Source organism: Bradyrhizobium sp. UFLA01-814 (assembly GCF_046718885.1).
GTDB lineage: Bacteria > Pseudomonadota > Alphaproteobacteria > Rhizobiales > Xanthobacteraceae > Bradyrhizobium > Bradyrhizobium elkanii.
Window position 1 is genome coordinate 1 of the sequence record NZ_JAQOSR010000047.1, and the last position, 50,502, is coordinate 50,502.

Consider the following 50,502-nt stretch of genomic DNA (forward strand, 5'->3'; position numbering starts at 1 on the left):
GCCTAGTGCGCAATTGCGCACGGGAGCAGGGACCCATGACCACCGCAATCGGCGATGAACGGGATCGCGGCTGCAGCGCGTGCAACAATTGAGATTCGGGGTAATGGGTCCTGGCTTTCGCCAGGACGACGATGGGGATGGTTCGCAATCCAAGATGTTCAAACAATGCGGTGTCATCACCCGCGCATGCCACATCCACCGCCGTCGTCCCTGCGAAAGCAGGGACCCATACTCCGCGGCGGGTGTTGTGAAAAGGGCTCGTCGTTCCAGCGTCGTTCAACAATGACCATTTGTGGTTATGGGTCCCGGCCTTCGCCGGGACGACACTGAGTTTATTGCATGACCCGAACGGGCTGATACATTTGGACCGACAACAATTGCGGTGACCGGCTTGAGTGAAGCAAGCGCAGAAATGCCGCCCGGCGCGCAACTTCTTGGACGCGAGTGGCTGGGCTTCGACGGTGAAATCGCCACAATCCGCTTCGAGGCGCAACCCTTGTTCACCAACCGTCATGGAACGATCCAGGGCGGTTTCCTTGCCGCGATGCTGGATTCAGCGACGGGCCTCGGCGCGCTCGCAGCGCTGCCCGCAACGCGGACCGTCGTGACGAAGACCCTCACCACGCGGTTTCTCAAACCGGCGCGCATCGGCCCGATCACGGCCAAGGCGAAGGTCATCTCGCAGACCGACCGCGACATGATCGTGGAAGCCGATCTGATCGACGCCAACGATGTGACGGTCGCCAGCGCCACGGCCGAGTTGCGGATTCTGGACAAGCGATAGTCCGCAGCCCTATCAGCAATCCCTGCATCGCGCCAGCAGGGTGACTTCGTTCATTCCGTAGCCGTCGACGGTCTCGACCGTGCAGCCAAGCTCGCGTTCGCAATACTGGATCCACGGCTCGGGCCTCGTGCAGTAGAGTTGCTGCACCGGCACCGCATTGGCGGCTGCCGTGGGGTCCGCCTCCCCGGTGACGAAGTTGACGCTGAAGCCGCGCAGGCTGGCGCGGCGCAGGTCGGCCAGCATCTCGGCGACGAACGCCTCCCAGGATCGGCGGCAGCCGCCGACATCGACATTCATGATGCCGCTCGCGACCGAATAGGTCGCGCGGCGCGGGCTGCCCCTGCCGACCTTGAAGCGGCGGCCCGGCGCCGAGAAACGGCGGCGCGCGCGGCTGATCATGGCGAGCGACAGATCGATCCCGAGATAATCGATCTCCGCTTGCGGATGGCGCCTTGCGAGATAGGCGCACAGCGCGCCGTATCCGCAGCCGATATCGTTCAGGCTGAACGGTGCGGAGAAGTCGCAGAGCTTCAGCAACTGGACGAAGCGGAGGTCCTGGGTGGCCTGGCACGACCAGTCCGCCCCGCGCGGGGTGGCGCCGTATTTGGCGACCCGCGCGCTGTAGTAGGATTCGACATCGGCATAGAGGTCGGAGAACCGCGTCCGGTCGCCTTCGGCGCCGAAACCTGCGGCCTCCGCCGCGATGCTCACGTCTTGCTCACTTCTTGGCTTTGGCCCGCCGCTGCTTTGCCATCGCAGCAAGCTCCTTGCGGGCGACCTGGCTTGGCTTGGTCGGGATCGACAGAACCCGATACGACTGGGTCGAGTAGATCAGCGGCGTGTGGCCATCGGCCGCAAACGTCACCTTCGGATTTTCCTTCATGGCGTGAACGCTAACCAGCACCGGCAGATACGGATTCTGCGTGAGCGCCTGGCGGAACGCCTGGACCACCCGCTTGTATCCGCTCACATTGGGCTGATCGGAAGGATAGTCCTTCAGTGTGCCGAGGAAGGTGTACCAGCGCTTCCGTTCGATCCGGTCGGCCGGCTCGATCCCGATCAGCCGGAACGACTGCTCGAGGGGATGATTGGGAGAGAAGATGTCGAACTCCTTTTGCAGCTCGACCATCTCCATGATCCCGCCGGGACCAAACCGCTTGTTCAGCAGATCCAGAACACCGCGCGTCGTATCGTCTTGAATCATCCGTCCCATTAGAACCCCCTCAATACCTTGTTTCCAGAAATGAAAAATCGCCGCGTCTAGCGGCGTCGCTCAAGATGCAATCGAAGCTGATCGAGTTGTGGTGTGAAGTAGACTGCCCCCGAGACGTCGAGCAAATTCTGAGCGCCGCCGACAATCTCGTCAAGCTCATCATGTGACGTGCTGCCCAAGGCGCAAATGATCAGGCCGCGCAGCACGGTCGCGTGCAGCTCGGCGACGCGATCGGTCCTTCGCCGCGCGACCATCAGCGCCTCGTCCACCGCTTGCAGGGCCGCATGGTGGTCGGCGGCGCGATAGAGCGCTTCGGCCAGATCCGCCAGCATGCGGGCCTCGAATTCGAGGCCGGCTCGCGCAGAGCGCGCAAAGTCGATCGCTTCCTGAAGCTGGGCGGCGGCAACCTTGAAGTCGCCTGCGGCGCCGCTGGCGAGGCCGGCGCTGGCGAGCGCCGCGACCCGCAGATAGGGCGTGCCGGACTGCTCGGCCAATTCGGCGATCCTCGCCGCATGCGGCTTGGCGAGTTCCGGCCGGCCGCGGCTCCAGCCCATCTCCACCATCGCAAAATGCGGAATGAACTGCACGACGGCGGCGAAGCGCTCCGGCTCGGCCCGCAGGACCTCGGCGATCCGCCGCTCGGCCTCGTCAAACCGGCCGAGCCGCACCAGAATTCTGGTGCCGAGACACCTGATCCAGTGCTCGACGTCGAAGCCGAGAATCTGGTTCGGGTTGAGACCGAGTGTGACGTTGTTGTGAAAACCGCCCTGCTCGGCAATCGCGGCAACCGCCACCTGCCCGGCGTCGAGCGCCTCGGCAAGACGACCCGACAGGAAGAACGCCTGGCTCAGCATGGCATTGACCGTCGCAAACCGTCCGACGTCCCCGGTGCCGGAAGTGAGCTTCAAGGCGTCCTGCACGAGATTGACATAGTCGTCGGCCGCCGCGGTCGCGGCCAGGATCCTGCCGTAGGCGCCGAGCAGGATCGGCTCGTGCACCGGGTCCGCCGCGCGTGCGTATTTGATCGCCTCTTCGGCGTAGGGCTTGACCTCTTCGGCGGACATGCCCTCACGCCAGCCGAAGTTGAGGATCTGGCCGCTCGACATCGCCCGCAGCCGGTCGACATATTCGGACGGAGGCTGGTCCTGCAGTAGGGCGCGAACCTTTTTCCAGCTTTTCATTGCCTCGGCGGAGTTGGTCTTGCCGATCCAGCGCGCCGCACGCTGCAAATGGGTGACGGCCTCCAGCGGCTGGCCCGCGGCCTCGTAGTGATAGGCGAGCAGCCCGGCAAACTCGTCGAGCTTGCCCCAGTCGAAGCCCTCGATGGCCTTGGCGACGGTCGCATGCAGCGTGGTCAGCCGCGACCGCAACTGCGTTGCATAGGCGACCTCCTGGATCAATGGATGGCGAAACGCCAGCAGTCCCTTGTCGTAGGGCGGCAGGTCGTACAGCAGCTCGGCCTGGCGGAGCTGCGCGATGGCGTTCTGCAAATCGTCGTTCGGCAGCGCCGCGACCGGACGCAGCACCGACATCGCGACCAGCCGGCCGATCACCGCCGCCGTCTCGAGCACCTGCTTGGCGATATCCTCCAGGTGATCGATGCGGGCGGCCACGACGGCCTGCACCGTTGCGGGCAACGGCACCGCATCGACGCCATGCTTGAGCCGGTAGTTGCCGCGTTCGCCCTCGACATTGCCGCGCTCCACGACGGTGTTGGCAAGCTCCTCGATGAAGAACGGATTGCCCTGCGCGCGTTCAATGACATTGCTGCTCAGCGAGGCCAGCGAGGGATGCCTGCCGAAATGCTCGCGCAACAGCTCGTTCGAATCGGACCACGGCAGCGGCGGGATGGCGATCTGACGGTAGTGAGACCGCTGCATGAAAGGTGCCGTGAAGCCCGGCCTGAAATTGACCACCAGGAACGTCGCGGTGCCGACGATGGCATCGACCAGCGTCTCGACGAACTCTTCGCTCGCGGCATCGATCCAGTGCAGGTCCTCGATCATGACGACCGCCGGCGTGTCCCCGGGGCGCGCATGCACCAGCGTTCGAACGAGATCGAGCAGCTGCAGCCGCAGCGCGCGCGGATCGAGCTTCGGGGCCGGATGCTCCGGATCGGCAAGCCCGAGAAATTCGAGCAGCACCAGCAGCTCCTGCTCCGACGCGGCCATCTCGGCAAAGCGGTCGATGACGCGACGCCGGGATGTCTCGATCGGCTCCTTGACACGGATGCCGAAGATGTCGCGCAGCAGCTCGAGCACGGGCTGGAACGGTGTTGCGCGGCCATGCGCCAGCACGCGCGCCTCGTAGACGCGAATGCCCTTGCGGCGGCAATTTTCGGCGAACTCGAAGCAAAGCCGGCTCTTGCCGATGCCGGCATCGCCGACCATGCCGACGACCCGGCCGTCGCCGGCAACCGCACGCGACAGCTCATGCTCCAGCGCCGCCATCTGCTCGGTCCGGTTGACCATCGAGGTCAGGCGGCGGCCGCTGCGGAAAACGTCGCTGGCGGGCGCGCTGAGCAGCCCGGTCAGCTTGAAGACCTCCACCGGCATCGAGATGCCGCGAATGGTCTGCATGCCGAGCGGCACGACCTCGACGAATTGCCTGGCGCCGAGATAGGTGTCCCGCGTGATGAGGATCGTCCCCTCATCGGCCATCTGCTCCATCCGGTTGGCGATATGGACGTTGGCGCCGGCGGCGTCGTAGGTCTGGTAGATTGTGTTTTCCACCGTCTGAACGACGACTTCGCCGGTGTGCAGCCCGACCCGGATCTGCATGCCGGGATCGGCCAGCCTGGCCACCGAATCCTGCATGGCGAGCGCGGCGAGACAGCCGCGGACCGCATGGTCTTCATGCGGGCGCGGCGGCGCGCCGAACAGCGCCATGACGCCGTCGCCCTGGATCTTGTTGACGATGCCGTCGTAGCGGTGGACGGCCTCCTTCATCAGGTCGAGCACCGGCTCCAGCCGCCGCATGCCGAGCTCGGGATCGCCGAGGCTGTCGATCAGATTGGTCGAGTTGCGGATATCGGCAAACAGCAGAGTGAGGTTCTTGCGTTCGCCGCCCTTGGTGCTGAGCGAACGAAGCAGCCGCTGCGAGGGCGCATCGGGACGGACGCTGCCCGCGGCGAGCGCGGTGCCGCAGCGGCCGCAGAAGCGGCTGGAGGGCCCGTTCACATGCTGACAGGAGTCACATTTGAGGCCTAACGGCGCACCGCAATCTTCACAATAATCGTTGCCAGCCCGGTTTGCGCGGCCGCATCGCTCGCACTGCATGAACAGCCTTTCAGTAAAGACTGCGAATATATCCGACGCGCGAGATTAGCCCAGCACATTCTGTAATTGTGTTAAATGCCTCACACACCGAGCCGGTCCCGCACCCGGCCGGTCAGCACCGCCGTGGTGACGCCGACCCGCCAGAAGGCGTGCATCGGGATCGGTTTGATACCGGTCACGGGCATGTCGATCTCGGCCTTGGGGCCGCCGATCAGGCGGCGGGCCAGCTCTGCGCCCATCGCGGTCGAGAGCGCGACGCCGCGGCCGTTGCAGCCGAGCGAGATCAGCAAATTCTCCGCGGGCTCATGGACATGCGGGTAGTGATCGGCGGTGATGGCAAGGCGGCTGTTCCAGCCGTGGGTCCAGCGCACGCCTTTGAGCTGCGGCCACAGCCGCTCGGCGTAGCGGATCAGATAGGCGACGTCGGTCGGCTTGCTGATCCAGCGCATCGGGCCGCGGCCGCCCATCAAGAGCCGATTGTGCTGGTCGATGCGGTAATAGACCGTGATGTTGCCGCTTTCATAGAGCACCGGCCGGGTCGGCATGATCGCGCGCGCGATCGCCTCGGACAGCGGCGCGGTCGCCGCGATCGACGAGAACACCGGCACGATGCTGCGGCGGAGCGCCGGCCAGAGATCGTCGGTAAAGCCGTTGGTCGCGAGCAGCACCTTGTCGGCATGCACGACCGCGCGCGGGGTCGCGATCCGCCACCGGCCGCCGTCGCGGCGGAGCGACAGCGCCGGGGTCTCGCCATGGACGGCAACGCCGGCCCCGATCGCGGCGCGCGCAAGACCCCGCGCATAGCTCAGCGGATGCAGGTCGCCGCCGCGCGCATCCAGCATGGCGCAGAGGTAACGGTCGCTGCCGGTCACCGCCCGCATCTCGGCGGCGTCGAGCAGCTTCACCGGCATGCCGCGCCGGATGCATTGCTTTGCCGTGGTCTCGATCGCCGCCGCGCTGGCTTCGTTGTAGGCGGCGCGCAGCGTGCCGTTCTGCCGGGCCTCGCAGGGGATCTGGTAGCGGCGGATCAAATCATGCGTGAAGTTGGTGCTGCCGTAGGAAAGTTCGATCATGCGGCGGCCGAGATCGGCGCCGAAATCCGCTTCGATCTGGTCGGGGTCGTGCTTCAGCCCGGGATTGGTCTGCCCGCCATTATTGCCGGAGGCGCCCCAGCCCGGCTCCTGCGCTTCCAGCACGGTCGCCGGCACGCCCTGCTCGGCGAGGTGCAGCGCGGTCGACAGGCCGGTAAAGCCGCCGCCGATGATCGCGACCGGCACGCTCTTGTCCGATGTCAGCTGAGGCGTCGGCGTCGCCTCCACCGCGGTGTCGGCATAGAGGCTCGGTGGCAGCGGCAGGCGGGTGAGTGTGGTCATGGGAGGAACTCGTATTTCACCTCTCCCCGTCGGGGAGAGGTCGGCGCGCAGCGCCGGGTGAGGGGTTCAGGTCCCACGAGAGAGCGCAACCCCTCACCCGGATTGCATCTAACGATGCAATCCGACCTCTCCCACAAGGGGAGAGGTGGACCGTCGATGCTGAAACGGCCTGACCAAGCGGCATCATGAACCGATCACAGCGGATGCAGCACGCGGCGCAGGAAATCCTGGGTGCGCGGGTGCTGGGGTTGGTTGAGGACGGATTTGGCGGCGCCCTGCTCGACGATGACGCCGCCGTCGATAAACAGCACGCGGTCGGCGACGTCGCGGGCAAAGCCCATTTCATGGGTGACGACAACCATGGTCATGCCGTCGTCGGCGAGCTTGCGCATCACCGACAGCACCTCGCCGACCAGTTCGGGATCGAGCGCGGAGGTCGGCTCGTCGAACAGGATCGCCTTCGGCTGCATCGCCAGCGCCCGCGCGATCGCGACGCGCTGCTGCTGGCCGCCGGAGAGTTTTGGCGGATGCACCTCGGCCTTGTCGGCGAGCCCGACCTGCGCGAGCAGCGCGCGGCCGCGGGCGACCGCCTGCTCGCGCGGCTCCCTCTTCACATAAAGCGGCCCCTCGATGACGTTCTCGAGCGCGGTGCGGTGCGGGAACAGGTTGAAGCGCTGGAACACCATCGAGACCTGGGTGCGGATCGCCACGATCGAGCGGTCATTGCTATCGACGCGCGCGCCCTCGACGCTGATCTCGCCGCGATCGTAGCTCTCGAGCCCGTTGATGCAGCGCAGGATGGTCGACTTGCCGGAGCCGGACGGGCCGATGATGCAGACCACCTCGCTCTTGGCGACGGAGGCGGTGATGCCCTTCAGCACCTCGACCTTGCCAAAACTCTTGTGGACGTCACGCAGCTCGATCATTTGCGGTTCGCCTTGTTCTCGAAGTGCCGAACCAGCAGGATGAGCGGAATGCTCATGGTGAGGTACATCAGCGCCACCAGCGTGAACACGCTGGTGTTCTTGAAGGTCGAGGAGGCGATCAGCTTGCCCTGCAGCGCCAGCTCGGCGACCGTGATGGTGGACGCCTGCGAGGAATCCTTCAGCATCATGATCATGATGTTGCCGTAGGGCGGCAGAATGATCCTGACCGCCTGTGGCAGCACCACGCGGCGCATGGTGAGCCACCAGCCCATCCCGATGGTCTGCGCCGCCTCGATCTGCCCCTTGTCGATCGCCTCGATGCCGGCGCGGAAATTTTCCGCCTGATAGGCCGAATAGGCAATGCCGAGCCCGATGATCGCGGCCTGCAGCGCCGATAGCGCGATGCCGAAATCGGGCATCACGAAATAGATGTAGAACAGCAGCACGATGATCGGGATGCCGCGGATCACGTTGATCAGCGAGGCGCTGAGGCCGACCAGGAAGCCGATCCCGGACACCCGCATCAAGGCCCACACCAGCCCGAGCACTGTCGAAAGGACCAGCGAGCCGACGGTGACGACGATGGTCAGCCAGACACCCTGCAGCAGGATCGGCACGAACTCGACGGCGTCATGGAAGAATTTTTGCATCGGCTCAAACGTATCCAGTCCCGACACACGCTCGAATATTGTTCCCGTCACCCTGAGGAGCGCGTAGCGCGTCTCGAAGGGTCGACGGCCACCAGCCGGGCCGTGCATCCTTCGAGACGCGGCGAAGACGCCGCTCCTCAGGATGACGGATCACCCCGGGGCGCACGCTCAGGAAGCGCCGCCCTTCTGGCCCCATTTCTCCAGGATCTTCGCGATTGTGCCGTTGGCCTTCAGCTTCCCGAGTGAGGCGTTGATCTTCGCGAGCAGCTCGGTGTCGCTCTTGCGGACGCCGATCGCGACCGTGCCGACGGTGACCGGCTTGTAGCCGTCGACCAGCCGCACGTCGGCGAAATTGCCCTGCTGCAGATTGTAGGCGAGGATCGGATAGTCGGCGAAGCCGGCCCTGAGGCGGCTCGCATTCACGTCGCGCAGGATGTCGGGAATGGTATCGTAGACCTTGACCTCGCTGAACAGCCCGGTCTTCTTCAGCGCATCGACAAAGGCAGTGCCGACCTGGGCGCCGACCACGGTGCCCTTCAGATCCTCCTGCGAGGCATAGGCCTTGGTGTCGGCCTTCGGCACCACGAGGCCCTCGCCATAGGTGTAGACCGGCTCGGAGAAGTCGATCACCTCCTTGCGCGCGGCGGTGGCGAACATCGCAGCGGCGATGATGTCGATCTTGTTCGCGGTCAGCGAAGGGATCAGCGCCGAGAACTGCATCGGCTCGATCTGCACGGTAAAGCCGGCATCCTTGCCGATCTCGGTGGCGAGATCGACCATGATGCCCTGGATCGAATTGGTCTTGGTGTCGAGGAAGGTGAAGGGAATGCCGGTCGGGGTCGAGCCGACCTTGAGCACCTGCTGCGCCCCTGACGGCGCGCTCAAGGCAAGGGCAAGCGCCGCCACCGCGGCCTGGACGAGACGCTGAAACGACATCGCAACACCTCCCGAAGCTGGCCTTGGCGCCGCATCGCCCGCGCGTTTCGCGCTTTTGGTTGCGGGCGACGCCGTTCCGGCCTATTTTCACCAATATGAAATTGTGGTCACGAAACCGCGGCCAATGCAAGCGGTTTTCATGCACATGAAGGAAGCGGATTGACGTGAGCGGCGGCAAGAGAATGCGTAAAGGCGCGGCAGCGAAGCCCGCAACGGCACGCCGCGCCGCCAGAAAGCCGGCCAGCAAGCCGGCCGAGCCCGCGATGGATCTCGCGGTCGGGCGCCGCATCCGCGACCTGCGCCGCAGTAAGGAGATGTCGCTGGAGGTGGTCGCCGCGCGCACCGACTTGTCGATCGGCTTCATCAGCCAGATCGAGCGCGGCCTGTCGTCGCCCTCGCTGCGCGTGCTGGCGACATTGGCCGACGTGCTCGGCGTCGGCATCGCCGCGCTGTTCGGCGCGACGCCGAAGGATGACGGCGCCGGCGGCGTCGTGACCCGCGAGGTGCAGCGCGCCGAGCTGAAGCTGTGGCGCACCGGAATTTCAAAGCAACTGCTGAGTCCCGCCGGCAGCGAGAGCCGGCTCAATCTGTTCCTGGTGCATCTCGAGCCCGGCGGCAACACCGGCGACGAGTTCTATACCCACGATGGCGAAGAGGCCGGCCTCGTGCTCCAGGGCGAGATGACGCTGACGGTGGACACGGAGACCTGGACGCTGAAAGAAGGCGACAGCTTCCGCTTCGCCAGCCGCCGCCCGCACCGGTTTTCCAACCCGGCACGCGATGCCAAGGCCGTGGTGCTGTGGGTGAACTGCGTGACGGCGGCGGGGTGAGGCCCCACTCTCTCCACTCGTCGTCCCGGCGAAGGCCATCCTGCGTCGTCCCGGCGAAGGCCGGGACCCATTACCACTAATGGGAGTTGTTGCGCGACGCTGGGGCCGTAGCCTTCTTAAAACAACACGACCCTGTGGTTATGGGTCCCGGCTTTCGCCGGGACGACACTTGCTATTACGGAGCCCTCACGTCAAGACGCATCACCTCAGCCCCATCACCACTTCCTCGATCTTGATCGGGAAATTCCGCACGCGGATGCCGGTGGCGTGGAAGACGGCGTTGGCGACGGCGCCGGCGCTGCCGGTGATGCCGATCTCGCCGACGCCCTTGATGCCGAGCGGGTTCACATGGGGATCGTGCTCGTCGACCGTGATCACCTCCATCGGCGGCACGTCGGCATTCACGGGCACATGATACTCGGCAAGGTTCGCGTTCAGGATGCGGCCGGACCTCTTGTCCATCACCGCCTCCTCGTGCAGCGCGAAGGAAAGGCCCCAGATCATGCCGCCGCGCAGCTGGCTCTGCACCATCAACGGATTGATGATGCGCCCTGCGGCGAACGCGCCGACCAGCCGCGTGGCGCGGATCTGGCCGAGATCCGGATCGACCTTCACCTCGGCAAAGACAGCGCCATGCGCATGCATCGCATATTGCGATTGCGCCGCCGGATCGGCCGCACCCGTGCCGGAGGCCTCGACCTCGGCAACGCCGGCGCGCGCCAGGATCTCGGCGTAGCTTTCGCTGCGCGCGTCATCGTCGCGGCGATGGAGCCGCCCGGCCCGCGCCACCACGCCGGTATTGCCGGCGCCGAACAGCGGCGAGCGCTCATCGGAGGTCGCAAGCTCGGCGAGTTTTGCGATCACAGCCGCCCCGGCATTGTGGATCGCAGCACCGACCGTTGCAGTGTGCGCCGAGCCGCCGGCGATGCCGGCATCCGGCAGGTCCGACGTACCCGACAGGAACGAGATCTGCTCGAGGTCGAGCGCGAGCGCGTCGGCCGAGATTTGCGTGAGCGCGGTCCAGGCGCCCTGCCCCATGTCATGCGCGCCGCTCTCCATCACGCCGCGTCCGTCGGCGCGGATCACGGCGCGGGCATTGCCCTGGAACATCAGCGCCGGGAAGGTCGCGGTGCCCATGCCCCAGCCGACCAGGAAGCCATTCTCGTCACGCATCTGCTTGGGCTGCAGCGGACGTCCCGCCCAGCCGAAGCGTTCGGCCGCCTTGGCATAGCACTGCCGCAGCGCCTTGGAGGAAAACGGCTTGCCGGTGGTCGGCTCGACCTCGGCGTAGTTCTTCAGCCGGAATTCCAGGGGATCGATGCCGCAGGCGAACGCCGCCTCGTCGATCGCGCTCTCCAGCGCGATCGATCCGGTGGCCTCGCCCGGCGCGCGCATGAACAGCGGCGTGCCGGTGTCGACGCGCACCGCCTCATGCGCGGTGCGGATCGCCGGGCTCGCATAGAGCGTATGCGAGGCGTCCGCCGCCGGCTCGTAGAAATCGTCGAAGCTCGACGTCGTGACGCGCGCCTCGTGATCGAGCGCGGTCAGCAGGCCGGCATCGTCGGTGCCGATCCGGATGCGCTGGCGGGTCTGCGGACGATGGCCGACCGGGCCGTACATCTGGCTCCGCCGCAGCACCAGCTTGACCGGACGTCCGACCAGCTTCGCCGCCATGATGCCGAGCACCTGCGGCCCGGAGACCAGGCCCTTGGAGCCGAAGCCGCCGCCGAGGAACGGGCTGTTGATGTGGATATTGCCGGGCGGAATGCCGAACAGGCCGCCGATCCGCGTCTGCGCCATCGCCATGCCCTGGCTCGGCGTATCGAGGAACAGGCGATCGCCGTCCCACACCGCGACGATGGCGTGCGGCTCCATCGCGTTGTGATACTGCGCCGGCGTCTCGTAAGTTGCGTCGATCCGCTTCGATGCCGCGGCAAGGCCCGCATCGATATCGCCGTGGCGGACCTCGGCGGGATTGCCGATGCCGACCACCGGCGGCGCATAGGCCTCGCCGGCGTCGAGACCGACGCGCGCGATCTCGACCTGATAGCGCGGCGACAGCAGTGCCGCGCCTTCGGTGGCGGCCTCTAGCGTCTCGGCGATCACGACCGCGATCGCCTGGTTGGCGTAGCGCACCTCGTCGCTCTGCAGGAGCTCCATGCGGAAGGCGAACGGATTACCCTTGGCGTCGGGGTCTTCCGCAAGCTCCGGCTTGTGCGCCGGCGTCATCACGTCGAGGACGCCGGGGTGGCGCCTGGCGGCAGCGACGTCGAGCGCGGTGACGCGGCCGCGCGCGATGCAGCTGGTCGCGATCACGGCATAGACCATGCCGGGCGGATGATTGTCCGCGGCATAGCGGGCCTTGCCGGTCACCTTCAGCGTGCCGTCGGTGCGGGTCAGCGGCTGGCCGATATTCGAGCCGTGCCGGACATGCGCGGGGTCGCGGGTCAGATTGAGTTCAGCCGTCATGCGTTACGCTCCTGCAACGGATGAGAAGGGAGAGCCCGGCAGCGCGGGAATGCGATCCGGCGTGCCTGCGGCAGCAAGGGTGAGCGCGCGCACGACGATGCGCTGCGCGAGCTCGATCTTGAAGGCGTTGTCGCCGGACGGTTTTGCGCCCGCGAGCGCCGCGCGCGCTGCCTCGCGATAGCTAGCCGCATCCAGCGTGCGGCCGACGAGCACCTGTTCGGCCTCGCGCGCCCGCCACGGCTTTGCCGCGACGCCGCCGAGCGCAAGCCGCGCCTCGCGGATTTTTCCATCCTCGATGCGCAAGCCGGCCGCAGCCGCGACCACGGCGAACGCATAGGACGTGCGCTCGCGCACCTTGATGTAGCGGGCATGCCCGGAGAAGCCTTGCGCTTCGGCCGGCAGCCGCAGCGCGACGATCAGGTCGCCGCGCTCCAGCGCGGTCTCGCGCTCCGGCGTCTCGCCCGGCAGACGGTGCAGCGCCTCGAGCGGCAGCTCGCGCCGGCCGGTCTTGCCCTCGATCTCGACGACGGCGTCGAACGCGACCAGCGGCACGCAGAAATCCGACGGATGGGTCGCGATGCAGCCCTCGCTCCAGCCAAGCACCGCGTGCAGGCGGTTGTCGCCCTTCAGCGCGTCGCAGCCGGCGCCCGGCCAGCGCCGGTTACAGGCGCTGCCGGCGTCGTAGAAATAGGCGCAGCGCGTTCGCTGCATCAGATTGCCGCCGACGGTCGCAGCATTGCGCAGCTGGGCGGACGCGCCCGACAGCAACGCCTCGGCGACCGCCGGATAGTTGCGCGCGAACCCGGTGTCATGCGCGAGATCGGCATTGCGCACCAGCGCGCCGATCCGCAAGCCGCCGTCGGCCGGATGCTCGATGCGGTCGAGCCCCGGCAGACGCGTGACGTCGACGAGAAGGCTCGGCCGACTGACGCCGCCCTTCATCAGGTCGAGCAGATTGGTGCCGGAGGCGAGATAGCTCGCGCCCTTTTCGGATGCCGCCGCGATCGCGTCCGCGACGCTGGCCGGCCTGACATAGTCGAAGTTCATCATGCGGAGCGCCTCTGCTTGGTCGCGTTGATGTCGGCCTGCGCCTCGAGCACGGCCTCGGTGATTCCTTGATAGGCCCCGCAGCGGCACAGATTGCCGCTCATGCATTCGCGCACGCGCTCCGGATCGTCGCCGGCCTGGCCTTCCTGGATCAGGCCGATGCCGCTCATGATCTGGCCCGGCGTGCAGAAGCCGCACTGGAAGCCGTCATGGGCGATGAAGGCGGCCTGCACCGGATGCAGCTGGTCGCCGCGCGCGATGCCTTCGATGGTTGTGATCTCGGCGCCGTCGTGGCTGACGGCAAGCGCGAGGCAGGAATTGATGCGGCGGCCGTCGACCAGGACGGTGCACGCGCCGCACTGGCCGCGGTCGCATCCCTTCTTGGTGCCGGTGAGATCGAGGCGCTCGCGCAACAGGTCGAGCAGGGTCACGCGGGGGTCGTCGAGGGCAATTTCCCGGCGAACACCGTTGATGGTGAGGCTGAGTGGAAGATTCATGCAGGGCTCCGATCCGTGTATGGTCGGGTTGAATCGAGGCAACGGAAGCCCGTGGCCGCCGATGCGGGATCGGCGCGCCTTGTCAGGCCCGGTGCTGGTCGCCATATACGGAGGCATCCTCCGTTTACAAGGGAGGGTGAAAAGAAAAAGCCAATGAAAAAACTAATGGCCGGTCGATCACCAGAAATTGCACGCAAGCCCCGCGCCGACGCCGTGCGCAATCGCGAGCGCGTGCTGGAAGCGGCCAAGGCCGTGTTCTCGGCCGGCGGCAGCGAGGCGAGCCTCGAGGCGGTGGCGCGCCATGCCGGCGTCGGCATCGGCACGCTGTATCGCCATTTTCCGACCCGCGAGGCGCTGTATGAGGCGGTCTATCGCCGCGAGGTCGAGCAGCTGGGCGACCTGGCCGAGCAACTGCAATGCGCGCCCGAGCCGGTCGACGCGCTGCGGCGCTGGCTGCGCGCCAATGTGGAATTCGTCGCCACCAAGAAGGGCATGGTCGCGGCACTGGCGCTGGTCGCGCACGGCTCGACCGAGTTGCATGCCTATTCGTTCGACCGCCTGACCAAGGCGATCGGCACCCTGCTCGCGCGCGCGGTCGCGGCCGGCGCGATCCGCGGCGACATCAGCGCCGAGGACGTGCTGCGCGCGCTGATCGGCATGTGCTACATGCACGACCAGCCCGGCTGGCAGACCACCGCGCTGCGGCTGCTGGACGTGTTCGTGGACGGCCTGCGGGTGCAGCCGGTCGGCACAACGGCAAAGCCTGCGAAGAAAGCCAACCCAAAGCCGTCACGCTGACCGTAGCCATCGTAGCCCGCGGTGAGCGAAGCGGCGGCCGCCGCTCAAGGACGTCCGGTCCGTGGCAGCAGCCAACGCATGATGATTGCATGCGGTGTTCGCCGGCTGCTGTGCGGCAAGTCATGCCGCTGCAGCGCCGACGCCGCGAAGGCCGATGCCTGCTCGCTGGATTGCCGCTTCTCGCGCGCCAGCAACATCCATTCGCGGATCACGGCGCGTCGCACCTTGGACATGGTGATTTCCCTTCGCAATAAGCCGCGATAAGCGCGTCACGCCGCCAGCTGCAGCGGATGGGCTTGCGACCGCCGCGCCGACAGCGCGCAGCCGCATTGATGCACGATGCCCTGCTCGACGACGAAGCCGCGCCGCTCCAGCGACGCCCGCAGGCTTTGGCTGGCCGAGGCCTTCTGTGCATCGACCCACACTACCAGCACCGCGCGGGCGCTGAGGACATTCGTCAACCAGTCCAACGCCGGCTCGAGTGCGAGAAGCGTGCGCCGCCGCCAATCGACCAGCGCAACGTCGTACTGACCGGCCGGGCGGCCGCAATTGCCCGACGCCGCAGCGCGCGCATAGCCGCGCCGCTGCAGCTCGAACATCAATTCCATGCTCCTCGTGCCGGCCACGACGATGCGCTGTTGCGTCGTGCAGCCGGCAAGCGCGATCATCGGCTCGATGATCCGGTCGCCGATAGCAATCTGAAGCGAAGACATGACATCACCTGTTCCCGTTCGCTCACGCGCGTCCGGCCGGGCCTCGGCGGCCTGGCGTCCGCGGGAGCACTTGCATCGGGCTCAATATCTTCAGGGCGGGATATGAATTCGAGAGCGCTGCGGGCTCCGCGGCATATGAGCCGTATAAGCCCGCGGCCGGATGCGATGGCGGCGGCCGATGACGCGGCGTGAGTCGAACAAGGAGGCCGCGCCAGTGTGCTAAAGTGCACAGACGATCAGATCGGCATTCGGTTAGATCGTCGCATTGCCAAGCCTGGTACATACATATCTGTTTATACTCGCGATCCAGCCCGGCCATCGTGCCGGGCTTTTTCATTGGGCCATCGCGCGTATAACGAAAACCCCGCGCTGAGGCGGGGCTTCCGCGATCATCGCGGATTGGTCCGCGTTCCGCTGTTGTTGCCGGGCAGGTTCGACGTCCCGCTCCCTGTCGCGGAATTGTTGTTGGGGTCGGTCGAGTAATTCGGCGTCGAGGTGCCCGGGTTGTTCATGTTGCCGGTCGTGCTGCCGGGCGGATTGCTCATTCCCGAGCCCTGGCCCATGCCGGTGGTGCCTCCGGTACCGGTTCCCGTACCCGAACTGCCCGTTCCCGCGCTCGCACCGCCCGCCGATCCGCCACCGGCGCCGCCGCCCCCCTGCGCGAAGGCGAACGAAGTCGGCAGCATCATCGCCGCAGCGAGACCGATCGTTGCCAGTTTCTTCATGTGAAATCCTTTCCTGGTTCGGACGAGCAACGTGCTCCGCAAGGCGGGCGTTCCTAAGCCATCGCCGCAGGATGGAGCGGCGTTCCGCGCGGCGCGAGGAACTTGAACTGGCCGGCCTTGTTAGGCCGGAGAACGAACGTTCGGGAGGTGCTCCCCGCTTGAAGACACTTCAAATGCAGCACGAGATCACGGCCGAACTGGAAAGACGATCCGGTGTCACAGGCCTGAAGCTGATCCGGCTCAAGGGCTATACGCCAAGCTGGGATCTTGGCGGCACGCGCGAGACCGCGCTGGATGAGGCAAAGGAAAGAGAGCTTCGCGCCACCGTGACGGCGATGCAGGACGAGTTCGACATCGCCTAGGACCGTTGCACGAGCAAGTTGCACCGAGCAGCCCGAAGCCGTGCGTGAATGATCATGACGCACTTGGTGGCGTCGAGCCAACCGGGCGCGCAATAATATGTCGTCCTACGATATATTCCACGCCAGGGACAAGTTTGGCGCTTCCCAAGCGGCGATAACGACACGCGAATTCCGGCCATTGAACGAACGTCGAATGCGCGATCCGACGTTTCCATTCGCGCGCCGTGCTCCGGAATGATTATGCTGGCAAAAAACAGGTAGACGCGGAGGCAAACTCCGCGATCTGCCGATCGGCCATGGCGAGGAAAACGCGCGTTCGCGCTCGAGCTTTCGAGGACGACTCCCGACATTCGGGAAAAGATGCGCCTGCCGTTCATTTGGATCGCAGAAATGAACGAGAGCATCTCATCTCGGTTTATCCGCTACCCGATCGGCACCTCGCTGCTGATGGCCGGCATTCTGTTCGTCGGAATGGTCGCCTATCCCCTGCTGCCGGTCGCGCCGCTGCCGCAAGTCGACTTTCCGACCATCCAGATCTCCGCAAGTCTGCCCGGCGCCAGCCCCGAAACCATGGCCTCCTCGGTTGCGCAGCCGCTGGAGCGGCAATTCGCGCAGATTCCGGGCATTGCCCAGATGACCTCGACGAGTTCGCTCGGGTCGACCGCAGTCACCATTCAGTTTGATCTGAACCGCAGCATCGACGGCGCCGCCAACGACATTCAGGCGGCGATCAATGCCGCAGGCGGTCAGTTGCCCAAGAACCTGCCGACGCCGCCGACCTATCGCAAGGTCAACCCGGCGGACTCGCCGATCCTGCTGCTGTCGGCGACCTCGGACACCCTGCCGCTCATCACCGTGAGCGATGCGGTCGACGCCCAGCTCGGGCAGCAGATCAGTCAGATTTCGGGCGTCGCCCAGGTGTTCATCGGCGGGCAGCAGAAGCCGTCGATTCGCGTGCAGATCGATCCCGCCAAGCTGGTCGCCAAGGGGCTCTCGCTGGAAGATATCCGCAGCCAGATCGCGATCACGACGGTCGACAGTCCGAAGGGCAACATCGACGGCACGAGCCGCGCCTACACGATCTACGCCAACGATCAGCTGCTGGACGCCAAGGACTGGAATGACGTGATCATCGCCTACCGCAACGGCGGCCCGTTGCGGATTCGCGACATCGGCCAGGCCGTCGCCGGGCCGGAGGACATGAAGCGGGTCGCCTGGGCGGACGGCAAGCGCGGCGTGTTCCTCGTCATCTTCAAGCAACCCGGCGCCAACGTCATCGGAACGGTCGACAGGATCAAGGAGCAGCTTCCAAGGCTGGTTGCCGCCATTCCGCCCGCCATCAGGATCAAGATCATCAGCGACCGGACATTGACCATCCGCGCCGCGGTCGAGGACGTGCAGATCACGCTGCTCATCACCATCGTTCTGGTCGTCATGGTGATCTTCCTGTTCCTGCGCAGCTTCTGGGCCACGGTAATTCCCGCCGTGACCGTGCCGCTCGCGCTGCTCGGCGCCTGCGCGCTGATGTGGGTGTTCGGCTACACGCTCGACAACCTTTCGCTGATGGCACTGACGATCGCCGTCGGCTTCGTGGTCGACGACGCCATCGTGATGCTGGAAAACATCACGCGGTACGTCGAGCAGGGCGCGCGGCCGCTTGCCGCGGCACTGCAGGGCGCCGGCGAGATCGGTTTTACCATCCTGTCGATCAGCATCTCGCTGGTCGCGGTGCTGATCCCGCTGCTGCTGATGGGTGGCGTGATCGGCCGGCTGTTCCGCGAATTTGCCGTGACCCTGGCGATGGCGATCTTCGTCTCCCTGGTGGTGTCGCTGACGCTGACGCCGATGATGGCATCGCGCTTCCTGCGCGCGCGTGGCGAGACGAAGCACGGCCGGCTCTACCTATGGAGCGAGGCGGCATTCGACAGGATGCTGCATGGCTATCAACGTGGCCTCGACCTGGCGCTGAGCTGGAGCCGGACCACGCTCTGCATCTTCTTCGCGACGGTCGCTCTGTCGGTCTATCTGTTCGTGATCATTCCGAAGGGATTCTTCCCGCAACAGGACAATGGCTTCCTCAACGCCGTGTCGGAGATGGCCCAGGATATCTCTTTCGCCGACATGGAGCGGCATCAGGAAGAACTCAGCAGGATCGTTCGGGCCGATCCCGCGGTGGAGAGCATGGCCGAGTTCATCGGCGGTGGCGGCACCGCGCTGAATTCGGGTCGCATGTACATCACGCTGAAGCCGCGCGAGGAGCGCGACGCGAGCGCGCAGCAGATCATCGCGCGGCTGCGGCCGAAGCTCGAGGCGGTCGAGGGAGCACGCCTCTACATGCAGGCGTCCCAGGACGTCCGGCTGGGCGGCCGCGCGACGCGGACGCAGTTCGAATACACGCTGCAGGACGCCAAGCTCGACGAGCTGAACGAATGGGCGCCGAAGATTCTGGCCAGGATGAAGACGCTGCCGGAACTGCGCGACGTCGCCACCGACCAGCAGACCGAGGGAACGACGCTGACGCTGACCATCGATCGCGACACCGCGTCGCGCTTCGGCATCCAGCCGCAACTGATCGACGACACGCTGTACGACGCGTTCGGCCAGCGCCAGGTGACCCAATACTTCACCCAGCTCAACAGCTATCACGTCATCCTGGAGATCCTCCCCGAATTGCAGGGCAAGCTCGACACGCTCAACAAGATCTACATCAAGTCGCCGACCACGGGGGACGAGGTGCCGCTCTCCGTGTTCTGCAAGTGGACCACGATTCCGGTGCGCCCGCTCGCGATCGCGCACCAGGGACAGTTTCCTGCGACCACGATCAGCTTCAACCTCGCGCAAGGGGTGGCGCTCGGCCAGGCCACCGATGCGATCCAGAACGCCGTCGCCGATCTCGGTGCTCCAGCCACGCTCAGCTCGAGTTTCCAGGGCACCGCGCAGGCCTTCCAGCAATCACTAAGCTCGGTGCCGCTGCTGATCCTGGCCGCGCTGGTCGTGGTCTACCTGATCCTCGGCGTGCTCTATGAAAGCTACATCCATCCGCTCACGATCCTGTCCACGCTGCCATCGGCCGGGGTCGGCGCGCTGGCGATCCTGATGGCGTTCGGATTCGATTTCAGCCTGATCGCGCTGATCGGCATCATCCTCCTGATCGGGATCGTGAAGAAGAACGGCATCATGATGGTCGACTTCGCGATCGCCGCCGAACGCGAGGAGCATCTGTCGCCGCGTGAATCGATCCGGAAGGCAGCCCTGCTGCGCTTCCGCCCGATCATGATGACGACAATGGCGGCGCTGCTCGGTGGCGTCCCGCTGATGCTGGGCACCGGAACGGGATCGGAAATCCGTCAGCCGCTCGGCTATGCGATGGTCGGCGGCCTGATCGTGAGCCAGGCGCTCACGCTGTTCACGACGCCGGTCGTGTATCTCTATCTCGACCGATTCTCGAATGCGCTGTCGAACTGGACGGCAACGAAGCGAGACGACGATGTCGAACCGCCCGTGAAGAACGCCGCCGAATAACCCCGGACCGGGCTCGAACCCGCGATCGCAACCGCACTGACGAGGCGGTCAAGCCGAGCGGTAGATATCCGGCCGGACGATCTCCATGAAGCGCGACGGGTTACCGAGCGCCTCGAACCCGAATTGGCGATACAGTCCATGGGCGTCCGAGGTCGCGAGCAGGAAGCGCCTCAGGCCCTGGAGGTCTTCATGCTCGACAACGCAACGCATCAGCCATTTGGACAGCCCCTTGCCGCGATGCGCCTCGAGGATGAACACGTCGGCAAGCAATGCGAAGGTCGACCTGTCGGTGACGATGCGCGCGAAGCCAACCTGTGCGGCGCCATGATAGATGCCAAAGCAGAGCGAATTCTCGATCGCCCGCTGCACGGTCGATCTCGGAATGCCCCGCGCCCAATAGCTATCCTTCGCCAGAAACGTGTGAATGACCTCGACGTCCAGGCGGTGCGGATCGGCTGATATCTCGTATTCGGTAGGCATCCGCTGCATCGGCATTGGCGCGTTCCTTCGATCAAGTCGCTAGAGCATTCTCGGTTCTGATTGAATCAGAACCGAAGCCGCGTAGCCCGCATGAGCGAAAGCGACATGCGGGACAAAGACCCGGATATCGCTTGCGCTCATCCGGGCTACGAAACTTCGCTCGAAAGCGCTCTAGCCGAACCGGTGGTCGTAGCGCTTGATCGACAGCTCCTTGGTGTCGATCTCGGGCTTCTTCCCCGAAAGCATGTCCGCCAGCACCCGCCCGGAGCCGCAGGCCATCGTCCAGCCGAGCGTGCCGTGGCCGGTGTTGAGGTGGAGATTGGCAAAGCGCGTGGCGCCAATCACCGGCGGGCCGTCCGGCGTCATCGGGCGCAGCCCGCACCAGAAGGTGGCCTTGGGCAGGTCGCCGCCGCGCGGAAACAGATCGGTCAGCGAATGGTCCAGCGTCGCGCGCCGCGCGGCGTAGAGTTTGGTCGAATAGCCCGAGATCTCGGCGGTGCCGCCGACCCGGATGCGATCGCCGAGCCGGGTGATCGCGACCTTGTAGCTCTCGTCCATCACGGTCGATTCAGGCGCGCCGGACGCGTCCTTGACCGGCACGGTGATCGAATAGCCCTTCACCGGATAGACCGGCAGCGAGATGCCGAGCGGCCGCAGCAGAATTGGCGAGTAGCTGCCGAGCGCCAGCACATAGGCGTCCGCCTTCATCATCCCGGCGCTGGTCGCGACGCCGGTGATCCGCGTCGTGTCCGCATTCAACCCGTCGATGCCGACATTGAAGTTGAAGCGCACGCCGAGCTTCTCGGCTTCCAGCGCCAGGGCCTGCGTGAACATGTGGCAGTCGCCGGTCTCGTCATGCGGCAGCCGCAGGCCGCCGGCGAACTTTTCCTTCACGCCGGCCAGCGCGGGCTCGGCGGCGATGCAGCCCTCGCGGCCCAGCACCTCGAACGGCACGCCGTACTGCTTCAGCACAGCGATATCGTCGCCGGTGTGATCGAGCTGCGCCTGCTCGCGAAACAGCTGCAGCGTGCCGCGCGCACGCTCGTCATAGCGGATGCCGATCTCGCTGCGCAGCGCCTGCAGGCAGTCGCGGCTGTATTCCGCGATCGGGATCATCCGGCTCTTGTTCACCGCGTAGCGCGCCGTGGTGCAGTTGCGCAGCATCTTCAAGAGCCAGAGCCACATCACGGGATCGAGCTTGGGGCGGATCACCAGCGGGCCGTGCTTCATCAACAGCCACTTCACCGCCTTGACCGGCACGCCGGGGCCGGCCCAGGGCGATGAGTAGCCGGGCGACACTTCGCCGGCATTGGCAAAGGAGGTTTCCAGCGCGGGCTTCGGCTGACGGTCGATCACCGTCACCTCGTGGCCGGCGCGCGCAAGGTAATAGGCAGAGGTGACGCCGATCACGCCACTGCCGAGAACTAGGACCTTCACTTTTCCTCACATCCTGCAGCGAAAACGCAATCGCCGCTGCGAAACCAGTCTGCTCCGCAACGGCGACAGCAATTTGTAGAGCCAGCTAAGATATAGCTAGCAATTATCAGGCCACGCGCTTGATGGAGTCGCCGAGGATCGAGACGATGTCGTCGATATGCGACTTCTCGACGATCAAGGGCGGCGACAATGCCAGCGAGTCGCCGCTCATGCGGAAGTAGAGGCCGCGGTTGAAGCAATCGACCATGATGTCGTAGCCGCGCGCGCCGACGACACCATCGCGCGGCGCGACTTCGACCGCACCCATCAGGCCCTGGTTGCGGATGTCGACCACGTTCGGCAAGCCCTTCAGCGAATGCAGGGCATCGCGCCAGTAGTCGGCGAGCGAGGCGCCGCGGGTCAGCAGAGCTTCGTCCTTGTAGATGTCGAGCGTGGCAAGACCCGCCGCGCAGGCCACCGGATGCGCCGAATAGGTGTAGCCGTGGAACAGCTCCATGGCGTTGTCCGGGCCAACCATCAGCCCGTCGTGGATCTGGCGGCTGGTGAACACCGCGCCGCACGGCACGGTGCCGTTGGTGATGCCCTTCGCGGTCGTCATCATGTCGGGCGTCACGCCGTAGAAGTTGGCGGCGAACGGGGTGCCGAGGCGGCCGAAGCCGGTGATGACCTCGTCGAAGATCAGGAGGATGCCGTGCTTGGTGCAGAGCTCGCGCAGCCGCTGCAGATAGCCCTTCGGCGCCGGCAGCACCGCGGTCGAACCCGGCACCGGCTCGACGATCACCGCTGCGATGGTGTCGGCGCCATGCAGCGCCACCATCCGCTCGACATCGTCGGCGAGTTCGGCGCCGTGCTCCGGCTGATCCTTGGCGAAGGCGTTGCGGGCGAGATCATGGGTATGACGGATGTGGTCGACGCCGGGCAGATGGGTCGCGAACTGGCGGCGGTTGGCGACCATGCCGCCGACCGACATGCCGCCGAAGCCGACGCCGTGATAGCCGCGCTCGCGGCCGATCAAACGGGTGCGGCTCGGCTGGCCGGCGGCGCGGTGATAGGCCAGCGCGATCTTCAGCGCGGTATCGACCGATTCAGAGCCCGAATTAGTGAAGAAGACGCGATCCAGCCCCTTCGGGGCGATCTCGGCGAGCCGCTCGGCGAAATCGAACGCCAGCGGGTGGCCCATGTTGAACGAAGGCGCGAAGTCCAGCGTCGACAGCTGCCGTTCGACCGCGGCCGCGATCTGCGGGCGGCCGTGGCCGGCGTTGACGCACCACAGACCGGCGGAGCCGTCGATCACCTGTCGGCCGTCGACCGAGGTGTAGTACATGCCCTTGGCGGAGGAGAACAGCCGCGGCGCCTTCTTGAACTGCCGATTGGCCGTGAATGGCATCCAGAACGAGTCGGTCTTGATGGTGTTCGGAATCTGATGAACGGTCACGGCGGCGCTCCATTGCTGACTGATGCTAGTCGGACCACTCTTCCAGGCACTCAACAAGTCCTTTTCTGCCGCACCGCAAGCCATTGATCTTGTTGAGGGGCTCTGCCAATATTTGTTCGATCCGCAACACCTGCAACAGGGATTTGCCAAAGGAACTGTCATGAGCGTCGACATCGGCGGTCGGCTTCGATTCATCCGCGCGCGACACAAGCTGTCGCAGCGCGAGCTCGCCAAGCGCTCCGGCGTGACCAATTCGACGATTTCGCTGATCGAATCCAACCAGATGAACCCGTCGGTCGGCGCCCTCAAGCGCATCCTCGACGGGATTCCGATGGGGCTCGCCGAATTCTTCGCGATCGAGCCCGAGCGGCCGCGCAAGGCGTTCTATCGCGCCGACGAGCTGACCGAGATCGGCAAGAAGCCGATCTCCTACCTGCAAATCGGCGACAGTCTGTTCGGCCGGGCGTTGCAGATCCTCAAAGAGCGCTACGAGCCCGGCAGCGACACCGGCCGGGTGCCGCTGGTGCATGAGGGCGAGGAAGGCGGCATCGTGGTCTCGGGCCGGCTCGAGGTCACGGTCGACGACGAGCGGCGGGTGCTCAACGCCGGCGACGCCTATTACTTCGAAAGCCGCCGCCCGCACCGCTTCCGCTGCATCGGCGCCAAGCCGTGCGAGGTGATCTCGGCCTGCACGCCGCCGACATTTTGAACCCGGCGCGCGCGGCGGGCGACCCAAGCCGCAGGGGCCGCATGGCGCGGCCGCGCGGGTGACGTCGATGCCTTGCTCTCCACGGCTTGCGGCCGCCGTCGCAGCCATCGCGGTCCTTGCGTCCGGCCCGTCCGTTGCGATGGACGATTTCCTGCTCGCATCAAGCAGCGCGCCGACCGCGAAGGCGTTGCAGCCGCACCTCGACGAGGCGACGCGGCGCGCGCTGATCGACGACCAGCGCAGCTGGGTGAAGAGCCAGGCGCAGCAATATCCGGAATTCCTGCACCCGGCTTGGAACAAGCAGAGCTCCCAGGCTCACTTCACCGTCGATGCCCGCGACCACGTCGACGGATTACAGCGCGAACGCCTGGCGCTGCTCGAAGGCTTTGACGACAAGCGCGGCGGGCTTGCCGGCATCCGGCTCGCCCATAACGCCATCATCAAGATCACCACCGAGAGCAACGGCGCCGTGAAGGCGACCGGATGGAAGTGGGACCAGGGCGACTGGAAGGCCGGCTGCGACTACGAGATGACGGGCAAGATCGTCGGCGACACGTTTCGCTCCGACGAGCAGCGCAAGAACCCGGACACGCTCGAGCGCGATCACGCCATGCTGATCGTCAACCGGCAGGACGATTTGTTCGCGAAGAAGCGCTACTCGAACAAGGGCGGCATCGAGAACAAGGACGCCGACGAAGCGAAATGCAAGCGCCGGCTCGACAATTCCTCGACCGCGCGGCTGTTTCCCGCCCGGCCCTCGCCGGACATCGACAATTTCAAGGGCTCGATCAGATAGAGCGTCTTCAGGCGACGTGGATACCGGTTCGCGTGACGAAAACGCGTCAAGACAACAATCCAGAGACCCGTTCCGATTGAATCGGAACGGAAAGGCTCTGATCACACGACAGTTTCACAGATCGCGCGTCTGCCGGTCGCCCCACGCAATAACGGCGGCAATGGTGGCGAACATTGCTGTGACCGCGATCATGACGAGGATGGTGTCGAGAGGCATGGGTCGTCTCCTGCATATGATGCAGAGACCTAACGCGCCTGCGCGCGTATCGCCTTGTGCTGGATCAAAAGCCGACGCCGGAGCGTCAGCTCGCGCCGCTCAGCTTGAGCCGTTCGAGGTCGAGCAGCCGCACGCCATCGGGCACGATCAACACCACCTTCTCGCGCGCAAGGCGGGTCAGCGTGCGGCTCACCGTCTCGATGGTGAGACCGAGATAGTCGGCAATGTCCTGCCGGCTCATCGGCAGCGGCACGGTGACGGACACGCTTCCGATCCGGGCGTATCGCGCCTGCATGTTGAGCAAGAATGCAGCGATCTTTTCCTCGGCACTGCGCCGTCCGAGCAGCAGCATCTGGTCCTGCGCCAGGCTCAACTCGTGCCCCGCAAACTCATGCAGGCGGCGCAGCAGATGCGGCTTGCCGTCGACATAGGCGAGGAACGCCGATCGCACGAAACGGCAAACCGCGACCTCGTTGACCGCCTCCGCGGTGACGCCGTAGCGGTCCTGCAGCGCAAGTCCGAGGAAGTCGCCCGGCAGCGCGAAACCCACGATCTGACGGCGGCCGTCGGGCAATGATTTGTAGAGCCGCACGACGCCGTCGGTGACATTGAACACGCTCCCTGCCAGCGCACTCTGCTCGAACAGCGTCGTTCGTGCCGGAACCAGCTTTGCCTGGCTGATCCGGTCGAGCTCCTCGAGTTCGGCCGGCTCCAGCGCGGCGCAGACGCTGAACAGCCTGACCTTGCAGTCCTCGCAGCCATTCGTGGCGTGGCCGTGCCTGCAGTCGGAACGCGTCGCGCCGGCACACGAATCCTGCAGTGGCTCGGCAATGCTCATGGCTTCGAGGGTCCGCATGGTTAGGTGCTTCACACTATCAACCCCGATTTGATCTGGATCAACCGCCAACGGCATTGATGCAGATCAATGCTGCGCCGCGCTTTCCCCAGCAGTTTCGCCATCATCGGGGAATCCGGTGATGAACGAGCAATTCCAGGCACTTCCGATCGACCATCAGCATGCGATCGTGGCCTATCCGCTGGTGTTCATGCATGACGCCAGTATTACCACGGATCAGTGGCTGCGGTTCGTGCGCCGGCGCTGCCGCGGCAGTTCGCCCGATACCGGACTGATCGCGATTCGCGATCGCCGCGGCGTGATCCATGCCCTGTTCAGTTACCGCATCGACAACGACTTGCGCGTCCGCAAGCGGCTCAGCATCGGCGACCTGATCGTCGCGCATCTGCCCGGCTCGCGGATCGACGACGCGGTGTCGAACGTCATCGCCGAGGTTTCGGCGCAATACGGTTGCCAGATCGTCACCATCGAGCAGCCATTCGCAACGCGTCATGCGCGGCACGCCGGATGCCCGACTGCCGAGGCGCTGCGGCATTGTCGGCGCGTCAACTGACATCGCGCCGCTCGGTCGTTCGGAGCCAGCCGCCGAAGGCGCCCTGCTCCGTTGCCGCCGTGGTCGTGCGGGAGTAGCCTTGCGGCGGCTGGAAGGTCCGACTGTCGACGGTGCCACCGCATGCGCATCATCCTGATGTTCGTCGCTATTCTGCTCGGCTCGCTCGCTCCCGCAGCGGCTGACGACGTCGGCGCCGCGCAGGCCGTGATCCGCGCGCAGGAGCAGGCGTTCGGCCGCGACGACGCCGCGGCGGCCTATTCGCATGCCGCGCCCGCGATCCGGCAGATCTTTCCGCAAGCCGACATCTTCATGTCGATGGTGCAGAACCAATACGCGCCGGTCTATCGGCACAGAAGCTTCGAGTTCGGCGAGGCGCGCAGCGACGGCGACCGGATCGCGCAGCGCGTCCATATCGTCGACGCCAATGGCGAGGCATGGGAGGCGCTCTACACGCTGGAACGACAGGCCGACGGCAGCCTGAAGATCACCGGCTGCTCATTGCTCAAGGCCGGCCAGCCGGTGTGATCGCAGGGACCGGATCCGCCGCTTAGGCCAGACCCTTGCTCGGCCGGAGCCTGTCTTCAAGCCAGTCGAAGATGACTTCATTGGCCAATGTCGGGTTATCGATATGCCCCTGCATGGCGGCGGTTTCAGCACGCCGGAACAATATCAGCCGGGCGTCGCGATGAATGCTGCCCAGCTGGTCGCCAAATTCAATCAGGGTGCCCGGAAGGAGCCAGCCGGCTTCACCCGCGGTGACGAGGAGCGGACAATCGATGCTGCGTGAAATCGGATTGGCTTCCTCGAGCCATCCAGTCTGCTCGTTGCCGCCAGCTTGCCGATAAAAGAAACTCCTTTCGTGCGAGTCCCACATGCCGGCGTCGCAAACCGCTGCGGCAAACCGGGCGTCACTCGCGGCCGCCCGGGCGACCAGGGAGGAATTCCACGCGTCCGCCACGATGGCGATCCGCGTGTTGTCTACGCCGGGCGTTTCCGAAAGAAAGTCCAGGATGCGGCTCATCGCGGCTTCGAACTTGCGACCCTCGAGCTGTTCCGGTGGCAACGCCGTCTGGGTACCCAACAAATCCACGGCGAGCAGCGAGAAGCCGCGCTCGCTCGCATGGCCGGCGTATTTGGCGATCAGTTCTTCCTTATAGGAACCCGGCTCGCCAATGCATACGATCACGGGCCCATCGTCGTGAAAAGCCGACGGCAGATAATAGGCTTGAAGCGACAGGTCGTCTGTCCAGGGAATCGACAGCACCTGGCCCGCCGGAACCCGGCTGTTCAGAAAGTTGGTCGCGCAGCGACGCATGCCGTCGACAGCGCATTTCAGCAGGTCATTGGCGTATCCAGGAGGCCTTGCGGCTGCGTGAAAGTAAGTGGTGGCGCGAAGCCAGTTGCGACGAGCGGTGATCATGTTTCCGTTCTGCAACGAAATCTCGGCTCTCGCCTCGTTCAGTTGCGCGGTCTTGATCCACTCCCCGGACCACGAGTTCTCCGAACCGAGGTTGATCTTGCTCAATGTCAACCAACATTCGGAAACCGTTGAACCGCCCTCCTGTGCGGCGGCCAACACTTTGACGAACTCCGCCGACAGATCCTCGCGATCCGGCCAGACAGGCCAGCCCTGATCATCGAACTCGACGCTGCTTGACGAGGCGCCACGCACCCCACAGTGGTCATGCATATTTCGTCAACTCGTTCGCACCCGGCTCTGCTGCCGGTACGCGTTATCGATACGAGTCCGCCAGTTCGCGTCGACGAAGCGCCGCTTCGATAGCCGCGTGACGTTGGCGCCGAAATCGCAAACGCCAATCACCCAGCTCTCCCAAGAAACTATTCCAATGCCGGTTCATATAATTGAAGTAATTCGGCGGCGGCAATCGTTGATACGGCGGCGCAGGAATGCGTTGTGCTTATGTCTGACGATCGATTGTTGTCGATTGTTGCTGCCGCAATCGTTTCCGAGCAGATGCTCGGTGACGACCTGAACGCAGCCGGCTCGCCTCTCGCGCGCACGTGCCGTCGGCGCCGGCCGCCTCACGGAATCGCGAGGACCGCGACGTTATCGGTCACTCCAGCGTGACTGCGAGCGCACGGCTAGAAGGGCGCGATGTCGCTGTCCTTAACCAGGTAGTCCTGCATCGCCAGCGCGCGATCACTCGACCTGATGAATCGCTCGACGAGATCGAGAAAGATCGAGAACTCCTTGTCGTTCATGCAACCGAGCCAGACGTCGTTGACCTTCGACTGCATCGGCGTGAGCGAGTCCAGAAGGGCGCAGCCGGCTTGGGAGACCGTCAATTTGGTGCGACGACGATCATCCAGATCGCCGGCCTTCTCGACCAGGCCAAGCTCGGTCAGGTGCTGGATCGCCTTCGTGACACCCGCGCTGGTCAAGCGGAGGTATTCGGCGACGGTGACGGGGAAGACGTCGCCCTTGGTCTCGAGATAGCGGATCGTGGTCAGGATCGTGTACTGAACGCCGGCGATGCCGGCATGCGCCGCGTAGCCCTGGGTCAGGTGATGGTGGCGTGACGACAGGGAATGCAAGCAGCCCGCGAGACGCTGCAACTGCAGTTCGCTCGCTTTCGCGATTCGGTTGGTTGAAGCAGTCGCGTGGAACGCCGCCGGAAAATGGCCCGTCGAAGGTTTACGGTTGCGGCTTGGTTTTGCTGTTGCCTTCGGCATGCCGAGCGACGCTTCCTGATCGGACCGGGCGACATTTATATGATATAGTCATATAACTGGCGTGACATATTCCGTCCAGCTGACGCCGCCGCTTCGCCTGTACCGCAGATCACGATGCACGGCGGTTTTCGATCCCGGGCTTCACGAAGCCGTGCGCCGGTGCCGCGCGCCTTGCGCCGCGCCAGCATGCGCCGATCGCACGGGCTCAATAAAAAACCTCCGGCAGGGCATTGCCGGAGGTTTTGGAGGCTAGTTCATGAAGATGTCTGATATCTCCTCATCATCATGGTCGGCAGAGCAACCGACGCTGGTTTGTACATGATTGACTAATGTTAGTAAATCATACAACGAACCCTTCTTTCAAAATTAAAGCCCCGACAGTTTCCCGCCGGGGCTTTGATGAGCGATCAAGTCAGGATCAACCGGGCCTTACCAATTGCGCTGCGCGCGGAGCAGCAGCATGTAGGTATCCTGGTTGCTGAGAGAGTAGACAGCGGCCGGCTTGCCGATCGCAGCGCTACCCGGGTAGGTGATCGTGCCGGCGTAATTCTGATCCAGATGGGTGTAGGTGAAGTCAGCCGAGAAGGTCAGGTTCTTCACCGGGGTCCACTGGGTCTGCGTACCGATCTGCGCGATGCTGTAGTCCGGGTTGCACGAGGTCAGGTTCGAGGTGGCGCCGATCAGTATGCCGAACGATCCGCCCACACCCGTTCCGCCCGGGCCGCAGATGTAGCTCTTGGCGGTGCCGTTGTAGTTAACCTGGGCCCAGGCACCGTAGATGCTGGTGTTCCAGTTCGGATTCCAGTTGTGGACATACGCGCCGCTCACGCCGTAGGTCGTAATCAGCTGCTGCTGGCCGCCAGTGACGAACACGCTGTCCGGTGCCATGCCGAAGCCGATGCTCTGGTAGGCACCGGGAACGCTGGTGTTGCCGAAGTAGGTGAATGCACCGGCACCCGAGAGATCCTGGATGTTGTAGCGCGTTGCGCCGTTGGTATAGACGCCCTGGACGTTGATCGTGTCGCCAGGCCCGGTCGGGATGTTCTTGATCGACAAGGCCAGCGCACCAGCCCAGCCCCATTTGTCGTCGGGATGACCGGTCAACTCGGTGCCACCGTAGTAGGCCGCGTGGTTGTCATGCGCCGCGAACGACGCCTGGAACAGACCCCAGGCCTGGTCGACGCGGAGAGCCGCGATCAGATCCGGAGCAATCGTGCCGGCATAGTCGCTCGCGCCGTAGATGCCGAGAGCACCGGTACCGAGCGCGCCGAGGTTCTGCACGCCGGCCTGGGTGTAGGCCGACTGATCCTGAGCCGACAGCGACAGCGACACGCCGTTGCCGAACTGCGCGGTGTAGGTGAACTGGTTCACGCCGGTGATCGTGCCGCCGCCGCCGACGAGACCGTCGAAATTGTTGCCCGGATAGTTGGCCCACGGCGCCGAAAACTGCGAGACCGCCTTACCCATGGTGAAGCCGGCGAACTGGATGAAGGCGTAATAGACGCCGACCGTGCCGTTCGCGACTGTGCCGGAGCTGGCGTTGTTGGGGGCGGCGGACGTTCCGATCGGCGAGTAGACCGTCGAACCGTTGCCAACGCCACCGTAGCTGTCCGAGGTCCAGCTGAAGGTCGCGTCGAAGAAGGTACGAACCACGCCGTACTCGGTCGCGGTGCGGGTGTCGACGTTCAGGTCTTCACGCGAGCGCCAGGTGTAGCCGTTGGTGAAGCGGTTCTGTGCGCCGGCCGCGCCACCGTAGTTGCCGGTGTGGTCCGAGTTGGTGTTCGCCAGAACGTCGACACGCAAATAGCCGCCCAGCTTGATGCAGGTGTCGGTGCCCGGAATGAAGTAAAAGCCCGGACCATAGAGCGAGCAGACCTTCACGTACTCGATTGCCTTGGCCTTGACCGGAAGGTCGGCCGCCATGGCTCCACTGCTCGCGACGAGAGTTGCCACCGAGCCCAACAAAAGGCCCTTAACGATCTTCATGCTATCCTCCAAGTGATGCCTTCAAGTGATGCCTTGCACTGCTGGCAAAGCGACAAACGTTTCCCCTCCCAAAAACCGCTGCGGCGCAGCCATTTTCGAGATGCTCGTGGTCAACTCGGCCACTGCAGGCGTGAGATGGTGGATGCCCCCCATCTACGGGGCGGAACAATGCTATTGGATAGTCACATATTCAACTTATATTAGTTAGTCATTCTATTGTTTGCGCGCCCATGTGTCATTCAGGCAACGCCTCGACGAACATTTTCGTCAGACGCCCGCTTCATGGACTGCTCGATATCTGTGAAGATGAATTTTTGTTAAGGTGCGTCATGACCGAGCGCAAATCGACCGACAAACTGCAGGACGCGGCTGAGCGATTGGCCTGGGAGATCGTGTCGACCAGCGTGCGCCTGGAGGAGCTGCGCAGCATCTGGGCCAAGATGATCGGAATCACCGGTCCTCAATGGATGATCATGACGGTCCTGGCGAATGCCGACGACCGAAACATCGGCCTGCCCGTCGGCGCGGTTTCGCGGGCACTGCGTGTCGATCAGTCGTTTGTGGTCACGCAGTCAAAATTGCTCGAAAAGAAGAACCTCTTGCGCCGCAGGAATTCGAGCGAGGACGCCCGGGTCGTGAACCTGTCGCTGACCGACCACGCCAAGAAGCAGATCGCGAACCTGTCCTCGCAACGCAAGGAGCTGAACGAGTTCGTCTATGCCGAGCTGGATCTACGCGAGTTGCAGCAACTGACCGGCAAGATGGATTCGATCAAGAACCGCCTGGAAAAAGCGATTGCGAGGATCTCGGCCGAGCTTTAGGACTTCGCCGAAATCGCCGCAGTCCCCCGATCAGTCCCTTGTTTGCGCATGATCCCACGCAAGCGCTTCTCGCGAGCAAAACCGCTTCGCACTTTTCCGGATCATGCATTTATTTGGGCATGATCTTTCCGGAAAACCGCTTCGCACTTTTCCGGATCATGCCAGCGCCAGCCGCTGCCGCGCCCGCATCATGAGCAGCACGATGATGCTGACATTGAGCAGGTTCCAGGCGAGGCCGTTGGCAAAGGCGGCGGCATAGGAGCCGGTGGCGTCGAAGATCACACCCGAGATCCAGCCGCCAAACGACATACCGAACACCGAGGCGAAGATCACGATGCCGATCCGCGTCGCGGCCTCCGACGCCGGCATCGCCTCGCGCACGATGATCGCGTAGCTCGGCACGATGCCGCCCTGGAACAGGCCGAACATCGCCGAGATGATGTAGAGCGAGGTCAGGCCGTCGAAGAACAGATAGAACAACAGCGCCGCGCCTTGCGCGATCGAGCCGATCAGCAGGGTGCGGATGCCGCCGATCCGGTCGGCGAGGAAGCCGGAGCCGATCCGGCTGATGATGCCGAAGCCGAGCATCAGCGACAGCATCTCGGCGCCGCGCGCCACGCCGTAGCCGAGATCGCCGCAATAGGCGACGATATGGACCTGCGGCATCGACATCGCCACGCAGCAGGAAATCGACGCGAGCGACAGGATCGCGGTCAGCGCGTTGGTGGAAAGCTTGAGGTCGACCCGCGGCGGTGCCGCGTTGACATGGCTGCGCCTGGTCGCCGCGCCCATCAACACGCGCAGCACCATGAGTGCCAGCAACATCGAGATCGCGGTGAAGATGCCGATTGCAATATGGGTGGTGCGCCAGCCGACACTCTGCATGCCGAAATTGACCAGCGGCGGCCACACCGTACCGCCGACGTAATTGCCGCTCGCGGCGATCGCGACCGCGAGACCGCGGTAGCGCTCGAACCAGTGCGACGCCTCCGCCATCAATGGGCCGAAGGTCGCCGCCGACGACAGGCCGATGGCAAAATGCAGCAGGATGAAGGCCCAGATCGACGGCGCGTAGCCGGCGCCGACATAGCCGAGGCCGAGGATACCGATCCCGGCGCCGATCGCCGCGACGATGCCGTAGCGGTCGCTGATCTTCCCGGTCACGACCTGGCCGAGGCCGAAGCCGAGCATCACCATGGTAAAGGCGAGCGAGGCCGTTCCACGGGTCGCGCCGAAGTCGGTCTGCACCACGGGCAGCGCCACCACGACCGACCACATGCCGACGCTGCCGAGCGAGCCGATCACCACGGCCACGACAAGGCGCAGCCATGCCCGGCGCGAGTCGGGAATGAACGTAGCGACTTCAGGGGAAAATTCAGAAGAAATTACCACGGCAGGCGGAACTTCGTCGGCATTTGCCTCCGGGTCAAGCCACATTGCCGAGAGATTAGGCATGCGCCAGCAAGGGGACGCCGCCCCTTGAAACGGCACGCTCCGCGGCGGATTCGCGCGCGGCTAGCGTCGCATCAATTCCCGAAGTTCGGGTCCTGCGACTGGAACGGGCCGCATTTGGCGCGTTTCGCAAACCGCTGATCGAAATCGACCGTGCCCCCGCCCACCGGAATCTGTGTCGGCGGCAGTCCCCTTGTGTACTGGTCGACGGTCACCGTCTTCTTGTCCGCGCTCATCGTGACGCGAACCGGCTCAAGCGGCTTGCCCTTGTTGGCCTCGGTCAGGTCGAGCGCGTAGTAGCCGATCACCGTCTGGCCGGCGCGCAGGCCTTGGCCTGCCAATGCAACCGATAGCGGTAGATAGACCTCCATCCTGACGCCTTCGCCGTCGCACGCCAGCATGCGCATCATGGCGGCGTCCTGGCCCGGAGGCTTTGCGGCCGCACCCGTCGCGACGGAAAGGGTGACAGCCGCGACAGCCCCGAAACCACCAATCCAGGGTTTGCCGGTCGTTGCCGCCGCACGGTCTCCTTGGCTTGTCATGGAATCCCCCGACACGAAGCGACTTGCTCGGTATTTCGTCTGACGTCGAGGCTTGGACGTTCAATCCCGGTCCGTCCTCCCTCCCCGATCGGCGCCTCCGTGCGCCGCCGCGGCGATGTTTGGGCGATCGGGCGTCAGCGCTTCCTGTACCGCCGAACAGGTTGCTGCTATGATCCCGGCCTACTTGAACTGATCCGGTTTTTTTTGAAGCGGAAGGCATTCTGAAGCGCCTGCATTGATCACCGACAGTCATATGGAGGTTTGCCATGGCTTCTGACTGGCGTCTCGAAGGCGAATGGATCAAGAACTGCAATTGTGCATTTGGCTGCCCCTGCGATTTCAATGCGCTGCCGACGCATGGTTCCTGCAAAGGCATGGTCGGCATGCGGATCACCAAGGGGCATTTCGGCAGCACCAAGCTCGACGGCCTGGTGTTCGCGGCAACCGTCGACTTTCCCGGCGCGCTGCACGAGGGCAACGGGCAGATGCAGCCGATCATCGACGAGCGCGCCACGGCGGAACAGCGCGAAGCGCTGTTCAACATCCTGTCCGGCAAGAATTCGGCCGAAGGCACGCTGTTCCAGATCTTCAGCCTGATCGTGACCAAGATCCATGATCCGGTGTTCGTGCCGATCGAGTTCTCCTTCGACAAGAACGGGCGCGTCGCCAAGCTCGTCGCCAAGGGCGTGCTGGAGACCGAGGTCGAGCCGATCAAGAATCCTGTCACGGGCACGCCGCATCGCATCCAGGTCGTGATGCCGGAGGGGTTCGAGCACAGGGGGGCCGAGGTGGCCTCCTCCAACATCCGCTCGACCGGGGCGATCAAGTACGAGACCAAGGGCTCGCACAGCTCGCTCGCCAACGTCGTGCAGACGCCGGACGGCGTCGCGGCCTGACACAGCCGGGTGCGGTTCGGCCGTTCGGCTGCTGGGATCCCACCATGAGCGAGACATCGGCGCTCGAAAACGTCCTGCGACATGACCGCCTGATCTTTGCAGGCGGCATCGCCGCGGTGATGGCGCTGGCCTGGGCCTATCTCCTGGCCGGCGCCGGCATTGACATGAGCATGGCTGATATGCCGATGGATCCGACGCCATGGACGCCTTCCCATGCCGTGCTGGTGTTCGTCATGTGGTTGACGATGATGGTCGCCATGATGATCTCGAGCGCCGCGCCGATGGTGTTGCTGTTCGCCGCCCTGAAGCGCAAGCAATCGGCAACGCCCTCTCCCCTCGCTGAGGCCTGGATCTTCCTGTGCGGCTATCTCGTGATCTGGGCCGGCTTTAGCCTCGCCGCGACGCTGGCGCAATGGCAACTCGACCTCGCCGGCCTCTTGTCGATGGCGATGGCTGCTACCAGCGCGACGCTCGCCAGCGGCGTCTTGCTGCTGGCCGGGCTCTACCAGTTCACGCCGCTCAAGCGCGCCTGCCTGCGCTACTGCCAGAGCCCGGTGCTGTTCCTGAGCCGGCACTGGCGACCGGGCACGGCCGGTGCGCTGCGCATGGGGCTGCGGCACGGGCTTTACTGCCTCGGCTGCTGCTGGTTCCTGATGGCATTGCTGTTCGTCGGCGGCGTGATGAACCTGCTCTGGATCGTCGGCATCACCGTCTACGTCGCCTGCGAGAAGCTGCTCCCGGTCGGCCACCGCCTCAGCTATGCCGCCGGCGCCGCGTTGATTGTGGCGGGACTGATCGTGCTCGTGCATACGACTTGAGAAAGTGTCCGGACGTGTAGGAATATCGATCGCGCGACGGCGATCATCCTGTCGAAGAAGATTGAAAGCAGTGCGAGCTGGTTCACACTTGCCATTCGTCATCCGTGCCAAGATCGTTCGGACGGTGGATTGTGCGTCGCAGGCCGGCACCGCTGCTTGTGACGGAACTGACGAGCGACAGACGCTCGCGTGCTGGCGTCAAGCCAGATGCCCCACGCCCCCGGCCGTCGCGCCGAGAGAACCGCATGCATTTCATCGGAGGGTACATCATGCATACCTTGCCCGCAGAATGGCTACCCGTTTCAACTGCGCCAGCAGACCGGGATCTTGAAGTCTGTGTCCTGGACTATGATGGAATGGTCCATGCGCTCGTGTTCCCCTGCCACAAGGACGGCGCCGACTGGGTCGTTGGTTCAAATGACCACGTCCATGTTCAACCGACGCATTGGCGCAGTTGGACTGAGCCCGCCTAAAGCGGGCCCCTGCACCGCCGGGCGGACCCGGCGCAGGGCCGCCGGGGGACGCTCCATGGCGCCCGGACGAGTTACCGCCATCGCGCCGCACGGGCACGAGCCCCGGTGCGGCGTCAATCTCGCGCCAGCCCATGAAATCGGCTAGACTTGTCGCGTGAGGTTCAAGGGTGGGCCAGGAGGCTCGTCATGGAATCACACGTGATCCCCTTTGAAAATCGCTGGACCAACGGCAAGCATGCTTGGGAGTGGCATTGCGAGCTCGAGCGGCTGGGCGTGCCGACAGTCCGGACGATGTACTGCGAGCATGAAACCCACCATCGCAACAAGTCGGCGGTGGTGTTCGACATCCCCGCGGGCTTTGTCCACGACTGGCTGGCCTTTCATGACCGGCGCGCCGCCCGGCAGCAGTTCTTGTGGCGCGCCAGCGTCATCACGCTCGGCATCATCGCCGCATCGGGCGTCCTGCTCGGTGCGCTCAGATAGAGGCCGCAAGGCCGGCGGCGTCATCCGTGGCCATCCTTCGAGACGCCCGCCTTTGGCGGGCTCCTCAGGATGACGCCTTGTTGCGGGGCAAAATCCTGGTCTGGACCCTCATGATAAGGAGCGCCGCTTGCGGCGCATCTCGACCACGAGGCCCTCTCACCCCTGCTCCCGGCCGCGAATCCCCCATGCCCGGCGCCTGCGACGACCCGTGCGGTCGCGCGAAAGCACTTATTAACCCTTTGCTAACCATACACCCGGCAAGAATTGCCGAGTGAAGTCGAGTGTCGTCGAACGCGTCTAACGGGCGGAGATCCCCGTGAACGCCAGCGCGGTGCCTCACTTTCGGAACGGCGGCCCTGCGGCCGTCGCGCAGACGCTTGGCGGCCGCAGCCGCCAGTCGCGGGGGAGAGCGGCTACCATGGTCGACATCACGGCAGGTCAGGGCACCGCAGGCAAGAGCGGATTGCCGAGCCTCGGCGAGATCGGCGACATCTTAAAGCGCGGCGATATCGCGCTGGCGATCGGCGTCCTCACCATCCTGGTGGTGCTGATCCTGCCGCTGCCCTCGATCGTGCTCGACCTTTTCCTGGCGGTCTCGATCACGGTCTCGATCCTGATCCTGATGACCTCGCTGTTCATCCAAGCGCCGCTGGAATTCTCGTCGTTTCCGACCATCCTGCTGATCTCGACCATGCTGCGGCTGTCGCTGAACATGGCCTCGACCCGGCTGATCCTGAGCCACGGCCATGAGGGCACGGCGGCCGCCGGCCACGTCATCGAGGCGTTCGGCAACTTCGTGATGGGCGGCAACTTCGTGATCGGCATCATCGTGTTCGCGATCCTGGTGATCGTGAATTTCGTGGTCATCACCAAAGGCTCGGGCCGCATCGCCGAAGTCGCGGCGCGCTTCCAGCTGGACTCGATGCCCGGCAAGCAGATGGCGATCGATGCCGACCTCTCCGCCGGCCTGATCGACGAGAAGGCCGCCAAGGAGCGCCGCAAGGCGCTGGAAGACGAGAGCGGCTTCTTCGGCGCGATGGACGGTGCCTCGAAATTCGTCCGCGGCGACGCCATCGCCGGCCTCTTGATCGTCGGCATCAACATCGTCGGCGGCATCATCATCGGCGTCGCCCAGCAGGGCCTCTCCTTCAGCGAAGCCGCCCGCACCTACACCGTGCTGACGGTCGGCGACGGCCTCGTCACCCAGGTGCCCGCGCTGATCGTCTCGACCGCCGCGGGCCTCCTCGTCTCCAAGGCCGGCATCACCGGCGCCGCCGACAAGGCGCTGATGCGCCAGCTCTCGGGCTATCCGCAGGCGCTCGGCATGTCGGCCGGCGTGATGCTGGTGCTGGCGCTGCTGCCGGGCATTCCGACGCTGCCGTTCCTGGCGCTGGGCTCCGGCGCCGCGGTGCTGGCCTGGAACGCACGCAAACAGAAGCGGGCTGCGAAGGCGGCCGAAACGGCAGCAGCCGCCGCCCCTGCTGCAGCCGCGGCCGCCGCCGCTGCAGCCGCGGAAGAGCCGATCGCCGCCGCGCTCAAGATCGACGACCTCAAGATCGAGCTCGGCTACGCGCTGCTGCCGCTGGTCAACGGCCCCGACGGCACCGACCGCCTGACCGAGCAGATCAAGGCGCTGCGCCGCTCGCTGGCCATCGAGATGGGTTTCGTGATGCCGGCGGTGCGCATCCTCGACAACGTCCAGCTCGAAGCCAACAGCTACGTCATCAAGATCAAGGAAGTCGACGCCGGCACCGGCAAGATCTGGCCGAGCCAGTTCATGGTCATGGACCCGGCCGGCAACCAGGTGCAATTGCCCGGCATCCACACCATCGAGCCGACCTTCGGCCTGCCGGCGACCTGGGTCGATGCCGGCCTGAAGGAAGAGGCCGCGCTGAAGGGCTACACCGTGGTCGACGCCGCTACCGTGCTGTCGACGCATCTGACCGAGCTGCTCAAGACCAACATGGCAGACCTGTTGTCCTACGGCGAGGTGCAGAAGCTCTTGAAGGACCTGCCGAAGGAGCAAGGCGAGCTGATCAAGGACATCGTGCCGGGCCAGGTCACCGTGTCGGGCATCCAGCGCGTGCTGCAATTGCTGCTCGCCGAGCGGATCTCGATCCGCGATCTCTCGACCATCCTCGAGGGCATCGCCGACGCGCTGGCGTTCTCGCGCAATCCGGCCACCATGGTCGAGCACGTCCGCGCCCGGCTGGCCCGCCAGATCTGCGCGCAAAACACCTCCCCGAACGGCTATTTGCCGCTGATCGCGCTGTCGGCGCGCTGGGAGCAGGCGTTTGCCGAGTCGATCGTCGGTCAGGGCGACGACCGCAGCCTGGCGATGCAGCCCTCGAAACTGTCGGAGTTCATGACCGCCGTGCGCAACGCCTTCGAGCAGGCGGCGCGCGAGGGCGAGGCGCCGGTCCTGGTGACGTCGGCCGCGATCCGGCCGTTCGTTCGCTCACTGGTGGAACGGTTCCGCTCGCAGACCACGGTCTTGTCGCAAGCCGAGATCCACCCCCGCGCCCGGCTGAAGACGGTCGGCAGCGTTTAGAGTCTCTTGTTCGGAAGCGTTTTCTTCACGCGAGCCGGGCGTCCACTTCGCGCGAAAACGCGCTAGCGGCCGCAAATCATTTGCGTTTTCGTCTGTGTTTTCTCGCCACAGGCAACTGATTTATGTGGAACAGGCCGAAACGGCCCTATCTGGGATGCAACATTCCAGCACCAGTTCAAGACACTGATATTAAATAGCTTTAATGCGTTTCAGATTACCAAAGGGTCATTTTTGATCGCGCCCGATCACGTCTCATCACGGCCTTGTGATGGCCCCTAGGGAACGGAATCGGCAAATCCTACGTTAGCGGGGCACGAGACGTTGAACCGGACAACAGACCGAACCGACAGATTTACTGAGAGCAGGAAGGCGGCAGGAGACTTCCATGAACCACTCGATCTACAGCGCCGATCGTATGACGCACCTGAAGATTGTGGTCGTGGCGTTGTTCGCCGGTATCCTGGTCGCGGGCTTTGGCATCGCGGCACATAATTCGTCGGATGAGGGATACACGCAGACGGCGCGGGTCATGAAGGCCGGCAAGCCCGTCGCGATCACCAGCTCCAGCAACTCGCTGGTCCGCTAACAGGAGAGTTTCACGAATTCACGTAGTGTTCTTTACAGCCCCCCAAAGTCGCTGCGTGGATATTTAAGACCCCCAACTACCCCCAAGTTGACTATCGAAAACGCCCGCTCCCCACGGGCGTTTTCTTTTTTTGCGGGTGGCGGATCGAACTAACCTGCTGCGAAACGCGCAGCTCTATCCTCGTCATTGCGAGCGCAGCGAAGCAATCCATTGCTCCCGAGCACGCGGAACGATGGATTGGATTGCTTCGCTGCGCTCGCAATGACGCGCGGCTACCGTCGGCAACCTCTAACGGTTTGACGGCTGGCCTATCGCGGCGGCGAACCCGACGCGCCCGGCACGGTCTCGATCAGCTTGCCGGTGAAGATCGGTGCCGAGGTCGGCTGGCCGTTCGGCGAACCGCCGGCCTGCTCGACGGTCACCGCATAGGTGGCGCCGTTGATCACGTCGGCGTCATAGCCCGACAGCACCGGACGCGCGGTGAAATCGTCAGCGCCGATCACGCCGAGCGAGCGCGGCTGCGGCAGCTTGTCGGAGATCAGCCAGAGCTCAAAACTCCTGCCGGGCTCCGACGGGGCGCCGACCTTGCGGACGGTAAAATTCTTGGTCGCGCCGTCGATCGTCAGGATGAAGGCCGGCCCGCCATTCTGCCCCTGCAACAGCGCGACATACTGCGCGGACGGCGTCAATGCCGGCGCCGGCGTCTTCACTTCGACGGTCTGGATGCGCGGCTTTGGCCTTATCGCGTTCGGCAAGGCGTCGGGCTTGTAAATCTGCAGGCCGAGCGTCGCCAGCAGCGCGGCCGCGATCGCGGTCGCGGCCGACGCGATGCCGCGCCAGCGTTTCACGCGGCCTGTCAGCGCCGTCACGTTGCGTTCGTCGAAGATGACCCGCGGCGGTCGGGCCTCGGGCAGCCTCCGGGGCTCGGGCGACTGCGCAGGCTCCGGATCGAACGCCGAGCCGAATTCAGGATCGTCCGTGATTGGCGAAGGCGGCGGCGTCACCGTCGTGGCCGGCGTCTCGGGCAGCACAAGCGGCGCCTGCGGCGCGCTCGCATGGCCGATCGCCGCCTTGATGTTGTCCCAGACCACCGGACGCGGCTCGACCAGGCCGACCATCTGGTTCAGCGGCCCGAGCCTGAACTGCCAGGCCTGCACCAGCGCTGCGAACTCGCTGTCGACGGCCATCATGGTCTCGACCTGCGCGCGCTCCTCGGCATCGAGCGTACCGAGCGCATATTCCGCGGCGAGCGCGATATGGTCTTCGCTATAGGCCATCAATCAGAGTCCAAGACACTCCCGGATATCCATCAGGCTGCGGCGCAGCCAGGTCTTCACCGTGTTCACCGGTGTCTCGAACTTTGCGGCGAGCTGCTCGCGGCTCCAGCCGTTGTAATAGGCGAGCAGCACGAGCTTCTGACGATCCGGCTCCAGACGACCGACGCACTCCAGCAACCGCTTCAACTCTTCCGTCATTTCCCGTCGCGCCAGCGGATCGGGCGAGTCGGCGGCGACCTCCATCGCGGCCGGCTCGTCTTCCAGCGATGCCTCGCCGCGCTTGCGCACCACGTCGATGGCGCGGTTGCGCGCGATCGACGTCATCCACGTGATCGGGGAAGACAGGGCTGGGTTGAACTGCCCGGCGCTGTTCCAGATCTTGACGTAAGCCTCCTGGAGGACCTCCTCGGCGAGATCCTGTCGCCGCAAGATACGGAGCACGACGCCGAAGAGTTTCGCGCGGGTCGCGGCGTACAGCCGCTCAAAGGCGGCCTCATCCCCCTTGGCGACGGCGGCGATCAGCCAGACCAGCTCAGCCGGCGTCAGCACTTTGCGCCCTCCAAGCCTCGATCCCCCATCGCGTCATTGCCACCGTGCCGCCGATCATCCCGTCCGGACCGGTGGTAGCATATTTTGGGACACCACGATCCGCCAAATGGCCGACAGGTCGCCGACTTGTGGACAGCGCCCAGCAAAAAGCCCGGGCGATCGGCCCGGGCTCTCAATCTGGTCAGCGGAGGGAGCGAGGGTTCAGGCGATGACGCCGAGACGGGCCCGCATCAGGCCGATCGAATCCATGTCGGCTTGTTCGCGAGCGCTCTCCTCCGCGCGTTCGCGCGCCTGGTCGCGCTCGTCGAGCAGCTCGACCTTCTTCAATTCCTCGAATGCCTCCGACAGCAGCGCCTTGGCGTCATCGAGCTGGGCGCGCAGTTCGTCGGCCGAACGGGTCAGGTTCTCGCGGCGCTGGATCGCGGCCTTGGCATAGGTCGGATAGGCGAAGTGCGTGGGGTCGTTGATCCCGGCGCGCTCCTGCTCGGTCTGGATCTCGCGCTCGAGCTCGACCGACATGCGCTGGAAGTCGGCGATCATGCCTTCGATCTGGGTAACCCGACGGCGCTTTTCGTCGACCTGAAATTTCTTCAGGCGAATCAGCGTTTCACGTGACTTCATCGACTCATACTCCCCAGAAGTCCCAAATCTGAACGCGGGACAGAGCCGGCTCCCCGCTGGGCCCCGCCGGCATAGCTATGGTGTGCCGGCGATGATGGCCTGACAAAGTTAGCGTTCCGTTTCCAAACCCGACAGGATTTGAGCCAGTTGCCGGTAGCCGTCGGGAAGGCTGGTGGATTCGTCCTTGGCCTGGCGCAGGTAGGCCTCGAGCGGCTCATGCAGCCGGATCGCCTCGTCGACCTCCGCGCTGGAACCCGGCCGGTAGGCCCCGAGCCGGATCAATTCCTCCATGTCGGCATAGGTCGCCATCACCTGCCGCGCCTTGTTGATGTAGGGCAGGAAGTCGGGGTCGGCCGACCGCGGCATGGTGCGCGAGACCGACTTGAGGATGTTGACCGCCGGATAGCGGCCGCGCTCGGCGATCGCCCGCTGCATCACGATATGACCGTCGAGGATGCCGCGCACCGCATCCGCGATCGGCTCATTGTGATCGTCGCCGTCGACCAGCACGGTGAAGATCGCGGTGATGGTGCCGTCGCCAGTGCCCGGCCCTGCCCGCTCGAGCAGCTTCGGCAGTTCGGTGAACACGGTCGGCGTGTAGCCCTTGGCGGTCGGCGGCTCGCCCGCCGAGAGGCCGATCTCGCGCTGCGCCATCGCAAAGCGCGTCACCGAGTCCATCAGGCACAGCACATCCTGTTCCTCGTCGCGGAAATACTCCGCGATGGCGAGCGTCAGATACGCCGCCTGGCGCCGCATCAGCGCCGGCTCGTCCGAGGTCGCGACCACCACGACCGAGCGCGCCAGCCCCTCCTCGCCGAGATCCTCCTGGAGGAATTCCTGCACCTCGCGGCCGCGTTCGCCGATCAGCCCGATCACCGAGATCGCGGCATCGACATTGCGCGCCAGCATCGACAGCAGCACCGACTTGCCGACGCCGGAGCCGGCGAAGATGCCGAGCCGCTGGCCGCGGCAGCAGGTCAGGAAGGTATTGAGACCGCGCACGCCGAGATCGAGCGGCGGGCCGACCCGCTTGCGCGAATGCGCCGGCGGCGGCGAATTGCGGTAGGACATCGGCGAAGCGCCCTGCACCAGCGGGCCCTTGCCGTCGATCGGCTCGCCCATCGCGTTGACGACGCGGCCGAGCCAGGCCGGCGACGGCCGCACCTGGCTCGCCGCATTGGCGATCACCGCGCGGCAACCGCGCCTTACGCCATCTAATCCGCCGAACGGCATCACCACCGCGTTCTCGCCGGAGAAGCCGATCACCTCGGCGGGGATGAAGCGGCCCGCGCCGACGTCGATCACGATGCGGGCGCCGACCGACATCGTGTGAATGGGGCCCGCGATCTCGACCATCAGCCCGCGGACGCCGACCACGCGGCCATAAATATTGACGCCGTCGATGTCGCCGATCTGCTCCGCGAGCGCCTTCATTGCGAAAACCTTAAGTTTCCACGATTTTGCGCCGGCCGCTTAACTTCGTGTTTACCCGCATCATTAATCATTGCGTCACTGTCTTTGGTGACTGAGGTCGCTTGCCCATCAGAAGAAGGGCGAGTCGCGAGAGTCGGTTAGGCCCGGCTCTTAATGTGGAAACTGAACGAGCGCGGTTAGGAAAAGCTTCTTCTACGCAATATCTTAGGGCGATTCGACAAAAATTGCACGGTTAGAGCTTGCGTCGAGGAATCAGTTTTTGTTAACCATATCTCGTCAGGATCCGAATCAGTTGTTCAAAGGCGTTTTGTGAGTGCCGCAAGTGCGGCCGACCTGACGCCCGGAGCGGCGACTATAGGGGACTGGCATGCGCGTTTTGCTGATTGAAGATGACAGCGCCGTCGCGCAGTCGATCGAATTGATGCTCAAGTCCGAGAGTTTCAACGTCTACACGACGGACCTCGGCGAAGAGGGCGTCGATCTCGGCAAGCTTTACGACTACGACATCATCCTTCTCGACCTCAACCTGCCCGACATGTCCGGCTACGACGTGCTCAAGCAGCTCCGGGTGTCGAAGATCAAAACTCCCATTCTGATCCTCTCCGGCCTCGCCGGCATCGAGGACAAGGTCAAGGGTCTCGGCGTCGGCGCCGACGACTACATGACCAAGCCCTTCCACAAGGACGAACTGGTCGCCCGCATCCACGCGATCGTGCGCCGCTCCAAGGGCCACGCCCAATCGGTCATCCAGACCGGCGATCTCGTCGTCAATCTCGACACCAAAACGGTCGAGGTCGGCGGCCAGCGCGTGCACCTGACCGGCAAGGAATACCAGATGCTGGAGCTGCTCTCGCTCCGCAAGGGCACCACCCTCACCAAGGAAATGTTCCTCAACCATCTCTACGGCGGCATGGACGAGCCGGAGCTGAAGATCATCGACGTCTTCATCTGCAAGCTCCGCAAGAAGCTCGCCAATGCCTCCGAAGGCCGCAACTTCATCGAGACCGTGTGGGGCCGCGGCTATGTGCTGCGCGAGCCGCACGAGGCCGACGAGCGCATTCCCGCCTGACCTTCTGGGCCCGCAGAGAACCGCAAGGTTCGCTCCTTTCGACCTGAACCCCGCCGCAAATGGCGGGGTTTTTGTTTGGGATTGAACCGGCTGTCGGCATGCGCCGACCAAGGGAACGTGCAATCCTGCCTCGCGCGAATCCCGACGAACTCCCGGACCGCCCCGACATGATCCTGCAATCCCTCGCCGGGCTGCCGGCGTTCCTGGTCTATTTCTGCACGGCACTGATCGCCGTGGTCGCCTACCTCTTCGTCTACACGCGCGTCACGCCGCATGACGAATTCCAGCTGATCCGCGACAACGATCCGGCAGCGGCGATTGCGCTGGGCTTAAGCCTGCTCGGCTTCGTGCTGCCGGTGGTCAGCGCCATCGCCCATTCCGCCAACGTGGTGGACTGCCTGATCTGGAGCATCATCGCGCTGATCGTGCAGATCATCGTCTATTACATCGTGAAGATCCCGGTGCCGAACCTGTCGGCGCGGATCGCCTCCGGCGAAATGGCGCCGGCGATCTGGCTCGGGCTGTCCTCGCTGGCCGCAGGCGCGCTGAACGCGGCCTGCATGATCTACTGAGCCGTTGAGCCAAACCATGGCGCGCAAACCGAACCCGGACTTCGGCAAACGGCGACCCGTCGTGCCGGCGGTGCCGACGCCGCCGCGGCCGGAGGCGCCGTCCAAGCGCTCCAACCACGTCGCGCTGCTCTTGATGGGCACGCTCGCGGTCGGCGGCAGTGCCTACGCGCTGATGCCGCGGTCGAATTGCCAGCCGGTGCCACCGACGCCGCCGGGCGTCACCGCACCGGGCGTCGCCACACCGGTCCCGCCGCAACCCGGCGTCGACTGCACGGCGCGCAGTTCGTCGTCGGGATCGAGCGGCAGCGGCGGCTCGTCGCGCAGCAGCTTCTACAGCAGTTCCTCGTCGAGCGGCTCCTCTTCTTCGTCGAGCTCATCGTCAAGCTCGTCGGTGAGCCGCGGCGGCTTCGGTTCATTCGCGCATGCGTTCGGCTTCAGCGGCGGCTGATGCGCATGTTGCCGTGTCATCGCTATGTCATCCCGCTTTCGCTTGCCCGGCGAACGCAGCTGATGGAAACTCGCCATGGCTCCGCAGACGGCAAGGCAGGGATTGCGTCCATGAAACGCTCGCGCCGCGTATGGCTGAAATTGATGGGAAGTATCGCGATCGGCGCGGCGTCGATCGGCCTGACGACAAGCCATGCCCGCAGCCACCATCACCACGCAGGACACGACGCGAAGCGAAAGTCCGCGGAACGGTCGCCCTCCGGCGGCTTCGGCGGGGCGCCGCGCACCATCGCCCGCTACGGCGACGACGATCCGTCGCATGGCGGAAGCTGACACCAGGCTGACGAGCGAGCGCGGTTTTCCCTCATGCAACGCATCGCATGTCCCGAACGCGACGATTGGCGGACGACTGCCGAGAATGCCGGCTTCACCTTCCACACCATCGACGGCGAACGTTACTGGGACGAGCGCGCCTATTACGCCTTCGCGCTGGACGAGATCGAGCGCTCGATCGAGGCGCCGACCAGCGAGATCGACGCGATGTGCCTCGAACTCGCCGGACGCGCGGTCAAGGATGAGCGCTATCTGCGCCGGCTGAAGATACCGGAGGCGTTCTGGGATCTGATCGCGGCAAGCTGGCGCCGCAAGAATCCGAGCCTGTACGGCCGGCTCGATCTCACCTTCGACGGCCGCGGCCCGGCCAAGCTGCTCGAATACAATGCCGACACGCCGACCTCGATCTTCGAGGCCGCGGTGTTTCAATGGACCTGGCTCGAGCAGGCGATCCAACGCAACATCATCCCGAAGCGCGCCGACCAGTTCAACTCGATCCACGACCGGCTGATCGAGGCCTGGAAGAGGATCGGCGCGACCCACCCGCTGCATCTCACCGAACTGACCGGAAATCCCGAGGACGCCGGCACGCTCGCCTATCTCGAGGACACCGCGGCGCAGGCCGGGCTGAAGACCACGCTGCTCGACATCGAAGAGATCGGACTGCGCGACGACGGTCAATTCGTCGACCTCGATGAACGCCCGATCGCGCTCGCGTTCAAGCTCTATCCCTGGGAATGGATGTTTCACGACGCGTTCGGCAAGAACCTCTCGACCGCGCCCACGCAATGGATCGAGCCGCCGTGGAAGGCGATCCTCTCCAACAAGGGCATCCTGCCGTTGCTCTGGGAGATGTTCCCGAACCATCCCAATCTGCTGCCGGCCTATTTCGATGACGACCCGCAGGCCGCCCAGCTCGGCACTTCGTTCGTGCGCAAGCCGATCTATTCGCGCGAGGGCGCCAATGTCGAGCTGGTCAGCGCCGGCGTCACGCTGGTCGCCGAGCGAGGCCCCTACGGCGCCGAAGGCTTCATCCGCCAGGCACTCGCGCCGCTGCCGAATTTCTCCGGGCAGTATCCCGTGCTCGGCAGCTGGCTGGTCGACGGCACGCCCTGCGGACTCTCGATTCGGGAAGACGAAAATCCGATCACCGGCAACACCTCGCGCTTCCTGCCGCACGCGATTTTGTAGCGGTGTCGGTCGACGCGTCCCGTTCCCCGTCATCCTGAGGAGCCGCGAAGCGGCGTCTCGAAGGATCGACGGCCCGGCCGGTGGCCGTGCATCCTTCGAGACGCGCGCAAGAGCGCGCTCCTCAGGATGACGGACAAACAATTGCCGATCGCTCAGGAAAACGGAATCACCGCGCGGCGGACGCGACCGCCTTCAGCACATGCAGCGCGGCGCCGGCGCGCGCGACTGGCGCAGTGTTCGGCTGATACAGCCCGCGCCGGTCGGGATAGGGCCTGAACAGATTGGTGATGCCGACCACGGATTCCGCCGCGCCAAGCGCGAGCACGCCGTCAGGCTCGAGCATCCGGGCCACCTTGCCGAAGATGCCGGCCTTGGTCTGCTGATCGAAATAGATCAGCACGTTGCGGCAGAAGATCACGTCGAAGGTGCCGAGATGCGAGACGTCCTGCAGCAGATTGAGCTGGCGGTGCTGCACCATGCCGCGGATATCGGCGTTCAGCTGCCAGAGCTCGCCCTTCTGCACGAAATACTTGACCAGTAGCTGGATCGGCAGGCCGCGCTGCACCTCGAACTGGCTGAACAGGCCGGCCTTGGCCTTTTCGAGCACCGCCTGCGACAGGTCGGTCGCGATGATCTCGATGCGCCAGCCGGCAAACAGCGCTGTCATCTCCTTCAGCAGCATCGCGATCGAATAGGGCTCCTGCCCGGTCGACGACGCCGCGCACCAGATACGCAAGCTGCGGCGCGCCGCGCGCGCCTGCGCGAGTGCGGGCAGCACCGCTTCCTTCAGATGGTCGAACGGGATCTTGTCGCGGAAGAAGAAGGTCTCGTTGGTGGTCATCGCTTCGACCACCTCGGACGTCAGCAGTTCGGCGCCGCCCCTCATCCGCTGCACCAGTTCGGGAATCCCGGCGAGGTTCGACCGGCGCGCCAAGGGCAGCAGGCGGCTCTCGACGAGATATTGCTTGTCGGCCGAGAGATCGAGGCCGGAACGCTCCCTCAGCAGCTTACGCAGATACTCATAGTCCAGCGGCGTCACGAACGGTCTCCCGCAAACACCCGAACAAGCTTCGGTGCGATCTGGTTGAGCGGCAGCACCGCGGCGCAGATGCCGGCATTGACCGCGGCACCCGGCATGCCCCACACCACGCTGGTCGCTTCGTCCTGCGCGATCACGCTGCCGCCGGCGGCGACGATGTCCTTGCCGCCGCGCATGCCGTCGGAGCCCATGCCGGTCAGGATCACCGACATGATGCTGCCCTGCCAGACATCGATCGCGGAGGTGAACATCGGATCCACCGCGGGCTTGCAGAAATTGACCGGTGGCCCGTCGTCGAGCGCGATCGTGGCATCGACGCCGTGGCGCGCGATGCGCATGTGGCGCCCGCCCGGCGCCAGATAGATCTGGCCCGGCTTGATGCTTTCGCCGTCGATCCCCTCATGCGCCGGCCGCTTGCTGGTGCGCGCCAGATGCTCGGCGAGAATGGTCGTGAAGGTCGGCGGCATGTGCTGGGTGATCAGCACCGGAAAGCGATCGATCACCGGGCCGATCTCGGCGACCAGCGTCATCAGCGCCTGCGGTCCGCCGGTCGATGAGCCGATCAGCAGCACCTTGGGCGGTAGCAGGCCGAACGAACGGCGCGTGGCCTGGGTCGGCGCCGTGTGCGCGGCAGCGGGAGCCACCGGACGCGGTCTGTCATGACCGGGCGCAAGCGGCGGGCTTGCCGTCGTGTGCACCGGGCTGCGGCGCGCCTTGGCGCCGAGATGACGGATCTTCTGGATCAGGTCGTGGCGGAAGGTTTCCGCGGCGGTGGCCTCGCGCGTGCTTTCCGGCTTCGGAATGTAGTCGGCCGCACCGAGCGAGAGTGCCTTCAGGCTGATCTCCGCGTTGCGGCGGGTCAGCGTCGAGGCCATGATGACGACGAGATCGCGCTTCTTCGCCAGGAGCTGCGGCAGCGCCGAGATACCGTCGAGGTCGGGCATCTCGATATCGAGCACCGCGACATCGGGGTTGATGCGCTCGAGCTGGTTGACGGCGTCGAGGCCGGTGCGCAGCGAGGCGACGACCTCCATGTCGGGCTCGGCGCCGATCCAGCGCGAGATCATCCCGCGGATCACCACGGAATCGTCGACCACCATCACCCGCACCTTGTCGGAACGGGTCGATGTCGGGACCGCAGTACTTGTCAACGCAACACTCATGACTTCACCAGCGACGCAACACGACGCACAACAACCGTTGAGCCGAAGGCTTCTGCCGCCGGATCGAACGAAGAATCTAAGTCAGCATGATCTCCGCGCAAACGCTTCGCGTTTGTCGCAGGGAAAACCGGTTCCCACTTTTCCGGATCATGCTCTAAATCAGTCCGACTTCCTGGAACTTCGCAGTGACGATGTCCCGGTCGAACGGCTTCATGATGTACTCGTTGGCACCGGCATGCAGCGCGCGTGCGATATGCGCGACGTCATTCTCGGTGGTGCAGAACACGACCTTGGGCTGATCGCCGCCGGGCATGCGGCGGAGATTGCCGAGAAACTCGTAGCCGTCCATGACAGGCATGTTCCAGTCGAGCAGCACCGCTTCCGGCATCGCGCGCTTGCAGGCTTCGAGCGCCTTGGCGCCGTCCTCGGCCTCGACGATCTGGAAGTCGAGCCCTTCCAGAATGCGGCGGGCGACCTTGCGAATGACGCTTGAGTCATCGACAACAAGACAGGTTCTCATCTGCGACCTCTACTTCCTCATCCCCGGTGGGATGTTTCAGTTCTTCAGTTCGGCGGCCCTGTTCACGCCGCTTTGGCGTCGGGCACCAGTTCGAGCACGCGATCGACATCGAGGACGACCATGAGCTGGCCGTCGAGGCGGTGGACGCCGCCGGCGAGCTTGGCCATGCGGGGATCGAGGTTGACCGGATTGTCCTCGCGGCTGTCGTCGGGCAGCCGCAGCACCTCGCCGATCTGGTCGATCAACAGGCCATAGGATTCGCCGCGCTGGTCGACGCCGACCGCCATCGGCAGTTGGCCGTCATCGGCCTTCGGCAGCCCGAGCCGGGCGCGCATGTCGACCACGGTGACGATGCGGCCGCGCAGATTGAGCACGCCGGC

At 64.8% G+C, this 50,502-nt stretch carries 51 protein-coding genes; 20 read left to right on the top strand and 31 right to left on the bottom strand.

Annotated elements, in window-relative coordinates; genetic code table 11:
* Window positions 1-199 (bottom strand): hypothetical protein (locus PMN64_RS16495; RefSeq protein ID WP_411781381.1); only part of this gene is annotated, 199 nt, incomplete at its 3' end.
* A 183-nt stretch (window positions 200-382) separates the two neighbouring features.
* Here PMN64_RS16495 and PMN64_RS16500 point away from each other — a divergent pair.
* On the top strand, window positions 383-784 hold the full coding sequence (locus PMN64_RS16500) for a PaaI family thioesterase (RefSeq protein ID WP_411781382.1): 402 nt from the start codon (window positions 383-385) through the stop codon (window positions 782-784).
* 12 nt (window positions 785-796) lie between these two features.
* Here PMN64_RS16500 and PMN64_RS16505 read toward each other — a convergent pair whose 3' ends face one another.
* The 7 genes from PMN64_RS16505 to PMN64_RS16535 form a co-directional block, all read right to left on the bottom strand.
* Window positions 797-1,495 carry a class I SAM-dependent methyltransferase gene (locus tag PMN64_RS16505; RefSeq protein WP_411781383.1) on the bottom strand — a complete coding sequence of 233 codons (699 nt, stop codon included), beginning with the start codon at window positions 1,493-1,495 and terminating at the stop codon, window positions 797-799.
* 7 nt (window positions 1,496-1,502) lie between these two features.
* A complete protein-coding gene (locus tag PMN64_RS16510; RefSeq protein WP_411781384.1) occupies window positions 1,503-1,997 on the bottom strand; it encodes a hypothetical protein in 495 nt (164 codons plus the stop codon).
* A gap of 47 nt (window positions 1,998-2,044) precedes the next feature.
* Window positions 2,045-5,275 (bottom strand): AAA family ATPase, encoded by a 3,231-nt coding sequence (locus PMN64_RS16515; protein ID WP_411781385.1) that lies wholly within the window; start codon window positions 5,273-5,275, stop codon window positions 2,045-2,047.
* Window positions 5,276-5,355: 80 nt separating this feature from the next.
* Window positions 5,356-6,648 (bottom strand): NAD(P)/FAD-dependent oxidoreductase, encoded by a 1,293-nt coding sequence (locus PMN64_RS16520; RefSeq protein WP_411781386.1) that lies wholly within the window; start codon window positions 6,646-6,648, stop codon window positions 5,356-5,358.
* A 194-nt stretch (window positions 6,649-6,842) separates the two neighbouring features.
* Entirely contained in the window at window positions 6,843-7,574 is a 732-nt protein-coding gene (locus tag PMN64_RS16525; RefSeq protein WP_038382842.1) for an amino acid ABC transporter ATP-binding protein, read from the bottom strand.
* The gene (locus PMN64_RS16530) at window positions 7,571-8,224 is read right to left on the bottom strand and encodes an amino acid ABC transporter permease (protein ID WP_028341235.1); all 654 of its coding nucleotides are present in this window, start codon (window positions 8,222-8,224) and stop codon (window positions 7,571-7,573) included. The genes PMN64_RS16525 and PMN64_RS16530 overlap by 4 nt, the downstream gene beginning before the upstream one ends.
* A 168-nt stretch (window positions 8,225-8,392) precedes the next feature.
* On the bottom strand, window positions 8,393-9,160 hold the full coding sequence (locus PMN64_RS16535; RefSeq protein WP_411781387.1) for an ABC transporter substrate-binding protein: 768 nt from the start codon (window positions 9,158-9,160) through the stop codon (window positions 8,393-8,395).
* A gap of 182 nt (window positions 9,161-9,342) precedes the next feature.
* Here PMN64_RS16535 and PMN64_RS16540 point away from each other — a divergent pair, with 182 nt between their 5' ends.
* Window positions 9,343-9,990 (top strand): cupin domain-containing protein, encoded by a 648-nt coding sequence (locus PMN64_RS16540; protein WP_038377710.1) that lies wholly within the window; start codon window positions 9,343-9,345, stop codon window positions 9,988-9,990.
* 201 nt (window positions 9,991-10,191) lie between these two features.
* On the opposite strand, the gene PMN64_RS16545 is transcribed toward PMN64_RS16540, so the two are convergent.
* Genes PMN64_RS16545 through PMN64_RS16555 form a run of 3 tightly spaced genes read right to left on the bottom strand, consistent with a single transcriptional unit; the run spans window position 10,192 to window position 14,003 of the window.
* Window positions 10,192-12,459 (bottom strand): xanthine dehydrogenase family protein molybdopterin-binding subunit, encoded by a 2,268-nt coding sequence (locus PMN64_RS16545; protein ID WP_411781388.1) that lies wholly within the window; start codon window positions 12,457-12,459, stop codon window positions 10,192-10,194.
* A gap of 3 nt (window positions 12,460-12,462) precedes the next feature.
* Entirely contained in the window at window positions 12,463-13,509 is a 1,047-nt protein-coding gene (locus PMN64_RS16550; protein WP_411781389.1) for an FAD binding domain-containing protein, read from the bottom strand.
* Window positions 13,506-14,003 (bottom strand): (2Fe-2S)-binding protein, encoded by a 498-nt coding sequence (locus PMN64_RS16555; RefSeq protein ID WP_411781390.1) that lies wholly within the window; start codon window positions 14,001-14,003, stop codon window positions 13,506-13,508. Before PMN64_RS16555 ends, PMN64_RS16550 begins: the two co-directional genes overlap by 4 nt.
* Before the next feature lie 153 nt (window positions 14,004-14,156).
* Here PMN64_RS16555 and PMN64_RS16560 point away from each other — a divergent pair, with 153 nt between their 5' ends.
* Window positions 14,157-14,801, top strand: coding sequence for a TetR/AcrR family transcriptional regulator (locus PMN64_RS16560; protein WP_411781391.1), 645 nt, complete (start codon window positions 14,157-14,159; stop codon window positions 14,799-14,801).
* Between the two features lie 44 nt (window positions 14,802-14,845).
* Here PMN64_RS16560 and PMN64_RS16565 read toward each other — a convergent pair whose 3' ends face one another.
* The 3 genes from PMN64_RS16565 to PMN64_RS16575 form a co-directional block, all read right to left on the bottom strand.
* Window positions 14,846-15,034 carry a hypothetical protein gene (locus PMN64_RS16565; protein ID WP_411781392.1) on the bottom strand — a complete coding sequence of 63 codons (189 nt, stop codon included), beginning with the start codon at window positions 15,032-15,034 and terminating at the stop codon, window positions 14,846-14,848.
* A gap of 36 nt (window positions 15,035-15,070) precedes the next feature.
* On the bottom strand, window positions 15,071-15,514 hold the full coding sequence (locus PMN64_RS16570; protein ID WP_411781393.1) for a hypothetical protein: 444 nt from the start codon (window positions 15,512-15,514) through the stop codon (window positions 15,071-15,073).
* A gap of 389 nt (window positions 15,515-15,903) precedes the next feature.
* Window positions 15,904-16,239 carry a hypothetical protein gene (locus tag PMN64_RS16575; RefSeq protein ID WP_411781394.1) on the bottom strand — a complete coding sequence of 112 codons (336 nt, stop codon included), beginning with the start codon at window positions 16,237-16,239 and terminating at the stop codon, window positions 15,904-15,906.
* Between the two features lie 173 nt (window positions 16,240-16,412).
* On the opposite strand from PMN64_RS16575, the gene PMN64_RS16580 reads away from it, so the two are divergent.
* Window positions 16,413-16,601 (top strand): hypothetical protein, encoded by a 189-nt coding sequence (locus PMN64_RS16580; protein WP_411781395.1) that lies wholly within the window; start codon window positions 16,413-16,415, stop codon window positions 16,599-16,601.
* A gap of 390 nt (window positions 16,602-16,991) precedes the next feature.
* A complete protein-coding gene (locus tag PMN64_RS16585) occupies window positions 16,992-20,123 on the top strand; it encodes a multidrug efflux RND transporter permease subunit (protein WP_411781396.1) in 3,132 nt (1,043 codons plus the stop codon).
* Window positions 20,124-20,171: 48 nt separating this feature from the next.
* Here PMN64_RS16585 and PMN64_RS16590 read toward each other — a convergent pair whose 3' ends face one another.
* The 3 genes from PMN64_RS16590 to PMN64_RS16600 all read right to left on the bottom strand — a co-directional run bounded on the left by PMN64_RS16590 (window position 20,172) and on the right by PMN64_RS16600 (window position 23,475).
* Entirely contained in the window at window positions 20,172-20,618 is a 447-nt protein-coding gene (locus PMN64_RS16590) for a GNAT family N-acetyltransferase (RefSeq protein ID WP_411781397.1), read from the bottom strand.
* A 156-nt stretch (window positions 20,619-20,774) separates the two neighbouring features.
* Entirely contained in the window at window positions 20,775-22,040 is a 1,266-nt protein-coding gene (locus tag PMN64_RS16595) for a D-amino acid dehydrogenase (RefSeq protein ID WP_411781398.1), read from the bottom strand.
* A 106-nt stretch (window positions 22,041-22,146) separates the two neighbouring features.
* Complete coding sequence (locus PMN64_RS16600) at window positions 22,147-23,475, bottom strand: aspartate aminotransferase family protein (protein WP_035631725.1); 1,329 nt, start codon at window positions 23,473-23,475, stop codon at window positions 22,147-22,149.
* Between the two features lie 160 nt (window positions 23,476-23,635).
* Between PMN64_RS16600 and PMN64_RS16605 the strand changes: the two genes are divergently transcribed.
* Together PMN64_RS16605 and PMN64_RS16610 are read left to right on the top strand one after the other, a co-directional pair.
* Window positions 23,636-24,184: a cupin domain-containing protein gene (locus PMN64_RS16605; RefSeq protein ID WP_018273259.1), complete on the top strand. Its 549-nt coding sequence runs from the start codon at window positions 23,636-23,638 to the stop codon at window positions 24,182-24,184.
* A 67-nt stretch (window positions 24,185-24,251) separates the two neighbouring features.
* Window positions 24,252-24,980: a hypothetical protein gene (locus PMN64_RS16610; protein ID WP_155258532.1), complete on the top strand. Its 729-nt coding sequence runs from the start codon at window positions 24,252-24,254 to the stop codon at window positions 24,978-24,980.
* A 301-nt stretch (window positions 24,981-25,281) separates the two neighbouring features.
* Here the strand turns inward: PMN64_RS16610 and PMN64_RS16615 are convergent, their stop codons facing one another.
* Complete coding sequence (locus PMN64_RS16615; RefSeq protein WP_411781414.1) at window positions 25,282-26,034, bottom strand: Crp/Fnr family transcriptional regulator; 753 nt, start codon at window positions 26,032-26,034, stop codon at window positions 25,282-25,284.
* Window positions 26,035-26,173: 139 nt separating this feature from the next.
* On the opposite strand from PMN64_RS16615, the gene PMN64_RS16620 reads away from it, so the two are divergent.
* Entirely contained in the window at window positions 26,174-26,605 is a 432-nt protein-coding gene (locus tag PMN64_RS16620) for a hypothetical protein (protein ID WP_411781399.1), read from the top strand.
* Between the two features lie 120 nt (window positions 26,606-26,725).
* Entirely contained in the window at window positions 26,726-27,130 is a 405-nt protein-coding gene (locus PMN64_RS16625) for a DUF4864 domain-containing protein (protein ID WP_411781400.1), read from the top strand.
* 22 nt (window positions 27,131-27,152) lie between these two features.
* On the opposite strand, the gene PMN64_RS16630 is transcribed toward PMN64_RS16625, so the two are convergent.
* The 3 genes from PMN64_RS16630 to PMN64_RS16640 all read right to left on the bottom strand — a co-directional run bounded on the left by PMN64_RS16630 (window position 27,153) and on the right by PMN64_RS16640 (window position 31,285).
* A complete protein-coding gene (locus tag PMN64_RS16630) occupies window positions 27,153-28,295 on the bottom strand; it encodes a dienelactone hydrolase (RefSeq protein ID WP_411781401.1) in 1,143 nt (380 codons plus the stop codon).
* Window positions 28,296-28,708: 413 nt separating this feature from the next.
* Window positions 28,709-29,182: a MarR family winged helix-turn-helix transcriptional regulator gene (locus PMN64_RS16635; RefSeq protein ID WP_028341253.1), complete on the bottom strand. Its 474-nt coding sequence runs from the start codon at window positions 29,180-29,182 to the stop codon at window positions 28,709-28,711.
* Between the two features lie 546 nt (window positions 29,183-29,728).
* Entirely contained in the window at window positions 29,729-31,285 is a 1,557-nt protein-coding gene (locus PMN64_RS16640; protein ID WP_411781402.1) for a porin, read from the bottom strand.
* 329 nt (window positions 31,286-31,614) lie between these two features.
* Here PMN64_RS16640 and PMN64_RS16645 point away from each other — a divergent pair, with 329 nt between their 5' ends.
* Window positions 31,615-32,106 (top strand): MarR family winged helix-turn-helix transcriptional regulator, encoded by a 492-nt coding sequence (locus PMN64_RS16645; RefSeq protein ID WP_411781403.1) that lies wholly within the window; start codon window positions 31,615-31,617, stop codon window positions 32,104-32,106.
* A 156-nt stretch (window positions 32,107-32,262) separates the two neighbouring features.
* On the opposite strand, the gene PMN64_RS16650 is transcribed toward PMN64_RS16645, so the two are convergent.
* Both PMN64_RS16650 and PMN64_RS16655 read right to left on the bottom strand, forming a co-directional pair.
* Complete coding sequence (locus PMN64_RS16650) at window positions 32,263-33,420, bottom strand: MFS transporter (RefSeq protein WP_411781404.1); 1,158 nt, start codon at window positions 33,418-33,420, stop codon at window positions 32,263-32,265.
* 212 nt (window positions 33,421-33,632) lie between these two features.
* Window positions 33,633-34,100 carry a hypothetical protein gene (locus PMN64_RS16655; RefSeq protein ID WP_233475444.1) on the bottom strand — a complete coding sequence of 156 codons (468 nt, stop codon included), beginning with the start codon at window positions 34,098-34,100 and terminating at the stop codon, window positions 33,633-33,635.
* A 266-nt stretch (window positions 34,101-34,366) separates the two neighbouring features.
* Here PMN64_RS16655 and PMN64_RS16660 point away from each other — a divergent pair, with 266 nt between their 5' ends.
* The 5 genes from PMN64_RS16660 to PMN64_RS16680 all read left to right on the top strand — a co-directional run bounded on the left by PMN64_RS16660 (window position 34,367) and on the right by PMN64_RS16680 (window position 39,907).
* A complete protein-coding gene (locus PMN64_RS16660; protein ID WP_057015186.1) occupies window positions 34,367-34,996 on the top strand; it encodes a DUF1326 domain-containing protein in 630 nt (209 codons plus the stop codon).
* A 44-nt stretch (window positions 34,997-35,040) separates the two neighbouring features.
* The gene (locus PMN64_RS16665; protein WP_411781405.1) at window positions 35,041-35,814 is read left to right on the top strand and encodes a DUF2182 domain-containing protein; all 774 of its coding nucleotides are present in this window, start codon (window positions 35,041-35,043) and stop codon (window positions 35,812-35,814) included.
* 659 nt (window positions 35,815-36,473) lie between these two features.
* Window positions 36,474-36,770 (top strand): hypothetical protein, encoded by a 297-nt coding sequence (locus PMN64_RS16670; RefSeq protein WP_411781406.1) that lies wholly within the window; start codon window positions 36,474-36,476, stop codon window positions 36,768-36,770.
* Between the two features lie 418 nt (window positions 36,771-37,188).
* Window positions 37,189-39,321, top strand: coding sequence for a flagellar biosynthesis protein FlhA (flhA, locus tag PMN64_RS16675; RefSeq protein WP_304496722.1), 2,133 nt, complete (start codon window positions 37,189-37,191; stop codon window positions 39,319-39,321).
* Window positions 39,322-39,706: 385 nt separating this feature from the next.
* On the top strand, window positions 39,707-39,907 hold the full coding sequence (locus tag PMN64_RS16680; protein WP_016848568.1) for a hypothetical protein: 201 nt from the start codon (window positions 39,707-39,709) through the stop codon (window positions 39,905-39,907).
* Between the two features lie 308 nt (window positions 39,908-40,215).
* Here PMN64_RS16680 and PMN64_RS16685 read toward each other — a convergent pair whose 3' ends face one another.
* The 4 genes from PMN64_RS16685 to fliI form a co-directional block, all read right to left on the bottom strand.
* Entirely contained in the window at window positions 40,216-41,184 is a 969-nt protein-coding gene (locus PMN64_RS16685; RefSeq protein WP_411781407.1) for an anti-sigma factor domain-containing protein, read from the bottom strand.
* 3 nt (window positions 41,185-41,187) lie between these two features.
* The gene (locus PMN64_RS16690; RefSeq protein ID WP_038382814.1) at window positions 41,188-41,733 is read right to left on the bottom strand and encodes a sigma-70 family RNA polymerase sigma factor; all 546 of its coding nucleotides are present in this window, start codon (window positions 41,731-41,733) and stop codon (window positions 41,188-41,190) included.
* Between the two features lie 201 nt (window positions 41,734-41,934).
* Window positions 41,935-42,354, bottom strand: a complete 420-nt coding sequence (fliJ, locus tag PMN64_RS16695; protein ID WP_016848565.1) for a flagellar export protein FliJ — start codon at window positions 42,352-42,354, stop codon at window positions 41,935-41,937.
* A 108-nt stretch (window positions 42,355-42,462) separates the two neighbouring features.
* Window positions 42,463-43,788: a flagellar protein export ATPase FliI gene (fliI, locus tag PMN64_RS16700; RefSeq protein WP_411781408.1), complete on the bottom strand. Its 1,326-nt coding sequence runs from the start codon at window positions 43,786-43,788 to the stop codon at window positions 42,463-42,465.
* Window positions 43,789-44,155: 367 nt separating this feature from the next.
* On the opposite strand from fliI, the gene ctrA reads away from it, so the two are divergent.
* From ctrA to PMN64_RS16725, 5 genes are all read left to right on the top strand, one after another.
* Window positions 44,156-44,857: a response regulator transcription factor CtrA gene (gene ctrA / locus PMN64_RS16705; protein ID WP_016848562.1), complete on the top strand. Its 702-nt coding sequence runs from the start codon at window positions 44,156-44,158 to the stop codon at window positions 44,855-44,857.
* A 167-nt stretch (window positions 44,858-45,024) separates the two neighbouring features.
* Entirely contained in the window at window positions 45,025-45,429 is a 405-nt protein-coding gene (locus tag PMN64_RS16710) for a DUF350 domain-containing protein (protein WP_016848561.1), read from the top strand.
* Window positions 45,430-45,445: 16 nt separating this feature from the next.
* Window positions 45,446-45,877: a hypothetical protein gene (locus PMN64_RS16715; RefSeq protein WP_411781409.1), complete on the top strand. Its 432-nt coding sequence runs from the start codon at window positions 45,446-45,448 to the stop codon at window positions 45,875-45,877.
* Window positions 45,877-46,209 (top strand): hypothetical protein, encoded by a 333-nt coding sequence (locus tag PMN64_RS16720; RefSeq protein WP_411781410.1) that lies wholly within the window; start codon window positions 45,877-45,879, stop codon window positions 46,207-46,209. Before PMN64_RS16715 ends, PMN64_RS16720 begins: the two co-directional genes overlap by 1 nt.
* 33 nt (window positions 46,210-46,242) lie before the next feature.
* Window positions 46,243-47,400 (top strand): glutathionylspermidine synthase family protein, encoded by a 1,158-nt coding sequence (locus PMN64_RS16725; protein ID WP_411781411.1) that lies wholly within the window; start codon window positions 46,243-46,245, stop codon window positions 47,398-47,400.
* 166 nt (window positions 47,401-47,566) lie between these two features.
* Here the strand turns inward: PMN64_RS16725 and PMN64_RS16730 are convergent, their stop codons facing one another.
* The 4 genes from PMN64_RS16730 to PMN64_RS16745 all read right to left on the bottom strand — a co-directional run.
* Window positions 47,567-48,439: a CheR family methyltransferase gene (locus PMN64_RS16730; RefSeq protein ID WP_028341267.1), complete on the bottom strand. Its 873-nt coding sequence runs from the start codon at window positions 48,437-48,439 to the stop codon at window positions 47,567-47,569.
* Entirely contained in the window at window positions 48,436-49,602 is a 1,167-nt protein-coding gene (locus tag PMN64_RS16735; protein ID WP_411781412.1) for a protein-glutamate methylesterase/protein-glutamine glutaminase, read from the bottom strand. Before PMN64_RS16735 ends, PMN64_RS16730 begins: the two co-directional genes overlap by 4 nt.
* A gap of 154 nt (window positions 49,603-49,756) precedes the next feature.
* Window positions 49,757-50,122: a PleD family two-component system response regulator gene (locus PMN64_RS16740; protein WP_018273268.1), complete on the bottom strand. Its 366-nt coding sequence runs from the start codon at window positions 50,120-50,122 to the stop codon at window positions 49,757-49,759.
* 62 nt (window positions 50,123-50,184) lie between these two features.
* On the bottom strand, window positions 50,185-50,502 hold a 318-nt coding region (locus tag PMN64_RS16745; protein ID WP_411781413.1), incomplete at its 5' end, for a chemotaxis protein CheW.

Coding starts and splice junctions, on each gene's coding strand:
- PMN64_RS16665 (WP_411781405.1), top strand. CDS start 35,041: ATGAGCGAGACATCGGCGCTCGAAAACGTCCTGCGACATGACCGCCTG.
- PMN64_RS16575 (WP_411781394.1), bottom strand. CDS start 16,239: ATGAAGAAACTGGCAACGATCGGTCTCGCTGCGGCGATGATGCTGCCG.
- PMN64_RS16540 (WP_038377710.1), top strand. CDS start 9,343: ATGCGTAAAGGCGCGGCAGCGAAGCCCGCAACGGCACGCCGCGCCGCC.
- PMN64_RS16660 (WP_057015186.1), top strand. CDS start 34,367: ATGGCTTCTGACTGGCGTCTCGAAGGCGAATGGATCAAGAACTGCAAT.
- flhA (WP_304496722.1), top strand. CDS start 37,189: ATGGTCGACATCACGGCAGGTCAGGGCACCGCAGGCAAGAGCGGATTG.
- PMN64_RS16670 (WP_411781406.1), top strand. CDS start 36,474: ATGGAATCACACGTGATCCCCTTTGAAAATCGCTGGACCAACGGCAAG.
- PMN64_RS16615 (WP_411781414.1), bottom strand. CDS start 26,034: ATGAGCATTGCCGAGCCACTGCAGGATTCGTGTGCCGGCGCGACGCGT.
- PMN64_RS16720 (WP_411781410.1), top strand. CDS start 45,877: ATGCGCATGTTGCCGTGTCATCGCTATGTCATCCCGCTTTCGCTTGCC.
- PMN64_RS16710 (WP_016848561.1), top strand. CDS start 45,025: ATGATCCTGCAATCCCTCGCCGGGCTGCCGGCGTTCCTGGTCTATTTC.
- PMN64_RS16725 (WP_411781411.1), top strand. CDS start 46,243: ATGCAACGCATCGCATGTCCCGAACGCGACGATTGGCGGACGACTGCC.
- PMN64_RS16715 (WP_411781409.1), top strand. CDS start 45,446: ATGGCGCGCAAACCGAACCCGGACTTCGGCAAACGGCGACCCGTCGTG.
- fliJ (WP_016848565.1), bottom strand. CDS start 42,354: ATGAAGTCACGTGAAACGCTGATTCGCCTGAAGAAATTTCAGGTCGAC.
- PMN64_RS16535 (WP_411781387.1), bottom strand. CDS start 9,160: ATGTCGTTTCAGCGTCTCGTCCAGGCCGCGGTGGCGGCGCTTGCCCTT.
- PMN64_RS16550 (WP_411781389.1), bottom strand. CDS start 13,509: ATGATGAACTTCGACTATGTCAGGCCGGCCAGCGTCGCGGACGCGATC.
- PMN64_RS16570 (WP_411781393.1), bottom strand. CDS start 15,514: ATGTCTTCGCTTCAGATTGCTATCGGCGACCGGATCATCGAGCCGATG.
- PMN64_RS16630 (WP_411781401.1), bottom strand. CDS start 28,295: ATGCATGACCACTGTGGGGTGCGTGGCGCCTCGTCAAGCAGCGTCGAG.
- PMN64_RS16655 (WP_233475444.1), bottom strand. CDS start 34,100: ATGACAAGCCAAGGAGACCGTGCGGCGGCAACGACCGGCAAACCCTGG.
- PMN64_RS16545 (WP_411781388.1), bottom strand. CDS start 12,459: ATGACGGCTGAACTCAATCTGACCCGCGACCCCGCGCATGTCCGGCAC.
- PMN64_RS16525 (WP_038382842.1), bottom strand. CDS start 7,574: ATGATCGAGCTGCGTGACGTCCACAAGAGTTTTGGCAAGGTCGAGGTG.
- PMN64_RS16565 (WP_411781392.1), bottom strand. CDS start 15,034: ATGTCCAAGGTGCGACGCGCCGTGATCCGCGAATGGATGTTGCTGGCG.
- PMN64_RS16680 (WP_016848568.1), top strand. CDS start 39,707: ATGAACCACTCGATCTACAGCGCCGATCGTATGACGCACCTGAAGATT.
- PMN64_RS16515 (WP_411781385.1), bottom strand. CDS start 5,275: ATGCAGTGCGAGCGATGCGGCCGCGCAAACCGGGCTGGCAACGATTAT.
- PMN64_RS16590 (WP_411781397.1), bottom strand. CDS start 20,618: ATGCCGATGCAGCGGATGCCTACCGAATACGAGATATCAGCCGATCCG.
- PMN64_RS16510 (WP_411781384.1), bottom strand. CDS start 1,997: ATGGGACGGATGATTCAAGACGATACGACGCGCGGTGTTCTGGATCTG.
- PMN64_RS16620 (WP_411781399.1), top strand. CDS start 26,174: ATGAACGAGCAATTCCAGGCACTTCCGATCGACCATCAGCATGCGATC.
- PMN64_RS16610 (WP_155258532.1), top strand. CDS start 24,252: ATGCCTTGCTCTCCACGGCTTGCGGCCGCCGTCGCAGCCATCGCGGTC.
- PMN64_RS16735 (WP_411781412.1), bottom strand. CDS start 49,602: ATGAGTGTTGCGTTGACAAGTACTGCGGTCCCGACATCGACCCGTTCC.
- PMN64_RS16585 (WP_411781396.1), top strand. CDS start 16,992: ATGAACGAGAGCATCTCATCTCGGTTTATCCGCTACCCGATCGGCACC.
- PMN64_RS16640 (WP_411781402.1), bottom strand. CDS start 31,285: ATGAAGATCGTTAAGGGCCTTTTGTTGGGCTCGGTGGCAACTCTCGTC.
- PMN64_RS16520 (WP_411781386.1), bottom strand. CDS start 6,648: ATGACCACACTCACCCGCCTGCCGCTGCCACCGAGCCTCTATGCCGAC.
- PMN64_RS16580 (WP_411781395.1), top strand. CDS start 16,413: ATGCAGCACGAGATCACGGCCGAACTGGAAAGACGATCCGGTGTCACA.
- PMN64_RS16625 (WP_411781400.1), top strand. CDS start 26,726: ATGCGCATCATCCTGATGTTCGTCGCTATTCTGCTCGGCTCGCTCGCT.
- PMN64_RS16645 (WP_411781403.1), top strand. CDS start 31,615: ATGACCGAGCGCAAATCGACCGACAAACTGCAGGACGCGGCTGAGCGA.
- ctrA (WP_016848562.1), top strand. CDS start 44,156: ATGCGCGTTTTGCTGATTGAAGATGACAGCGCCGTCGCGCAGTCGATC.
- PMN64_RS16605 (WP_018273259.1), top strand. CDS start 23,636: ATGAGCGTCGACATCGGCGGTCGGCTTCGATTCATCCGCGCGCGACAC.
- fliI (WP_411781408.1), bottom strand. CDS start 43,788: ATGAAGGCGCTCGCGGAGCAGATCGGCGACATCGACGGCGTCAATATT.
- PMN64_RS16555 (WP_411781390.1), bottom strand. CDS start 14,003: ATGAATCTTCCACTCAGCCTCACCATCAACGGTGTTCGCCGGGAAATT.
- PMN64_RS16740 (WP_018273268.1), bottom strand. CDS start 50,122: ATGAGAACCTGTCTTGTTGTCGATGACTCAAGCGTCATTCGCAAGGTC.
- PMN64_RS16685 (WP_411781407.1), bottom strand. CDS start 41,184: ATGGCCTATAGCGAAGACCATATCGCGCTCGCCGCGGAATATGCGCTC.
- PMN64_RS16530 (WP_028341235.1), bottom strand. CDS start 8,224: ATGCAAAAATTCTTCCATGACGCCGTCGAGTTCGTGCCGATCCTGCTG.
- PMN64_RS16560 (WP_411781391.1), top strand. CDS start 14,157: ATGAAAAAACTAATGGCCGGTCGATCACCAGAAATTGCACGCAAGCCC.